Annotated in this window: 71 protein-coding genes, 1 rRNA gene and 2 other annotated features (1 of these 74 only partly in view); of the genes, 1 reads left to right on the top strand and 71 read right to left on the bottom strand. The window is 39.9% G+C overall.

Going from position 1 to position 56,319, the window contains the following annotated elements; translation table 11 throughout:
* Positions 1–17, top strand: the final stretch of a protein-coding gene (locus ACQ5H4_RS21550) for a PAS domain S-box protein (RefSeq protein WP_430776965.1). 1,369 nt of this gene lie to the left of the window's left edge; only the last 17 of its 1,386 coding nucleotides appear in the window; its start codon lies beyond the left edge, outside the window; the stop codon is at positions 15–17.
* 87 nt (positions 18–104) lie between these two features.
* Here ACQ5H4_RS21550 and rpsI read toward each other — a convergent pair whose 3' ends face one another.
* From rpsI to rrf, 71 genes are all read right to left on the bottom strand, one after another.
* The gene (rpsI, locus tag ACQ5H4_RS21545; RefSeq protein ID WP_066058480.1) at positions 105–497 is read right to left on the bottom strand and encodes a 30S ribosomal protein S9; all 393 of its coding nucleotides are present in this window, start codon (positions 495–497) and stop codon (positions 105–107) included.
* 19 nt (positions 498–516) lie between these two features.
* Positions 517–954 (bottom strand): 50S ribosomal protein L13, encoded by a 438-nt coding sequence (gene rplM, locus ACQ5H4_RS21540; protein ID WP_066058483.1) that lies wholly within the window; start codon positions 952–954, stop codon positions 517–519.
* Positions 955–1,205: 251 nt separating this feature from the next.
* Positions 1,206–1,946, bottom strand: coding sequence for a tRNA pseudouridine(38-40) synthase TruA (gene truA / locus ACQ5H4_RS21535; protein ID WP_430776964.1), 741 nt, complete (start codon positions 1,944–1,946; stop codon positions 1,206–1,208).
* A 13-nt stretch (positions 1,947–1,959) separates the two neighbouring features.
* Positions 1,960–2,754: an energy-coupling factor transporter transmembrane component T family protein gene (locus ACQ5H4_RS21530; protein WP_430776963.1), complete on the bottom strand. Its 795-nt coding sequence runs from the start codon at positions 2,752–2,754 to the stop codon at positions 1,960–1,962.
* Positions 2,755–3,621 (bottom strand): energy-coupling factor ABC transporter ATP-binding protein, encoded by an 867-nt coding sequence (locus tag ACQ5H4_RS21525; RefSeq protein ID WP_430776962.1) that lies wholly within the window; start codon positions 3,619–3,621, stop codon positions 2,755–2,757.
* On the bottom strand, positions 3,597–4,445 hold the full coding sequence (locus tag ACQ5H4_RS21520; RefSeq protein ID WP_430776961.1) for an energy-coupling factor ABC transporter ATP-binding protein: 849 nt from the start codon (positions 4,443–4,445) through the stop codon (positions 3,597–3,599). Before ACQ5H4_RS21520 ends, ACQ5H4_RS21525 begins: the two co-directional genes overlap by 25 nt.
* A 380-nt stretch (positions 4,446–4,825) precedes the next feature.
* Positions 4,826–5,188: a 50S ribosomal protein L17 gene (gene rplQ, locus ACQ5H4_RS21515; protein WP_066058495.1), complete on the bottom strand. Its 363-nt coding sequence runs from the start codon at positions 5,186–5,188 to the stop codon at positions 4,826–4,828.
* 77 nt (positions 5,189–5,265) lie between these two features.
* Complete coding sequence (locus ACQ5H4_RS21510) at positions 5,266–6,210, bottom strand: DNA-directed RNA polymerase subunit alpha (protein ID WP_066058497.1); 945 nt, start codon at positions 6,208–6,210, stop codon at positions 5,266–5,268.
* 171 nt (positions 6,211–6,381) lie between these two features.
* Complete coding sequence (rpsK, locus tag ACQ5H4_RS21505; protein ID WP_160547956.1) at positions 6,382–6,771, bottom strand: 30S ribosomal protein S11; 390 nt, start codon at positions 6,769–6,771, stop codon at positions 6,382–6,384.
* 21 nt (positions 6,772–6,792) lie between these two features.
* The gene (gene rpsM / locus ACQ5H4_RS21500) at positions 6,793–7,158 is read right to left on the bottom strand and encodes a 30S ribosomal protein S13 (RefSeq protein ID WP_160547957.1); all 366 of its coding nucleotides are present in this window, start codon (positions 7,156–7,158) and stop codon (positions 6,793–6,795) included.
* Between the two features lie 23 nt (positions 7,159–7,181).
* Positions 7,182–7,295, bottom strand: coding sequence for a 50S ribosomal protein L36 (gene rpmJ / locus ACQ5H4_RS21495; RefSeq protein WP_000868344.1), 114 nt, complete (start codon positions 7,293–7,295; stop codon positions 7,182–7,184).
* Between the two features lie 36 nt (positions 7,296–7,331).
* Positions 7,332–7,550, bottom strand: coding sequence for a translation initiation factor IF-1 (gene infA / locus ACQ5H4_RS21490; RefSeq protein ID WP_019157108.1), 219 nt, complete (start codon positions 7,548–7,550; stop codon positions 7,332–7,334).
* Between the two features lie 203 nt (positions 7,551–7,753).
* Complete coding sequence (gene map, locus ACQ5H4_RS21485; RefSeq protein ID WP_430776960.1) at positions 7,754–8,500, bottom strand: type I methionyl aminopeptidase; 747 nt, start codon at positions 8,498–8,500, stop codon at positions 7,754–7,756.
* On the bottom strand, positions 8,501–9,151 hold the full coding sequence (locus ACQ5H4_RS21480) for an adenylate kinase (RefSeq protein ID WP_430776959.1): 651 nt from the start codon (positions 9,149–9,151) through the stop codon (positions 8,501–8,503).
* A 58-nt stretch (positions 9,152–9,209) separates the two neighbouring features.
* Positions 9,210–10,502, bottom strand: coding sequence for a preprotein translocase subunit SecY (secY, locus tag ACQ5H4_RS21475; RefSeq protein ID WP_430776958.1), 1,293 nt, complete (start codon positions 10,500–10,502; stop codon positions 9,210–9,212).
* Positions 10,502–10,942, bottom strand: coding sequence for a 50S ribosomal protein L15 (gene rplO, locus ACQ5H4_RS21470; protein ID WP_066058511.1), 441 nt, complete (start codon positions 10,940–10,942; stop codon positions 10,502–10,504). The genes secY and rplO overlap by 1 nt, the downstream gene beginning before the upstream one ends.
* A gap of 34 nt (positions 10,943–10,976) precedes the next feature.
* The gene (gene rpmD, locus ACQ5H4_RS21465) at positions 10,977–11,159 is read right to left on the bottom strand and encodes a 50S ribosomal protein L30 (RefSeq protein WP_119706280.1); all 183 of its coding nucleotides are present in this window, start codon (positions 11,157–11,159) and stop codon (positions 10,977–10,979) included.
* Between the two features lie 14 nt (positions 11,160–11,173).
* Positions 11,174–11,674, bottom strand: a complete 501-nt coding sequence (gene rpsE / locus ACQ5H4_RS21460; protein ID WP_066058517.1) for a 30S ribosomal protein S5 — start codon at positions 11,672–11,674, stop codon at positions 11,174–11,176.
* Positions 11,675–11,698: 24 nt separating this feature from the next.
* Positions 11,699–12,061: a 50S ribosomal protein L18 gene (gene rplR, locus ACQ5H4_RS21455; RefSeq protein WP_066058521.1), complete on the bottom strand. Its 363-nt coding sequence runs from the start codon at positions 12,059–12,061 to the stop codon at positions 11,699–11,701.
* Positions 12,062–12,094: 33 nt separating this feature from the next.
* Positions 12,095–12,631, bottom strand: coding sequence for a 50S ribosomal protein L6 (gene rplF / locus ACQ5H4_RS21450; RefSeq protein ID WP_119706279.1), 537 nt, complete (start codon positions 12,629–12,631; stop codon positions 12,095–12,097).
* A 31-nt stretch (positions 12,632–12,662) separates the two neighbouring features.
* Entirely contained in the window at positions 12,663–13,061 is a 399-nt protein-coding gene (gene rpsH, locus ACQ5H4_RS21445; protein WP_066058527.1) for a 30S ribosomal protein S8, read from the bottom strand.
* 30 nt (positions 13,062–13,091) lie between these two features.
* Positions 13,092–13,277 (bottom strand): 30S ribosomal protein S14, encoded by a 186-nt coding sequence (gene rpsN / locus ACQ5H4_RS21440; RefSeq protein WP_001085700.1) that lies wholly within the window; start codon positions 13,275–13,277, stop codon positions 13,092–13,094.
* A 25-nt stretch (positions 13,278–13,302) separates the two neighbouring features.
* Positions 13,303–13,842 carry a 50S ribosomal protein L5 gene (rplE, locus tag ACQ5H4_RS21435; protein ID WP_066058530.1) on the bottom strand — a complete coding sequence of 180 codons (540 nt, stop codon included), beginning with the start codon at positions 13,840–13,842 and terminating at the stop codon, positions 13,303–13,305.
* A gap of 24 nt (positions 13,843–13,866) precedes the next feature.
* On the bottom strand, positions 13,867–14,178 hold the full coding sequence (gene rplX, locus ACQ5H4_RS21430; RefSeq protein ID WP_119706277.1) for a 50S ribosomal protein L24: 312 nt from the start codon (positions 14,176–14,178) through the stop codon (positions 13,867–13,869).
* A 35-nt stretch (positions 14,179–14,213) separates the two neighbouring features.
* Positions 14,214–14,582: a 50S ribosomal protein L14 gene (gene rplN, locus ACQ5H4_RS21425; RefSeq protein WP_066058539.1), complete on the bottom strand. Its 369-nt coding sequence runs from the start codon at positions 14,580–14,582 to the stop codon at positions 14,214–14,216.
* 42 nt (positions 14,583–14,624) lie between these two features.
* On the bottom strand, positions 14,625–14,888 hold the full coding sequence (gene rpsQ, locus ACQ5H4_RS21420) for a 30S ribosomal protein S17 (protein WP_066058542.1): 264 nt from the start codon (positions 14,886–14,888) through the stop codon (positions 14,625–14,627).
* Positions 14,889–14,908: 20 nt separating this feature from the next.
* On the bottom strand, positions 14,909–15,112 hold the full coding sequence (gene rpmC / locus ACQ5H4_RS21415; RefSeq protein ID WP_430776957.1) for a 50S ribosomal protein L29: 204 nt from the start codon (positions 15,110–15,112) through the stop codon (positions 14,909–14,911).
* Positions 15,102–15,536: a 50S ribosomal protein L16 gene (gene rplP, locus ACQ5H4_RS21410; RefSeq protein WP_119706275.1), complete on the bottom strand. Its 435-nt coding sequence runs from the start codon at positions 15,534–15,536 to the stop codon at positions 15,102–15,104. Before rplP ends, rpmC begins: the two co-directional genes overlap by 11 nt.
* A gap of 1 nt (position 15,537) precedes the next feature.
* Positions 15,538–16,194 (bottom strand): 30S ribosomal protein S3, encoded by a 657-nt coding sequence (gene rpsC / locus ACQ5H4_RS21405; RefSeq protein ID WP_119706274.1) that lies wholly within the window; start codon positions 16,192–16,194, stop codon positions 15,538–15,540.
* Positions 16,195–16,196: 2 nt separating this feature from the next.
* Entirely contained in the window at positions 16,197–16,538 is a 342-nt protein-coding gene (gene rplV, locus ACQ5H4_RS21400; RefSeq protein WP_119706273.1) for a 50S ribosomal protein L22, read from the bottom strand.
* A gap of 18 nt (positions 16,539–16,556) precedes the next feature.
* Positions 16,557–16,835 carry a 30S ribosomal protein S19 gene (rpsS, locus tag ACQ5H4_RS21395; RefSeq protein ID WP_066058557.1) on the bottom strand — a complete coding sequence of 93 codons (279 nt, stop codon included), beginning with the start codon at positions 16,833–16,835 and terminating at the stop codon, positions 16,557–16,559.
* A gap of 60 nt (positions 16,836–16,895) precedes the next feature.
* On the bottom strand, positions 16,896–17,726 hold the full coding sequence (gene rplB / locus ACQ5H4_RS21390; RefSeq protein WP_066058560.1) for a 50S ribosomal protein L2: 831 nt from the start codon (positions 17,724–17,726) through the stop codon (positions 16,896–16,898).
* 31 nt (positions 17,727–17,757) lie between these two features.
* Positions 17,758–18,045, bottom strand: a complete 288-nt coding sequence (gene rplW / locus ACQ5H4_RS21385) for a 50S ribosomal protein L23 (RefSeq protein ID WP_198158857.1) — start codon at positions 18,043–18,045, stop codon at positions 17,758–17,760.
* Complete coding sequence (gene rplD / locus ACQ5H4_RS21380; RefSeq protein WP_066058564.1) at positions 18,042–18,665, bottom strand: 50S ribosomal protein L4; 624 nt, start codon at positions 18,663–18,665, stop codon at positions 18,042–18,044. Before rplD ends, rplW begins: the two co-directional genes overlap by 4 nt.
* A 29-nt stretch (positions 18,666–18,694) precedes the next feature.
* The gene (rplC, locus tag ACQ5H4_RS21375) at positions 18,695–19,321 is read right to left on the bottom strand and encodes a 50S ribosomal protein L3 (protein ID WP_119706272.1); all 627 of its coding nucleotides are present in this window, start codon (positions 19,319–19,321) and stop codon (positions 18,695–18,697) included.
* A gap of 39 nt (positions 19,322–19,360) precedes the next feature.
* Positions 19,361–19,669 (bottom strand): 30S ribosomal protein S10, encoded by a 309-nt coding sequence (rpsJ, locus tag ACQ5H4_RS21370; RefSeq protein WP_009336571.1) that lies wholly within the window; start codon positions 19,667–19,669, stop codon positions 19,361–19,363.
* Between the two features lie 373 nt (positions 19,670–20,042).
* Entirely contained in the window at positions 20,043–20,642 is a 600-nt protein-coding gene (gene cysC, locus ACQ5H4_RS21365; protein WP_430776956.1) for an adenylyl-sulfate kinase, read from the bottom strand.
* A gap of 13 nt (positions 20,643–20,655) precedes the next feature.
* The gene (sat, locus tag ACQ5H4_RS21360) at positions 20,656–21,804 is read right to left on the bottom strand and encodes a sulfate adenylyltransferase (protein WP_430776955.1); all 1,149 of its coding nucleotides are present in this window, start codon (positions 21,802–21,804) and stop codon (positions 20,656–20,658) included.
* A 2-nt stretch (positions 21,805–21,806) separates the two neighbouring features.
* Complete coding sequence (gene cysP / locus ACQ5H4_RS21355; RefSeq protein ID WP_430776954.1) at positions 21,807–22,886, bottom strand: sulfate permease; 1,080 nt, start codon at positions 22,884–22,886, stop codon at positions 21,807–21,809.
* A gap of 13 nt (positions 22,887–22,899) precedes the next feature.
* The gene (locus ACQ5H4_RS21350; protein ID WP_430776953.1) at positions 22,900–23,619 is read right to left on the bottom strand and encodes a phosphoadenylyl-sulfate reductase; all 720 of its coding nucleotides are present in this window, start codon (positions 23,617–23,619) and stop codon (positions 22,900–22,902) included.
* A gap of 169 nt (positions 23,620–23,788) precedes the next feature.
* The gene (gene tuf / locus ACQ5H4_RS21345) at positions 23,789–24,976 is read right to left on the bottom strand and encodes an elongation factor Tu (RefSeq protein WP_430776952.1); all 1,188 of its coding nucleotides are present in this window, start codon (positions 24,974–24,976) and stop codon (positions 23,789–23,791) included.
* 131 nt (positions 24,977–25,107) lie between these two features.
* Entirely contained in the window at positions 25,108–27,186 is a 2,079-nt protein-coding gene (gene fusA / locus ACQ5H4_RS21340; protein WP_430776951.1) for an elongation factor G, read from the bottom strand.
* Between the two features lie 63 nt (positions 27,187–27,249).
* On the bottom strand, positions 27,250–27,720 hold the full coding sequence (gene rpsG / locus ACQ5H4_RS21335) for a 30S ribosomal protein S7 (protein ID WP_119706265.1): 471 nt from the start codon (positions 27,718–27,720) through the stop codon (positions 27,250–27,252).
* Between the two features lie 51 nt (positions 27,721–27,771).
* Positions 27,772–28,194: a 30S ribosomal protein S12 gene (gene rpsL / locus ACQ5H4_RS21330; RefSeq protein ID WP_066058589.1), complete on the bottom strand. Its 423-nt coding sequence runs from the start codon at positions 28,192–28,194 to the stop codon at positions 27,772–27,774.
* A gap of 106 nt (positions 28,195–28,300) precedes the next feature.
* The gene (locus ACQ5H4_RS21325; RefSeq protein ID WP_430776950.1) at positions 28,301–28,549 is read right to left on the bottom strand and encodes a 50S ribosomal protein L7ae-like protein; all 249 of its coding nucleotides are present in this window, start codon (positions 28,547–28,549) and stop codon (positions 28,301–28,303) included.
* A gap of 148 nt (positions 28,550–28,697) precedes the next feature.
* On the bottom strand, positions 28,698–32,294 hold the full coding sequence (gene rpoC, locus ACQ5H4_RS21320) for a DNA-directed RNA polymerase subunit beta' (protein ID WP_430776949.1): 3,597 nt from the start codon (positions 32,292–32,294) through the stop codon (positions 28,698–28,700).
* Positions 32,295–32,459: 165 nt separating this feature from the next.
* Positions 32,460–36,020 (bottom strand): DNA-directed RNA polymerase subunit beta, encoded by a 3,561-nt coding sequence (rpoB, locus tag ACQ5H4_RS21315; protein WP_430776948.1) that lies wholly within the window; start codon positions 36,018–36,020, stop codon positions 32,460–32,462.
* A gap of 325 nt (positions 36,021–36,345) precedes the next feature.
* Positions 36,346–36,948, bottom strand: coding sequence for a class I SAM-dependent methyltransferase (locus ACQ5H4_RS21310; RefSeq protein WP_430776947.1), 603 nt, complete (start codon positions 36,946–36,948; stop codon positions 36,346–36,348).
* Positions 36,949–37,062: 114 nt separating this feature from the next.
* Entirely contained in the window at positions 37,063–37,425 is a 363-nt protein-coding gene (gene rplL, locus ACQ5H4_RS21305; protein ID WP_119706260.1) for a 50S ribosomal protein L7/L12, read from the bottom strand.
* 62 nt (positions 37,426–37,487) lie between these two features.
* Positions 37,488–37,988 carry a 50S ribosomal protein L10 gene (rplJ, locus tag ACQ5H4_RS21300; protein ID WP_119706259.1) on the bottom strand — a complete coding sequence of 167 codons (501 nt, stop codon included), beginning with the start codon at positions 37,986–37,988 and terminating at the stop codon, positions 37,488–37,490.
* 32 nt (positions 37,989–38,020) lie between these two features.
* Positions 38,021–38,167, bottom strand: a sequence feature (ribosomal protein L10 leader region).
* A 57-nt stretch (positions 38,168–38,224) separates the two neighbouring features.
* Complete coding sequence (gene rplA / locus ACQ5H4_RS21295; protein ID WP_119706258.1) at positions 38,225–38,923, bottom strand: 50S ribosomal protein L1; 699 nt, start codon at positions 38,921–38,923, stop codon at positions 38,225–38,227.
* A 164-nt stretch (positions 38,924–39,087) separates the two neighbouring features.
* Complete coding sequence (rplK, locus tag ACQ5H4_RS21290; protein ID WP_066058614.1) at positions 39,088–39,513, bottom strand: 50S ribosomal protein L11; 426 nt, start codon at positions 39,511–39,513, stop codon at positions 39,088–39,090.
* Between the two features lie 173 nt (positions 39,514–39,686).
* Positions 39,687–40,220 carry a transcription termination/antitermination protein NusG gene (gene nusG / locus ACQ5H4_RS21285; protein ID WP_391559482.1) on the bottom strand — a complete coding sequence of 178 codons (534 nt, stop codon included), beginning with the start codon at positions 40,218–40,220 and terminating at the stop codon, positions 39,687–39,689.
* Between the two features lie 167 nt (positions 40,221–40,387).
* The gene (gene secE / locus ACQ5H4_RS21280) at positions 40,388–40,567 is read right to left on the bottom strand and encodes a preprotein translocase subunit SecE (RefSeq protein ID WP_066058623.1); all 180 of its coding nucleotides are present in this window, start codon (positions 40,565–40,567) and stop codon (positions 40,388–40,390) included.
* A 49-nt stretch (positions 40,568–40,616) separates the two neighbouring features.
* A complete protein-coding gene (gene rpmG, locus ACQ5H4_RS21275; RefSeq protein WP_119706256.1) occupies positions 40,617–40,760 on the bottom strand; it encodes a 50S ribosomal protein L33 in 144 nt (47 codons plus the stop codon).
* Between the two features lie 94 nt (positions 40,761–40,854).
* Positions 40,855–41,466 carry an RNA polymerase sporulation sigma factor SigH gene (sigH, locus tag ACQ5H4_RS21270; protein ID WP_285852393.1) on the bottom strand — a complete coding sequence of 204 codons (612 nt, stop codon included), beginning with the start codon at positions 41,464–41,466 and terminating at the stop codon, positions 40,855–40,857.
* A 123-nt stretch (positions 41,467–41,589) separates the two neighbouring features.
* Positions 41,590–42,096 carry an NYN domain-containing protein gene (locus ACQ5H4_RS21265; protein WP_430776946.1) on the bottom strand — a complete coding sequence of 169 codons (507 nt, stop codon included), beginning with the start codon at positions 42,094–42,096 and terminating at the stop codon, positions 41,590–41,592.
* A 1-nt stretch (position 42,097) separates the two neighbouring features.
* Positions 42,098–42,841 carry a 23S rRNA (guanosine(2251)-2'-O)-methyltransferase RlmB gene (rlmB, locus tag ACQ5H4_RS21260; protein WP_430776945.1) on the bottom strand — a complete coding sequence of 248 codons (744 nt, stop codon included), beginning with the start codon at positions 42,839–42,841 and terminating at the stop codon, positions 42,098–42,100.
* A gap of 16 nt (positions 42,842–42,857) precedes the next feature.
* On the bottom strand, positions 42,858–43,262 hold the full coding sequence (locus ACQ5H4_RS21255) for a Mini-ribonuclease 3 (protein WP_430776944.1): 405 nt from the start codon (positions 43,260–43,262) through the stop codon (positions 42,858–42,860).
* Positions 43,263–43,266: 4 nt separating this feature from the next.
* Positions 43,267–44,664 (bottom strand): cysteine--tRNA ligase, encoded by a 1,398-nt coding sequence (gene cysS, locus ACQ5H4_RS21250; protein WP_430776943.1) that lies wholly within the window; start codon positions 44,662–44,664, stop codon positions 43,267–43,269.
* Positions 44,645–45,316, bottom strand: coding sequence for a serine O-acetyltransferase (gene cysE, locus ACQ5H4_RS21245; protein ID WP_430776973.1), 672 nt, complete (start codon positions 45,314–45,316; stop codon positions 44,645–44,647). The genes cysS and cysE overlap by 20 nt, the downstream gene beginning before the upstream one ends.
* A gap of 61 nt (positions 45,317–45,377) precedes the next feature.
* Positions 45,378–45,606 (bottom strand) — a binding site (T-box leader).
* A 43-nt stretch (positions 45,607–45,649) separates the two neighbouring features.
* A complete protein-coding gene (gltX, locus tag ACQ5H4_RS21240; protein ID WP_430776942.1) occupies positions 45,650–47,110 on the bottom strand; it encodes a glutamate--tRNA ligase in 1,461 nt (486 codons plus the stop codon).
* Positions 47,111–47,178: 68 nt separating this feature from the next.
* Positions 47,179–47,661 (bottom strand): 2-C-methyl-D-erythritol 2,4-cyclodiphosphate synthase, encoded by a 483-nt coding sequence (gene ispF, locus ACQ5H4_RS21235; RefSeq protein WP_430776941.1) that lies wholly within the window; start codon positions 47,659–47,661, stop codon positions 47,179–47,181.
* Positions 47,662–47,666: 5 nt separating this feature from the next.
* Positions 47,667–48,365, bottom strand: a complete 699-nt coding sequence (gene ispD, locus ACQ5H4_RS21230) for a 2-C-methyl-D-erythritol 4-phosphate cytidylyltransferase (protein ID WP_430776940.1) — start codon at positions 48,363–48,365, stop codon at positions 47,667–47,669.
* Positions 48,366–48,385: 20 nt separating this feature from the next.
* On the bottom strand, positions 48,386–49,477 hold the full coding sequence (locus ACQ5H4_RS21225; RefSeq protein WP_430776939.1) for a PIN/TRAM domain-containing protein: 1,092 nt from the start codon (positions 49,475–49,477) through the stop codon (positions 48,386–48,388).
* 196 nt (positions 49,478–49,673) lie between these two features.
* On the bottom strand, positions 49,674–51,050 hold the full coding sequence (gene radA, locus ACQ5H4_RS21220) for a DNA repair protein RadA (protein ID WP_430776938.1): 1,377 nt from the start codon (positions 51,048–51,050) through the stop codon (positions 49,674–49,676).
* 135 nt (positions 51,051–51,185) lie between these two features.
* Complete coding sequence (gene clpC, locus ACQ5H4_RS21215; RefSeq protein ID WP_430776937.1) at positions 51,186–53,621, bottom strand: ATP-dependent protease ATP-binding subunit ClpC; 2,436 nt, start codon at positions 53,619–53,621, stop codon at positions 51,186–51,188.
* Positions 53,622–53,643: 22 nt separating this feature from the next.
* On the bottom strand, positions 53,644–54,708 hold the full coding sequence (gene mcsB, locus ACQ5H4_RS21210; RefSeq protein ID WP_430776936.1) for a protein-arginine kinase McsB: 1,065 nt from the start codon (positions 54,706–54,708) through the stop codon (positions 53,644–53,646).
* Positions 54,709–54,712: 4 nt separating this feature from the next.
* A complete protein-coding gene (gene mcsA / locus ACQ5H4_RS21205) occupies positions 54,713–55,267 on the bottom strand; it encodes a protein-arginine kinase activator protein McsA (protein WP_430776935.1) in 555 nt (184 codons plus the stop codon).
* Between the two features lie 52 nt (positions 55,268–55,319).
* Positions 55,320–55,784 carry a CtsR family transcriptional regulator gene (locus ACQ5H4_RS21200; RefSeq protein WP_430776934.1) on the bottom strand — a complete coding sequence of 155 codons (465 nt, stop codon included), beginning with the start codon at positions 55,782–55,784 and terminating at the stop codon, positions 55,320–55,322.
* A gap of 434 nt (positions 55,785–56,218) precedes the next feature.
* A 5S ribosomal RNA gene (rrf, locus tag ACQ5H4_RS21195) occupies positions 56,219–56,319 on the bottom strand; the annotation flags it as partial.

The raw sequence follows: 56,319 nt of genomic DNA, 5'->3' as shown, positions 1-56,319 counted from the left end.
TTCATTTTGCAGAGTAAACATTCATATAATAGAGAGGAGGTGTTTTTTTTATTAAAACAAAAAGACCCCCAACCATTGGTTGAGAGTCCTTGATAAGCGCAAAATTAACGCTTTGAGAACTGAGGTGCACGACGAGCGCCTTTAAGACCGTATTTCTTACGTTCTTTCATACGAGCGTCACGAGTTAATAATCCAGCACGCTTAAGTGTTGGACGGTATTCTGGGTCAACGTTTAGTAACGCACGAGCGATACCGTGGCGGATAGCGCCAGCTTGACCAGTGTAACCTCCACCATTAACGTTAACAAGAATATCATAGCTACCTAGAGTTTCTGTTGCGTTTAATGGTTGCTTTACTACTTCACGTAGTGCTTCGAATGGAATGTAATCAGTGATGTCACGATCGTTGATTGTAATTTTACCGCTGCCTGGAACTAGACGAACACGTGCAACGGAGCTTTTACGACGACCAGTACCAATGTATTGAACCTGTGCCAATATAATACCCTCCCTTTAATTATCCACGAAGTTCGTAAACTTCAGGTTGTTGTGCTTGGTGCGGATGCTCGCTACCAGCGTATACGTGTAACTTTCTGAACATTTGACGACCTAAAGAATTTTTAGGAAGCATGCCTTTAATAGCAAGCTCTAACATTCTTTCAGCGTAGTTTGTACGCATTTCAAGAGCCGTTCTAGTTTTTAAACCACCTGGGTGCATAGTGTGACGGTAGTAGATCTTGTCAGTTAATTTCTTACCAGTTAACTCGATCTTTGAAGCATTGATTAGAATTACGTTATCACCAGTGTCAACATGTGGTGTGAAAGTTGGTTTATGTTTCCCACGTAGAATTGATGCAACTTCTGAAGCAAGACGTCCAAGAGTTTTGCCTTCTGCATCAATCACGTACCATTTACGTTCAATATTGTTTGAATTAGCCATAAACGTTGTACGCATTGAATAGTTCCCTCCTAAATTATACATTCATAAAATTTGTTCTGGCATGCTTTCCACACGTGTTCCGACATGTGTTCAGTCATGATTTACGTATATCTCGACATAATAAGTTAACGGGGCTTATCATGGGATTAAAATACATACATTTGATATCATATACTGCTTCAGCCCTGATGTCAAGGAAATGTTACACCAGGATTAGTTGTCATAGAAAATTTTTTAATAATCTTTTCTACTTTATAACTACGATTTTACTCATAAAACACTTCCCAAAGGTATAACCCTTGGGGAGGAGCAGTTCTCCCTGCGAAGGTTCGGTCTTTTTTTTCAATTATCCCTGGGATAGAGCCAGGCGTAATTTCTCCATTTCCCACCTGTATAAGGGTGCCTACAATGATCCGAACCATATTATAAAGAAACCCATTTCCACAAAAGCGAAGTACTAGTTGTTCACCCTCACCAGAAATATCTAGATCGTATATCGTTCTTACACGATCCACTACTTCTGTCTTTGCGGAACAGAAGCTCGTAAAATCGTACTCACCAATAAAGTAGGCACTAGCCTCTTTCATGCTATCTAGGTCTAACGGGTAAGGAAAATGATACGAATAGTTTCTTTGAAATGGATCACGAATTTTCCGGTTATCAATAAAATATCGATACTCTTTTCCCCCTGCATCAAAACGCGCATGAAAGTCTTGATCCACTTCCTCGATCGCTAAAATCGCAATCTCACTTGGCAAAACTCCATGTAATGCTAATTGCCACTTGGCTAAAGGGATGTTTAGATTCGAGTCAAAATGAATAACTTGCCCCTTTGCATGTACTCCTGCATCTGTACGACCAGAAGCTGTCACCTTTACTTGTCTGCCTTTGTGAAGCTTTGCAAGGGCTGCCTCTAGCTCTGATTGTACTGTACGCTTATTAGGCTGTACCTGATAGCCATGAAATGCTGTCCCGTCATAAGATATTTTACACTTATATCTCTTCATGGAAATCACACCTTTACGCTCGTAGTACCGTTAATAGAGCTGTAACTAGCCCTAAGGCCAATAGCATGGATGTATCTCTGGCGCCCCAGCTCAATTGCCGATACTTCGTTCTTCCCTCTCCGCCACGGTATCCCCTTGCCTCCATCGCAATAGCGAGTTCCTCCGCCCGTTTAAACGATGAAATAAACAATGGGATAAGTAATGGGATAATTGCCTTTACACGGTCTTTTACAGGTCCTCCAGTAAAGTCAACACCTCGAGCAGACTGTGCTTTCATAATTTTGTCTGTCTCTTGCATAAGAGTGGGAATGAACCTTAGGGATATGGACATCATTAACGCAAGTTCATGAACCGGAAATTTAACTTTCTTTAACGGCCCAAGAAGCTCTTCTAATCCATCTGTTATCTCAATAGGTGTGGTTGTTAACGTTAAAAGTGAAGTCATGAGAATAAGCAAAAAGAATCGCACAGAAATAAAAAGGCCTTGCTTGATTCCTTCTTCATATACTTCTATCCAACCCCACTGAAAAAGAAGATTCCCTTCCTTGGTTAAAAAAAGATGAAGAAACAATGTAAAAACAACTAACCACAATACCGGCTTTAAGCCAGCCATGATAAACCGAATAGAAATTTTTGATAAAGAAAGCATGATAATCGTATACAATAGTAGCGTTCCATACGTTAGGGCATTGTTTGCTAAAAACACCACACAAACAAATAAAAAGATGAGAACTAGTTTTGAACGAGGATCCATCCGATGCAACACAGAATCTGCAGGAATATAACGACCAAATATCATTTTATCCATCTATTTAAATCCTCCCTGCAAATGTTTGACCATCGTTTCAGATAACTCTTCGATGGTTAAACATGTTTTCCCTAGTGATTGTCCAAATTCAGCCTCAAACTTTCTCTGGAAGCGTACCACCTCTGGAACATCAAGTCCAAGCTCAAATAGTCCTTCAGGGTCACTGAAAATCTCCGTTGGATTTCCCTTCCTGTATACACGACCTTGATGCATTATCGCAATCTGGTCAGCGTAAAGGGCTGCGTCCTCCATACTATGAGTAACAAGAATCGTAGAAAGGCTTCGTTCCTTATGTAAGGAATAAAACATATCCATTATTTCTTTTCTACCACGAGGGTCTAAACCTGCAGTTGGCTCGTCTAATACAATAACATCCGGTTGCATCGCAAGGACTCCGGCAATAGCTACCCTTCTCATCTGTCCGCCTGATAAGTCAAAAGGAGACTTTTGAAGAACCCCCTCCTGTAAGCCTACTTGGCGTATCGCAAATCTTGCTCGTTCCTTTGCCTCTGATTCAGAAACACCAAAATTCATTGGGCCAAAGCATATATCCTTTTCTACTGTTTCTTCAAACAGCTGATGCTCTGGGAATTGAAAAACAATACCGACCCTTTTTCTAACTTCTTTAAGGTTCTTTTGCTTTTTATCGCTAGTGATGACTCGATCTCCAATGACAACCTTGCCATTCGTCGGTTTTAATAGAGCATTTAAATGCTGAATAACCGTGGATTTTCCAGAACCCGTATGCCCAATGATCGCCAAAAAAGTTCCTGCTTTTATTTCAATGGAAACATCTACTAAAGCAAGACGTTCAAAGGGTGTATTTGCTGAATATTTGTATTCTACTTCTTGGAGTGAGATGTCCATAATTGTTTCACCAACTCTTCTTCTGATAGATAATGTTTATCTAAGGTCATGCCTAACTCTTTTAACTTCTTGCTCAATTTTACGGAAAAAGGAATATCCAGCCCTAATGAAATAAGCTCTTCTTCGAGTTGAAAAATTTCCTTTGGGCTGCCTTCTTTATACACCTGCCCTCTATTCATAACAATCATTCGGTCAGCCTTGGCAGCTTCCTCTAAATCATGCGTAATAGATACAACAGTTAAATCGTTATCACTTTTAAGCTCTCGAATCGTTTCTAAAACCTGTTCACGCCCTTTTGGGTCAAGCATAGAGGTAGCTTCGTCTAAAACGATAATAGCCGGTTTTAGAGCTAATACAGAAGCTATAGCTACTCGCTGCTTTTGTCCACCTGATAGATGATGAGGTTCTTGTAATAAAAACTGACTCATCTTCACTTGCTCTAATGCTTCCTGAACACGGACAATCATTTCCTCCCGAGGAACACCATGATTCTCAAGCCCAAATGCTACATCATCCTGAACGGTAGTACCAACAAACTGATTATCCGGATTTTGGAATACCATACCGACCATTTTTCTAGTATCCCAAACCGTTTCTTCTGATATCTTCGTTCCACCAATTGTAATGGAACCTTTTTCGGCAAATTGAAGCCCATTCAAAAGCTTCGCAAGCGTTGACTTACCAGATCCATTATGACCTACAATGGCAAGCCATTCGCCTTTATTTATGTTAAAGGAGACATCATTTAAGGCGTACTCCTCTTGAAGATCATATTTAAAAGAGACATTCTCAATCTGAACGATGGATGCTACCAAATTACTCATCTCCTCTCAACTACCATTTCATATCTATAAGAAAAACCCAATATTATAAAGAAAACTCGCCAATCTTGGCGAGCTTTGAAAGTGAAGACACGGACCATTCACCGTAAAAATATAAAAAATAATATGTATGATGGCATGAATGAATGTCTCATTGACTTCTTATTTCAATGCTCTTTCCTAAATAAAGCCTGCGCCTCCTCTTCATTCCAAATGAGAGCAAGGCGCATGAGCTAGACGAGAAGTGAAAACATATACATACACCCTCATCGTAACACTCGTTGGGCTTAAAACTTTAGATAGTCAACGGCTCATTACAGCAAAAGGGCAGAGAACAAGTTCCTGTGTAAACTGTCCTTCACCCTTGTTGTCTGTACTAGCTATTAAACTAATTCGATAATAACCATTGGAGCTCCGTCTCCACGACGTGGTCCAAGTTTCATGATTCTAGTGTAACCGCCTTGACGCTCTTCGTAACGACCAGCGATGTCACTGAATAATTTTTGAACAGCATCTTGGTTAGTTTCAGCGTTAGCTACTTCGTGACGAACGTAAGCAGATGCTTGACGACGAGCATGAAGGTCCCCACGCTTACCAAGAGTAATCATTTTCTCAACTACTGAACGAAGTTCTTTAGCACGAGCTTCAGTTGTTTCAATACGCTCATTAATGATTAAGTCTGTTGTTAAATCACGTAACATAGCCTTACGTTGAGCACTAGTGCGTCCTAACTTTCTGTATCCCATGAAAGTTTCCCTCCTTTGTTGAAGTCATTTATCTCTAGTTGCTTAAGACTTGGAATGGTAAAAGGTTTGACCTAAGATCAATCGTCTTTACGTAATCCTAATCCAAGCTCTTCAAGTTTGTGTTTTACTTCCTCAAGAGACTTACGACCTAAGTTACGTACCTTCATCATGTCCTCTTCTGTCTTGTTAGCAAGCTCTTGAACAGTATTGATGCCAGCACGCTTTAAGCAGTTGTATGAACGAACGGATAAATCCAATTCTTCAATCGTCATCTCAAGTACTTTTTCTTTTTGATCTTCTTCTTTTTCAACCATGATCTCAGCATTTTGTGCTTCATCAGTTAAACCAACAAAGATATTTAAATGCTCAGTTAAGATTTTCGCTCCAAGTGCAACAGCATCTTGAGGACCAGTGCTTCCATCAGTCCATACATCGAAAGTTAACTTATCATAGTTAGTCATTTGACCGACACGAGTGTTTTCTACTTGGTAGACAACACGTGAAACTGGAGTGTAGATGGAGTCGATAGGAATAACACCGATTGGTTGATCCTCTCTCTTGTTCTGATCAGCAGGTGTATACCCTCTTCCACGCTTAGCAGTTAAGCGCATGCGAAGATTGCCGTTCGAACCAAGGGTCGCAATGTGTAGATCCGGGTTTAATATCTCGACATCACTGTCATGAGTTACGTCAGCCGCAGTCACTACTCCCTCACCTTGCACATCAATTTCAAGCGTCTTCTCTTCATCAGAGTAGATTTTCAGTGCCAGTTTCTTAATATTTAAAATAATAGAAGTAACATCTTCTACGACGCCTTCAATTGTTGAGAATTCATGAAGCACCCCATCGACTTGAATCGATGTGACCGCCGCACCTGGGAGTGACGACAATAGGATACGACGTAAGGAGTTACCCAAAGTAGTACCATATCCACGCTCTAGTGGTTCTACGACGAACTTCCCGTACTTGGCATCATCGCTGATCTCAACCGTTTCGATTTTTGGTTTTTCTATTTCGATCATCAAATATACCCTCCTTCAAAACGTCGAAACCTCGGTTAGTGTGTTTAACCGAAATTCCCCCTGTATACGTTCCCGCTTGTGCACAACAACTGGAAAAATGATCCTGTATAAACGTATAAAGTTCTTATCATATCCCATTATAGACAGGGATTTTTTTTCTATACAGAAAAATTATACACGACGACGTTTTGGTGGACGACATCCGTTATGAGGAACTGGAGTTACGTCTCTAATAGCAGTAACTTCTAGACCAGCAGCTTGAAGAGCACGGATAGCAGCTTCACGTCCTGCACCAGGTCCTTTAACTGTTACTTCTAAAGTTTTCATTCCATGTTCCATAGATGATTTAGCTGCTGTTTCAGCTGCCATTTGCGCTGCAAAAGGAGTAGATTTACGAGAACCTTTAAATCCTAATGAACCAGCACTTGACCATGAAAGAGCATTTCCATGAACATCTGTGATTGTTACAATCGTGTTATTGAATGTAGAACGGATATGAGCAATCCCTTGTTCAATATTCTTTTTTACACGACGCTTACGAGTATTAGTTTTACGAGCCATTTAAAGTACCTCCTTTACCGATTATTTCTTCTTGTTAGCTACAGTCTTACGTGGACCTTTACGAGTACGTGCATTGTTCTTCGTGTTTTGTCCGCGAACTGGTAATCCACGACGATGACGAAGACCACGGTATGAACCGATTTCCATTAAACGCTTGATGTTTAAAGAAATTTCACGACGAAGGTCACCTTCAACCTTTAATTTATCAACGATGTCACGGATTTTGTTAAGCTCTTCTTCCGTTAAATCACGCACACGAGTCTCTTCTGAAACACCAGCTTCAGCCAATACTTTATGTGCAGTATTTTTACCAATACCATAGATGTAAGTTAATGAGATTACTACACGCTTTTCACGTGGAATATCAACACCTGCAATACGTGCCATTTACTAGAGCACCTCCCTCATTATTAGCCTTGTTTTTGTTTATGCTTAGGGTTTTCACAAATAACCATAACTTTGCCGCGTCTACGGATAACTTTACACTTTTCGCAGATCGGCTTAACAGATGGTCTCACTTTCATTATCCTAACCTCCTTGATATTACGGAGTGCAACAGATTATTTAAAGCGGTAAGTAATTCTTCCGCGTGTTAAGTCATATGGGGATAGCTCAACAGTTACTTTGTCACCAGGCAAAATACGGATGAAGTGCATACGAATTTTACCGGAAACATGAGCTAGTACTGTATGACCATTTTCTAATTCTACCTTAAACATAGCGTTAGGCAAAGTTTCAAGAACCGTACCTTCAATTTCAATTACATCATCTTTCGCCATAGAACTAGTCTCCCTTCTACTCATCAGTTACATGATCCATTAAATACTTACTGAAAGAAATCGTAGCTTTCCAATGCAACACGACCGGTTAATACACTACAATTTTCTAGCAACCTTATAATTATAGCATATTAAAAAGGATTTGCCCAATTTTAATAACAAAAATATTACTAAACTCTTGACAGTTCCCTTGGCTTTACAAGTTAAGCTTTTGTAAGAATTTCAAAACCCGCTTCAGTGATAGCAATTGTATGTTCAAAGTGAGCACACATTCTCCCATCGACTGTAACAACGGTCCAATCGTCAGCTAATGTCTTAACATAACGACTTCCTGCATTCACCATCGGCTCAACCGCTAGTACCATCCCAGGTTTTAAACGCGGGCCTTTATTAGGTGGACCATAATGGGGAATTTGAGGATCCTCATGTAAGTCTTGCCCTATTCCGTGCCCTACATACTCGCGCACAACTGAAAACCCGTTTGCTTCCACATAAGTTTGAATCGCGTGGGAGATGTTCGACAGACGATCACCTGGCTTAGCTTCGTTAAGTCCCTTGTATAAGGATTCCTCCGTAACATCTAATAGACGCTGTGTCTCCTCATCAATAGAACCTACGGCATAAGTCCAAGCTGAATCACCATGATAGCCATTATATTCAGCACCGATATCAATACTGATAATATCACCATTGTTCAATACACGATTTCCAGGAATACCATGCACCAGTTCTTCATTTACGGAAGCACAGATGCTGCCGGTAAATCCGTTATAGCCTTTAAAGGACGGCTTCGCATCATGCTTTCTTATAAAAGCTTCAGCAATTTTATCCAGTTCCTTCGTAGTTATACCGGGAACGATATGCTTTTTTAACTCCTGGTGCGTAAGTGCAACGATGCGACCAGCTTCACGCATTATTTCAATCTCACGCGGAGTCTTGCAAATAATCATTTACGCAAGCTCCCGAAGAAGGCTGTCAATATCTTTGAATACATCATGAATATCTTGCTGACCGTTAATATTTTTCAGATAACCTTTCGTTTCATAGAAATGAAGTAAAGGTTCTGATTGTTGAATGTTTACTTCTAAGCGGTTATGAACCGTCTCTTCGTTATCATCTGCACGCTGATAAAGCTCTCCACCACAACGGTCACATGTTCCATCCTTTGCAGGAGGATTGAAAACCAAGTGATAAGTAGCTCCACATTCTTTACAAATACGACGACCAGTTAAACGTTCCATCAGAATATTATGGTCTACATCAATATTTAAACAGTAGTCAATTTTCTTATCTAAATCAGTAAGCATATTCTCTAGCGCTTCTGCTTGAGCAACAGTTCTAGGAAAACCATCAAGTAAGAATCCCTTTTGACAGTCATCTTTACTTAATCTCTCACGAACAATACCGATTGTTACTTCATCAGGAACAAGCGCTCCTTGATCCATGAAAGATTTTGCTTTTAAACCTAGCTCTGTTCCTTCCTTCATTGCAGCACGGAACATATCTCCTGTCGAGATATGAGGGATAGAATATTTTTCAACGATTTTTTCAGCTTGAGTGCCTTTTCCCGCACCTGGCAGCCCCATCAAAACTAAATTCACTCTGGCTCCCCCTCAGTCTCTAAAACGGCGTTTGGGAACATATGTCCCCAAATCCGAATTATTTTATAAATCCTTTATAGTGACGCTTAACAAGTTGAGCTTCAAGCTGTTTCATTGTTTCGAGGGCAACCCCGATAACGATAAGCAAGCTCGTTCCACCAATTTGAGCAGATTCCGGAAGACCCGCAAACTTCACAAAAAAGACTGGAAGAATGGCAATAGCTGATAAGAACAGCGCACCAACAAAAGTTAAGCGGTATAATACACGCGTTAAATATTCTTGAGTGTTCTTACCTGGACGAATTCCTGGAATATACCCACCTTGCTTCTTCAAGTTTTCAGCCACTTGTTCTGGGTTTACTTGAATGAATGCATAGAAATATGTGAACGCAATAATTAGCGCACAGTAGATCACCATTCCAATTGGATGTGTATAATCAAAAATTCGTTCAATCCAAATTGTTACGCTATTTTGCTCGAAGAACTGTGCAATCGTTCTAGGAGTAATAATAAACGATACTGCAAAGATAACAGGGATAACTCCAGCCGCATTTACCTTTAAAGGCAAGTGAGTGGATTGTCCCGCAGGCGATGTGCCAGCAGTCATTTTCTTTGCATATTGAATTGGGATTTTACGTAAAGCTTGTTGAATAAAGATAGTTCCTACAATAATCGCAATTACTGCTAAAACAATCAACAGGACTGTTACGATATTTAAGAAAAGCTGGTCACCCGCATCTTGAAACTGCTGTGCATAAATTTGGTTGGCTATATTCGGAATACTAGCAACGATACCAGCAAAGATGATAATCGAAATACCATTTCCGACTCCTTTTGAAGTGATTTGTTCACCTAACCATAGAAGGAAAGCCGTACCGCCTGTTAATACAGTTGCGATTAAAAGATAAGTTCCGATACCAGGCTTCTCAATCAATAATCCACCAGCAAGATTATTAAAACCATAAGACATTCCGAACGCTTGAATAAATCCAAGTACGATCGTAAAATAGCGGGTAAACTGAGCAAGCTTACGACGACCTACATCTCCTTGCTTTGACCACTCCGTAAACTTCGGTACTACATCCATCTGTAAAAGTTGAATGATAATAGACGCTGTAATATACGGCATGATCCCCATAGCAAGGATAGAGAAGTTACTAAGTGCTCCCCCACCAAATGTATTCAGTACTCCAAATACACTAAGTTGATCTTGTGCTTTTAAAATATCGGTATTTACATGTGGAACAGGAATAAATGTCCCGATTCTAAATACAATCAACATTAAAAGGGTGAATATGATTTTTCGTCTTATATCACCCACGCGCATAAAATTGGAGATTGTCTGAAACATTAAATCACCTCAGTTTGACCGCCGGCAGCTTCGATAGCTTCCTTTGCAGCAGAGGAGAATTTATGAGCTTTTACAGTAAGCTTTTTCTCAACATTGCCTTTAGCAAGAATCTTGATTCCTGCTTTTTCACTGCTAACCACACCAGTTTCAATAAGAAGTTCTGGAGTAACTTCAGTTCCGTCTTCGAAACGGTTTAGTGCATCAAGGTTTACAATAGCGTATTCCTTGCGGTTGATGTTGGTAAATCCACGTTTAGGTAAACGTTGGAATAAAGGTGTTTGACCACCCTCGAAGCCAGGACGTACACCGCCACCAGAACGAGCATTTTGACCTTTATGACCTTTACCAGCAGTTTTACCTTGCCCAGAACCGATACCGCGTCCAAGACGCTTGCGCTCACGACGAGAACCTTCTGCAGGTTTTAATTCATGAAGTTTCATATTGGCACCTCCTTATTAAAAGAAAAAAATCAATTTATTTTTCTACAACTGTTACAAGGTGGGCAACTTTATTGATCATACCGCGAATAGCAGCATTATCTTGTTGCTCAACAGTTTGGTGAATTTTACGTAAACCAAGTGCTTTAACAGTTTCTTTTTGATCTTGTGGACGACCAATCACACTGCGAGTGAGGGTAATTTCTAATTTATTAGCCATTATCTTTCCCTCCCTTAACCTAACAGTTCTTCTACTGATTTTCCACGCAATTTAGCTACGTCTTCAGCACGTTTTAGTTGTTTTAAACCGTCCAAAGTTGCACGAACCATGTTAATTGGTGTGTTTGTACCTAAAGATTTTGATAAGATATCAGCTACACCAGCTAATTCTAGTACCGCACGAACTGGACCACCAGCGATAACCCCAGTACCTTCAGAAGCAGGCTTTAGAAGGATTTCACCAGCACCGAAGTGTCCGATTACTTGGTGAGGAATCGTAGTACCTACCATTGGTACCTCGATTAAGTTTTTCTTAGCATCTTCAATTGCTTTACGGATTGCATCTGGTACTTCTTGTGCTTTACCAGTACCAAAGCCAACGTGGCCGTTTTTGTCACCTACTACTACTAGAGCAGAGAAACGGAAACGACGTCCACCTTTAACAACTTTCGCAACACGGTTAACCGTAACTACGCGTTCTTCAAGTTCAAGTTTGTTTGGATCAATACGACGCATCTTTTTGTGTCCCTCCTTTGTCTATTAAAATTCTAAGCCGTTTTCACGAGCAGCATCTGCTAGTGCTTTCACGCGTCCATGATATAAGTATCCTCCACGATCGAAAACAACAGCTTTAACGCCTTTTTCTACAGCACGCTTTGCAACTAATTCTCCGACCTTAACCGCTGCATCAACGTTACCAGTAGATTCAAGACCGATTTCTTTATCTAAAGTTGAAGCACTCGCTAAAGTTACTCCACTTACATCGTCAATTAGTTGTGCATAAATGTGCTTGCTTGAACGGAACACATTTAGACGAGGACGAGCTGCAGTACCGCTAAGTTTTGAACGCACACGTGCGTGTCTTTTCTTACGCGTTGCATTTTTGTCAGCCTTCGTAATCATTTTGGTCACTCCTTTCGTTTACCCCTTAGGGCATTACTTACCTGTCTTACCTTCTTTACGACGAACGAATTCGCCTTCATAACGGATTCCTTTACCTTTGTAAGGTTCTGGAGGACGAACGTCACGAATGTTAGCAGCAAGTGCGCCAACGCGCTCCTTGTTTGTACCTTTTACGATTACACGTGTATTTGAAGGTACTTCGATCTCGATACCTGTTTCAGGTTCGATTTCTACTGGATGAGAGTAACCAACGTTTAATACAAGCTTCGTACCTTGCTTTTGAGCACGGTAACCAACCCCGATTAATTCAAGTGTTCTTTCGAACCCTTTTGATACACCTTCAACCATGTTTGAAAGTAATGCGCGAGTAGTACCGTGCAATGCGCGGTGTTCCTTCGCATCAGATGGACGAGAAACGTTAATTACGTTCTCCTCTACCTTAATTTCGATATCTGGATTAAATGAACGACTTAGTTCACCTTTAGGACCTTTTACTGTTACGTTGCTTCCATCAACTGTTACTGTAACGCCAGATGGAATTTCAACTGGTTTTTTACCTACGCGAGACATTTAGTGCACCTCCATTCTTTAAGAAACTCTATTACCAAACGTATGCTAGTACTTCTCCGCCTACTTGCTTTGCGCGAGCTTCTTTATCAGTAAGAACGCCTTGAGAAGTAGATACTAATGCGATTCCAAGACCGTTAAGTACACGTGGAACCTCTGTAGCTTTTGCATATACACGAAGACCAGGCTTACTGATACGCTTAAGACCAGTAATAACACGTTCGTTATTCGAACCGTACTTTAAGAAGATACGGATGATTCCTTGCTTGTTATCCTCGATATATTCAACATCACGCACGAAGCCTTCACGCTTTAAGATTTCAGCGATTTCTTTCTTCGTGTTAGAAGCAGGAACTTCTAATTTTTCGTGACGAACCATGTTCGCATTACGGATGCGAGTTAGCAAATCTGCAATTGGATCTGTCATGACCATTGTTTTTTACCTCCTTCCCAAACTCTAGTTTTACCAGCTAGCTTTTTTCACACCAGGAATTTGCCCTTTGTATGCTAATTCACGGAAACAAATACGGCAAAGCTTAAATTTACGGTATACAGAATGTGGACGTCCGCAACGTTCGCAACGTGTGTATTCTTGAACCTTGAATTTAGGCGTGCGTTTTTGTTTCGCAATCATTGACTTTTTAGCCACGTTTTCGCCTCCCTCTATTTACCGATTACTTTTGGAATGGCATTCCAAATTGAGTTAACAGTTCACGAGCTTCTTCATCAGTATTAGCTGTAGTAACGATAACAATATCCATACCACGAACTTTACTTACTTTATCGTAATCAATTTCAGGGAAGATTAACTGTTCTTTTACACCTAATGTGTAGTTTCCACGTCCGTCGAAAGACTTTTTAGAAATTCCGCGGAAGTCACGTACACGTGGAAGAGATACAGAAACCAACTTGTCGAAGAATTCGTACATACGCTCTCCACGAAGAGTAACCTTCGCACCGATTGGCATTCCTTCACGTAGACGGAAACCAGCGATAGACTTCTTTGCACGAGTAACAACTGGCTTTTGACCAGAAATAGCTGCTAATTCTTCTACCGCGTTATCAAGTGCTTTCGCGTTTTGTACTGCATCACCAACACCCATGTTGATAACGATCTTTTCAAGCTTCGGTACTTGCATAATTGATTTATAGTTAAACTTGCTCACAAGAGCAGGAGTAATTTCTTTAACATATTTTTCTTTTAGGCGGTTCATTTTTGTACCTCCCTTCTTTTAGACTTATTTATCTAGAACTTCACCGGATTTTTTTGCAACACGTACTTTTTTACCGTCAACCTCTTTAAACCCTACACGAGTTGGCGTACCAGTCTTAGGATCGATAGGCATGACGTTTGATACATGAATAGGTGCCTCTCGGTTAATGATTCCACCTTGTGGATTCACTTGGGATGGCTTAGAGTGCTTCTTTACAATGTTCACACCTTCAACTAGCACACGGCTTTGTTTAGGGAAAGCAGCTAAGATAACACCTGTTTTGCCTTTATCCTTACCAGAGATGACCATAACTTTGTCACCTTTTTTCACATGCATCTGTTCGCACCTCCTTAAAGGCATATATTTTAAGATTATAGTACTTCTGGAGCTAATGATACGATCTTCATGAAGTTGCTGTCGCGAAGTTCACGAGCAACAGGTCCGAAGATACGCGTTCCGCGTGGACTCTTGTCGTCACGGATAATTACACAAGCGTTCTCATCGAAACGAATGTATGTTCCATCTGCACGACGAACGCCGCTTTTAGTTCGAACAACTACCGCTTTTACAACGTCACCCTTTTTAACAACGCCACCTGGTGTTGCTTGTTTCACTGTAACAACGATAATGTCACCAATATTAGCAGTCTTGCGGCCTGAACCACCAAGAACTTTAATTGTAAGTACTTCACGAGCACCTGAATTGTCAGCAACTTTTAAACGTGTTTCTTGTTGAATCATGTGTGTAACCTCCCTTCGGGATGTAGCTATTTCCGATCATAATTAAATAATTACTGCTGTTTCTACTACTTCAACAAGGCGGAAGCGCTTCGTAGCAGAAAGCGGACGTGTTTCCATAATACGAACAACATCGCCGATTTTTGCAACGTTCTGCTCATCATGAGCCTTGAACTTTTTAGAGTACTTAACGCGTTTACCGTATAATGGATGCTTTTTGTATGTTTCAACTAAGACAGTAACGGTTTTATCCATTTTGTCAGAAACAACGCGTCCAGTGTAAACTTTGCGTTGGTTGCGTTCACTCATCTTTCGCAAACCTCCTTCAATTATCGATTGTTAACGCCGATTTCTCTTTCACGAACTACAGTTTTCATGCGAGCAATCGCTTTGCGTACTTCACGAATGCGAGCTGTATTTTCAAGTTGTCCAGTCGCCAATTGAAAGCGAAGGTTGAAAAGCTCTTCTTTTAAAGACTTAACTTTTTGTTCTATTTCGGCAGTGGTAAGGTCACGAAGTTCATTAGCTTTCATTTGATTCACCACCAATTTCTTCTCGTTTTACAAACTTACATTTTACTGGAAGTTTGTGTGCTGCTAAACGTAATGCTTCACGTGCGATTTCTTCAGAAACACCAGCAACTTCAAACATTACTTTCCCAGGCTTAACAACTGCTACCCATCCTTCAGGAGCACCTTTACCAGAACCCATTCGGACTTCTAGAGGCTTAGCTGTATAAGGCTTATGAGGGAATATTTTAATCCAAACTTTACCGCCACGTTTCATATAACGTGTCATTGCGATACGAGCAGCTTCAATTTGGCGGTTTGTAATCCAAGAAGCTTCAATAGCTTGTAGACCGAATTCACCGAAGTTAACCTCTGTACCACCCTTAGCCATTCCGCGCATTTTTCCACGGTGTTGACGGCGATACTTAACGCGTTTAGGGACTAACATATTATTTGCCTCCTTCCTCAGATTTCTTCTTAGTAGGAAGGACCTCTCCACGGTAGATCCATACTTTTACACCTAACTTACCGTAAGTTGTATCTGCTTCTGCTGTAGCGTAATCGATGTCAGCACGAAGAGTATGAAGTGGAACAGTTCCTTCACTGTAAGACTCCGAACGAGCGATGTCTGCACCGCCTAGACGACCAGATACCATTGTTTTGATACCTTTTGCACCAGCGCGCATTGCACGTTGAATAACTTGTTTTTGAGCACGACGGAAAGATACGCGGTTTTCTAATTGACGAGCAATGTTTTCCGCTACAAGCTTAGCGTCGATGTCTGCTTTTTTGATTTCAAGAATGTTGATGTGTACACGCTTGCCAGTAAGTGAGTTAAGAGCTTTACGAAGCGCTTCAACCTCAGTACCACCTTTACCAATAACCATACCTGGCTTTGCAGTGTGGATAGTGATGTTAATGCGATTAGCTGCACGCTCGATTTCTACTTTTGATACAGAAGCATCGCTTAGACGCTTTGTAATGTACTCACGTACTTTAAGGTCTTCGTGTAAAAGATCAGCATAGTCTTTTCCTGCGAACCATTTGGATTCCCAATCACGGATGATACCAATACGCAAGCCGACTGGATTAACTTTTTGACCCACTATTATCCCTCCTTCTTCTCTGTTAATACGATAGTAATATGGCTAGTACGCTTGTTAATAGCACTTGCACGACCCATTGCACGAGGACGGAAACGTTTTAAAGTTGGTCCTTCGTCAACGAATGCTTGAGATACTACTAAGCTGTTAACGTCCATTTCATAGTTATGTTCTGCGTTCGCAATTGCAGAGTTTAGTAATTTTTCAATAACTGGTGAAGCAGTTTTTGGTGTATGCTTTAAGATTGCTACCGCTTCTCCTACTTGCTTACCTCGAATTAAATCTACGACTAAACGAGCTTTACGAGGAGCAATACGTACTGTTCTTAATACAGCTTTAGCTTGCATTAGAATGCCCTCCTCTCATTAACGTCTTGTTTTCTTGTCATCACTTGCATGACCTTTGTAAGTACGAGTTGGAGCGAATTCTCCAAGCTTATGACCTACCATGTCTTCAGTGACATATACAGGAACATGTTTACGACCATCATATACAGCAATCGTGTGTCCGATGAATTGCGGGAAGATCGTAGAACGGCGAGACCAAGTTTTAGTAACTTGCTTGCTTTCAGTTTCATTTAACTTTTCGATCTTTGTGATTAAATGCTCATCAACAAAAGGTCCTTTTTTTAAGCTGCGACCCATGTCTGAACCTCCCTTCGTGACTGCTCTACGGTTCTATGCTGGAACCGTAGTACAATCCCGTTATTTTTTACGACGACGAACGATGAATTTATCTGATTTGTTCTTTTTCTTACGAGTCTTGAATCCAAGAGTTGGTTTGCCCCATGGAGTCATTGGAGACTTACGTCCGATTGGTGAGCGTCCTTCTCCACCACCGTGTGGGTGATCGTTAGGGTTCATTACAGAACCACGAACTGTTGGGCGCTTGCCTAACCAGCGAGAACGTCCAGCTTTACCAATGTTGATTAGTTCGTGTTGCTCGTTACCAACTTGACCTACAGTCGCGCGGCAAGTTGCAAGAATCATACGAACTTCACCAGAGTTTAGACGTACTAATACGTACTTACCTTCTTTACCAAGAACCTGTGCAGAAGTACCAGCAGAACGTACTAATTGTCCGCCCTTACCAGGTTTTAACTCGATGTTGTGGATAACTGTACCAACTGGAATATTCGCTAGTGGTAATGCGTTACCTACTTTAATATCCGCTTCAGGACCTGACATAATTTCTGTTCCAACTACTAAGTTCTTAGGAGCTAAGATATAACGCTTTTCTCCATCTACGTAGTTAATTAATGCGATGTTTGCAGAACGGTTTGGATCGTACTCGATTGTAGCAACGCGTCCTGGAATGCCATCTTTGTTACGTTTAAAATCGATAATACGATATTGACGCTTATGGCCGCCACCTTGATGACGTACTGTTAACTTACCTTGGTTGTTGCGTCCACCTTTTCTTTTTAAAGGAGCAAGTAGAGACTTTTCTGGTGTGCTTGTTGTAATTTCAGCAAAATCAGAAACTGTCATACCGCGACGACCGTTAGAGGTAGGTTTATACTTTTTAATCGCCATAATTTTTTCCCTCCTCTTCTTCTATTCTAAATTAAACCTCGAATAATTCGATTTCTTTGCTATCAGCTGTTAATTTAACGATTGCTTTACGACGCTTGTTCGTGTAGCCTCCGAATTTACCCATGCGCTTGAACTTACCTTTGTAGTTCTGTACGTTAACTTTATCAACTTTGACACCGAAAATTTCTTCTACAGCGTCTTTAACTTGAGTTTTGTTAGCTCTAACATCAACTTCAAATGTATATTTCTTTTCAGCCATTAGGTCAGTAGAACGTTCAGTGATAACGGGGCGCTTAATGATATCGCGTGCATCCATTATGCAAGCACCTCCTCTACTTTTTCAACCGCTGCTTTAGTCATGATTAACTTGTCATGATTTAAAACATCCAATACGCTAATTCCGTTAGCAGATACAACAGTAACACCAGGGATGTTACGTGCAGATAATGCTACGTTCTCATCAAGGTCAGCAGTTACGATAAGTGCTTTTGAATTAACAGATAATCCTGCTAATACACCTTTAAAGTCTTTAGTTTTTGGAGTTTCGAAAGCAAGGTTTTCAAGTACTAAAATGTTTTCTTCTAAAACCTTTGTAGATAATGCAGATTTAATCGCTAAGCGACGAACCTTTTTAGGTAATTTATAGCTGTAGCTACGTGGAACTGGACCAAATACAGTACCACCTCCGCGCCATTGTGGAGAACGAATTGAACCTTGACGAGCACGACCAGTACCCTTTTGACGCCACGGCTTACGTCCACCGCCAGCTACTTCAGAGCGAATTTTTGTTTTGTGAGTTCCTTGACGTAAAGAAGCTCTTTGCATAATAACCGCTTCGAAAAGAACGTGGTTATTAGGCTCGATACCAAAGATTGAATCATTAAGTTCGATTTCGCCAACTTGTGATCCAGTTTGGTTTAACAATGCTACTTTCGGCATTCTTATTTCCTCCTTTCTGACTTAAGTATTTATGCTTTTACCGCACTTTTAACTTTTACTAGAGCTTTTCTAGCTCCTGGTACATTACCTTTAATTAATAGTAGGTTACGTTCTGCATCTACTCTTACGATTTCAAGGTTTTGTACAGTGATTTGCTCTCCACCCATACGTCCAGGTAATAATTTACCTTTGAATACACGGTTTGGAGCTACAGGACCCATTGAACCTGGGCGACGGTGGTAACGTGAACCGTGTGCCATTGGTCCGCGAGATTGTCCGTGGCGTTTGATAACACCTTGGAAACCTTTACCCTTTGAAATTCCTGTTACATCTACGATTTCGCCTTCTGCGAAAATTGTTACTTTGACTTCTTGACCAACCTCATACTCATCTACGTTTACGTCGCGTAATTCACGAACGAAGCGCTTAGGAGCAGTGTTAGCTTTTGCAACGTGTCCTCTTTCAGGTTTGTTAGAAAGCTTTTCACGCTTGTCTTCAAAACCTAATTGAATTGAAGTATATCCATCAGTTTCAGACGTTTTCTTTTGAAGAACAACGTTTGGAGCTGCTTCTACTACAGTTACAGGGATAAGATCACCGTTTGCAGCAAACACTTGAGTCATACCAATTTTTCTTCCTAAGATTCCTTTGGTCATTAAAGTCACACCTCCTGAAAGTTTATTATTTTTATTTCATTAAAGTTTGATTTCGATATCTACACCAGATGGTAAATCTAAACGCATTAATGAATCAACTGTTTGTGGAGTTGGATTCACGATGTCGATTAGACGCTTATGAGTACGCATCTCGAATTGTTCACGAGAATCTTTGTACTTATGAACCGCACGAAGGATTGTGTAAATTGACTTTTCAGTTGGTAATGGAATCGGACCAGATACAGCCGCACCAGAACGCTTTGCAGTTTCTACAATCTTCTCAGCTGATTGATCAAGAATTCTGTGATCATAAGCTTTTAAACGAATACGAATCTTTTGTTTTGCCATTATTTTCCCTCCTTTTCGCCTATATTAAAAATAGACATTCTCCGTGAAAATTTCCCACACACTCGCCATGGCAAAGCGGCCGGGTGTGTCAGCAACCTTTCACTTCATCGCAGTCAAAGACCAACATTGTCTATTATACTGAAACGATAAAGCAATTGCAACATAAATATGTTTTTTTGTTTATGTTTCGAACACTTTTCCTATTATAGCTGTTACACTTACTCATTTCAACCAGGATGAACAATAAACTTTGTGTGAAATAATCCCACTCTCTCCAACATTACAATTTTGAAAGATGCCAATAAAAAAGGCCAGTACAAAGAATCATGAATGGATTCTTATACCGGCTCTTTTATTTTCTTCTATCTAATACTTATTCTTTAATATATCCCTTAGATTTTAAGTGTTGAAGAATTTGCTCCACACTTTCTTCTATAGAATACTTATCCGTCTCTACTACGATTTCTGGGTTCACCGGTTCTTCATAAGGTGAATCGATACCTGTGAAATCACGAATAAGTCCTTTTCTTGCTTTTTCATATAAACCCTTCGGATCTCTCTTTTCGCACTCGTCTACCGGGCACTTAATATATACTTCAATAAACTCATCAGCTTCTAGTAGCTCACGCACAAGTTCTCTATCTTTGATAAATGGAGAAATAAATGCCGTTAATACAATCTGACCACTATCTACAAATAGCTTTGATACTTCTCCAATTCTACGAATGTTTTCTGTACGATCCTCTTCAGAGAAACCAAGGTCCTTATTTAATCCGTGGCGAATATTATCTCCATCTAATACATAAGGATTTAACCCTTGATCAAAAAGTGCCTTAGCAGCAGCATTGGCTACTGTGGACTTCCCTGAGCCAGATAAGCCCGTGAACCATAGAACAAAACTATGATGTCCGAACTGCTTTCTTCTTAGTTCTTTGTTTAATGAAGCTTCATGCCATGTAATATTTGTACTCATAATATTCCTCCACCTATGCCTTCACACTGTGAGATTTTAAGCCTTCAATTAGGACTTCTACCACTTCTTTACGGCTAAACTCACTTGGTGGCACTTCACCATTATGAAGCATTTCTCTTACCTTTGTTCCAGAAAGAATGACATGATCTTCTTTTGAATGTGGGCAAGTTTTTGTCGATGCCATGTTTCCACACTTTTTGCAGTAAAAGCTATGTTCAAAGAATAAAAGTGTTAGACCTAGTTCCTCTTTTGAGAATTGATCAAAAATCTTTTGTGCATCGTATGTTCCGTAGTAATTTCCCACACCTGCGTGATCTCTACCTACAATAAAATGCGTGCAACCATAATTTTTTCTAACCATCGCATGGAAAATAGCTTCTCTAGGGCCAGCATAACGCATGGCTGCTGGGAATACAGCAAGATATACACGATCTTCTGGATAGTAGTTCTTTAATAGCACTTGATAACTCTTCATTCTTACATCTGCTGGAATATCATCAGACTTTGTTTCTCCTACCAACGGATTTAAGAATAGTCCATCAACGATTTCAAGCGCTGACTTTTGAATGTATTCGTGTGCACGATGAACAGGATTTCTCGTTTGGAAACCTACAACTGTCTTCCAACCGTATTCAGCGAAAACACTTCTTGTTTCGGCTGGATCCAGATAGTACTCGTCAAATCTTTCTCTTTCTAGACGCTTTACGACCTTAATTGGTCCACCTACGTAAACATTCTTTCTTTCAAATAACTTTCGTACACCCGGATGGGCTAGTTCCTCTGTTTGATAAACAGCTTTTGCCTCAACTTCCTTATCCGGAGTATAGATGTCATTTATAGTGATGACTCCGTATACTTCGCCTTCAAAAACAAGTTTAGCTTCTGCACCGATTGATAATGTAGTAGCTTTTGCCTCGTCTACAGGAAGAGTAATCGGTATACTCCATACATGACCATCAGCCAAGCGTAAGTTATTCACCACTGATTCATAATCCTTTTTATTGAAAAATCCAGTGATTGGACTATAAGCTCCATTCCCAATAAGTTCTAAATCGCTTAATGCTGTCTTATCTAATTCAATAGAAAGCTCGATACTTTCAACCTTGTATTCAGGCTCCCATAGATTAATAAGTTTTCCTCCATGTGGCGTACTAAGTGTCATAGTTAAATACCTCCGCTATTTTCAAAGTATGTTCGGTTCTCTTTCTTTATCGTATTTGCCAAGGATAGTGTACCTAAAGTGGCAATACTTACACTAAACAACACAACAACAGTATACATATCAGTATCAATAAAGATCTTTACAAGTCCATAAGATAGGACAAGTGATAGTATAGGAGATACAACCCATACCTTGAGAATCTTGTTGATAATACTTTGTTGAAATATTGACTTTCCTCTTTGAGCAAAACCTATTCCAATGATTGCTGTACTAGTAACTTGAGTTAACGGTACCGGCAAACCAAATACAGAAGCTAATATTACCAAGATCGCACCTGTACTTGAGATCGCCCCACCTTCAAGTAAGGAAAAGCTCGTTATTTTTTTCCCGTTTGTTTGAAGTACTCTTCCTCCGAGGAATACAGCCCCTAACGCAATGAATAATCCACCAACCCAAACTCCAGTTGTAATAGAGACTACTCCTGCACCTACTAGTGGACCTGCAGCATTTGCTACATTGTTCATTCCAGCTGAAAAAGCTTCAAAAAACCCAACAACAATAACAAAGATTGTGATTGGTTTATTATATTTCCCATTTTTTAAAGCAGGAAATTTCTTTTCTAGTAACTTAATTCCTCTACCCCACATAAGTGCCAATGTAAATGCAACAATTGGGATGATAAACCAGAAAGCAACTATAACTAAAATATTCTTAACAAATAGAGCCTTAAAAGCAACACCCACCCCTACAACAGATCCAACTGTAATCTCACTCGTGGACAAAGGAATGCCCATTAAATTAGCAATAAATAAAGAAAGGGCAGCTGAAGATAGAATAATGAGAACTACTTTTTCATCAAGTACTGATGAAGGCACTATATTTGATCCAATTGTTTTAACAACTTCACTACCACCAAGTACAGCACCTAAAAATATCGCCACTCCACAAACAAGCAAAGCCACTTTCTTCTTTGGAAGAGCACCTGAACCGTAAGCGATAGAGATGGAAGCTGCAGCACCACTTGCACCAATATTCATTGCCAAAAAGAGAGCAACGATAACAGCTGTATATGTTATAACCATGGGCAATGCCCTCCTATTGGTGTAATCCGCATTCTGTCTTTCCTGTTCCTGTCCATCGACCTGATCTCATATCATCTGCGTTAAATGCAGGAGAAGTACATGGCGCACATCCAATACTAGGGTACCCATTATCATGAAGAACATTATAAGGAAGGTCATTCTTATGTGCGTATCTCCATACATCCTTCCACGTCCAGTGAATGAGAGGACATACTTTTATCGATTCAAATTTATTATCCTTATTGAAGTACTGAGTATTCTTTCTCGTTTCTGATTGCTCTCTTCTTAATCCGCTTATCCATGCCGTTGCACCAGACAAAGCTTCTCTTAACGGAATAATTTTTCTTATTTCACAGCATTTATTTGGAGTTGTTTTCCAAAGTTCATCCCCGTGTTGTTCTGCTTGTTCCTCTAAAGTTAAAGACGGTTTTTTTAATTCTACTTGCAATTGAGGATAACGCTCCTTAACTTTATCAATCAATTCATACGTTTCTTTAAAATGAAGACCTGTATCTAAGAAAACTACCTTAGCGTCAGGCTTAACTTTCGTAATTAGATCAATCATGACCATACCTTCAATCCCAAAACTACATGCGTATACAATTTCATTCTCATCATAATGTTCGTAGCTCCAACGCAAGGTATCAAGCGCACCTTTTGTTTCATTATCTATATCAAAGCTAGGAAACGAATAATGATCATATTCTGAAAAAGTCAACTTAGTTTGAACCATATAACTACCACTCCTAACATTTTCAACTATATCATCAATTTTTTTAATTCCAACTTAACAGATAGGTTTAATTTAATTTATCAACTCAAAGCCAAATTGTCAATGACTTTAGAAAAAAAGACATAGAAAAAAGCAGATGGATTACCCATCTGCTTTTGATATTTATTAATTATTCTTGGATTGACGCAACAACGCCAGCACCAACAGTACGTCCACCCTCACGGATAGAGAACTTAGTACCTTCTTCGATAGCAACTGGAGCGATAAGCTCAACAGTCATTTCGATGTTGTCACCAGGCATAACCATTTCTACGCCTTCTGGAAGATTACAGATACCTGTAATGTCAGAAGTACGGAAATAGAATTGTGGACGGTAGTTAGTGAAGAATGGAGTATGACGTCCACCTTCTTCTTTAGAAAGAACATAAACTTCCGCTTTGAACTTTGTGTGTGGAGTGATTGATTTTGGCTTAGCCAAAACTTGTCCACGCTCGATTTCTTCACGAGATACACCACGAAGTAGTGCACCGATGTTGTCTCCAGCTTCTGCATAGTCAAGAAGCTTACGGAACATTTCTACACCTGTTACAGTAGTAGATTTAGGCTCTTCAGTGAAACCAACGATTTCAACAACGTCCCCAACTTTAACTACTCCACGCTCAACACGTCCAGTAGCAACAGTTCCACGACCAGTGATTGAGAATACATCCTCAACTGGCATCATGAATGGCTTTTCAGTGTCACGAGCTGGTGTTGGAACATACTCATCAACAGCAGCCATAAGCTCGTTGATTTTCTCTTCCCATTCAGCTTCACCTTCTAAAGCTTTAAGAGCAGAACCTTTGATTACAGGAATGTCATCTCCAGGGAACTCATACTCAGAAAGTAGGTCACGGATTTCCATTTCTACTAATTCAAGAAGCTCTTCGTCATCTACCATATCACACTTGTTCATGAATACTACAAGGTGAGGTACACCAACCTGACGAGAAAGTAGGATGTGCTCACGAGTTTGTGGCATTGGACCATCAGTAGCAGATACTACTAGGATACCGCCGTCCATTTGAGCAGCACCAGTGATCATGTTCTTAACGTAGTCAGCGTGACCTGGGCAGTCAACGTGTGCATAGTGACGGCTAGCAGTTTCGTACTCAACGTGAGCAGTAGAGATTGTGATACCACGCTCTCTCTCTTCTGGAGCTCCATCGATTTGATCATATGCACGAGCTTCTGCTCCACCTACTTTTGCAAGTACAGAAGTGATAGCAGCTGTTAAAGTTGTTTTACCATGGTCAACGTGACCAATTGTACCGATGTTAACGTGTGGCTTTGAACGGTCAAATTTAGCTTTTCCCATTAGAAAAATCCTCCTTTAATATATAAAAAATAGTCTAAGTATATTTATGGACAGAGAGGTTGCTGTTGCCAGCACCTACCAATGTCCACACTTACATAAGTAGTTATACTTTAAAAAAGTGCGAAAATCAATTATTCGCCTTTATTTTTTTTGATGATTTCTTCAGAGATTGATTTTGGAACCTCTTCATAGTGATCAAAATGCATAGAGAATACTCCACGACCTTGCGTACTAGAACGAAGGCTAGTTGCATAACCAAACATTTCAGAAAGTGGAACCATTGCACGAACAACTTGAGCGTTTCCGCGTGCTTCCATACCTTCTACACGACCACGACGTGAAGTTACGTTACCCATAATATCACCAAGATACTCTTCAGGAATGATAACTTCGACTCTCATGATAGGTTCAAGAATAACAGGGTTACACTTAGAAGCTGCTGCTTTAAGTGCCATAGACGCCGCAATCTTAAACGCCATTTCAGATGAGTCAACATCATGGTAAGATCCATCAAATAATCTAGCTTTGATATCTACAACAGGGAATCCAGCAACCATACCTCTGTCAAGTGAGTCTTCAAGACCTGCTTGTACAGCTGGGATGTATTCACGAGGAACAACACCACCAACGATTCCGTTTACGAATTCAAATCCTTTTCCTTCTTCGTTTGGAGAGAATTCAATCCAAACATGTCCGAATTGTCCACGTCCACCAGATTGGCGTGCAAACTTTCCTTCTACATTAGCAGAAGAACGGATTGTTTCGCGGTAAGCAACCTGAGGAGCACCAACATTAGCTTCTACTTTGAATTCACGACGCATACGGTCTACTAGAATATCTAAGTGAAGCTCACCCATACCTGCAATGATAACTTGTCCAGTTTCCTGGTCAGTATGCGCACGGAATGTAGGATCCTCTTCTTGAAGCTTTTGAAGAGCAGTAGTCATCTTATCTTGGTCAGCTTTAGATTTAGGCTCGATAGATAATTGAATAACTGGCTCTGGGAATTCCATTGACTCTAGGATAACTAGGTTCTTTTCATCACATAGTGTATCACCAGTTGTAGTATCTTTTAGACCTACAGCTGCAGCGATGTCACCAGCGTATACCATCGAAATCTCTTCACGGCTGTTAGCATGCATCTGTAGGATACGACCTACACGCTCACGCTTGCCTTTAGTAGAGTTTTGAACGTAAGAACCAGAGTTTAATGTACCAGAGTACACACGGAAGAACGTTAATTTACCAACATAAGGGTCAGTCATAACTTTGAACGCTAGAGCTGAGAATGGCTCTTCATCACTTGAGTGACGTTCAACTACCTCATCACTATCAGGAAGTGTACCTTTGATTGCAGGTACATCTAATGGAGATGGAAGGTAAGCAATTACAGCGTCAAGCATTTTTTGAACACCTTTGTTTTTAAATGCTGATCCACAGATTACCGGATAGAATTCAACATTAACAGTACCTTTACGAATCGCTACTTTCAGCTCATCAGCAGTGATTTCTTCACCACCAAGGTATTTTTCCATTAAGTCTTCATCAAACTCAGATACCGCTTCAATTAACTTTTCACGGTATTCTTCTGCTTCAGCACGGTACTCTTCAGGGATTTCACGAACTTCAATATCCGTTCCAAGATCGTTACCATAGAATGTTGCATTCATTTCAACTAGGTCAATGATTGCTGAGAATTGATCTTCAGCACCGATTGGAAGTTGAATTGCAGCAGCATTTGCTTGTAAGCGATCGTGAATTGTCTTAATTGAATACTTGAAATCAGCACCAATTTTGTCCATCTTGTTTACAAATACAACACGTGGTACACCGTATGTTGTTGCTTGGCGCCAAACTGTTTCAGTTTGAGGCTCAACACCAGACTGTGCATCAAGTACAGCAACTGCACCATCAAGTACACGTAGGGAACGTTCTACTTCAACTGTGAAGTCTACGTGTCCTGGTGTATCAATGATGTTTACTCGGTGGCCTTTCCATTGAGCAGTTGTAGCAGCGGAAGTAATCGTAATTCCGCGCTCTTGTTCCTGCTCCATCCAGTCCATTTGAGATGCACCTTCATGTGTTTCACCGATCTTATGAATACGACCAGTGTAATAAAGTACACGCTCAGTTGTTGTTGTTTTACCAGCATCAATGTGAGCCATGATACCGATATTTCTTGTATTTGCTAAGGAGAACTCTCTTGCCATTGGTATTTCTCCTTTCTCGTATGAGTGTTTTAGTTTATTTTTATATTAGAGTAAAAGTAAATTCTACCAACGATAGTGAGCAAATGCTTTGTTTGCTTCAGCCATTTTATGAGTATCTTCACGCTTTTTAACTGATGCACCAGTGTTATTCGCTGCATCTAAGATTTCGTTAGCTAAACGCTCTTCCATCGTCTTTTCTCCACGAAGGCGAGAGTAGTTAACTAACCAACGAAGACCTAGAGTTGTACGGCGATCTGGGCGCACCTCTACTGGTACTTGATAGTTAGAACCACCTACACGGCGTGCTTTAACTTCAAGAACTGGCATGATATTTTTTAGTGCTGCATCGAATACTTCGATTGGTTCTTTACCACTGCGCTCACGAATAAGTTCGAATGCAGAGTAAAGGATAGCTTGTGACTTTCCTCTTTTACCGTCGATCATCATTTTGTTGATCAGACGAGTGATTAGCTTTGAGTTATATAACGGATCTGGTAATACGTCTCTCTTTGCTACAGGACCTTTACGAGGCATGTTTGTTCCTCCTTTCACAGAAGTGTGATTTTAGTTTTTTTGTAATGATCATTATTTCTTAGCTGCTTTTGGTCTCTTAGTTCCGTATTTAGAACGACCTTGCATACGGTTGTTTACACCAGCTGTATCTAGTGCACCACGAACGATATGATAACGTACCCCTGGTAAGTCCTTTACACGACCACCGCGAATAAGTACTACGCTGTGCTCTTGTAGGTTGTGACCAATCCCAGGAATGTATGCTGTTACTTCAATTCCGTTAGTTAAGCGTACACGAGCATATTTACGTAATGCTGAGTTCGGCTTCTTCGGAGTCATTGTACCAACACGCGTACATACCCCACGCTTTTGAGGTGAAGATACGTTCGTTTGTGATTTTTTGAAGCTGTTGTAACCTTTGTTTAGTGCAGGTGATTTAGACTTTTCTTCTTTCGAAGAACGTGGCTTACGCACTAATTGATTAATTGTAGGCATTTCTTTTTCCTCCCTTCATCTACTATTTCAAAGCCCACACATCCAGGTGGTTCATTTTGAAACAAAAAACAAAGTCTTTATAGATATCTTTCTATAAAAACAGTTTTTAAAAAGTTATTGCTACAGTAGAAGCACCTACTTCGATCCCGCAAGCTTTACCAAGCTTTTTCATAGAATCTACATATATAATTGGCACGCCTAATTCCTGTGCTGTACTAATCACCTTTGCTGTCACACGAGGTTCAGCATCCTTGGCTACTAGCACTTCAGAAATAGTACCGCCTTTAATGGCTTTTACTGTTTGCTTTGTTCCTACGATAAATCGCTTTGCCTGCATTACTTTTTCATAAGACATGATTGCATCCTCCAAAGTAACAGGTTAATAGGAGCACCTTTGATATATTAACACCTATAAAACTCGCTGTCAACACCTATCGGTTTTTTTTATTAATAGAGGTATTCATTTAATGTGCGGCACTCAGGGTAGAGTGCCGCATAAATGATTATTCTACAGTTAATACTTCTTCTTGTTCAATGTTTGTAACTGGCTCAGCTTTACGATAACGTTGCATACCAGTTCCAGCTGGAACGAGCTTACCAATAATTACATTTTCCTTCAGACCGAGTAACTCATCTCGTTTACCTTTAATAGCGGCGTCTGTAAGTACTCTTGTTGTTTCTTGGAATGAAGCAGCAGATAAGAAGGAATCTGTTTCAAGTGAAGCCTTGGTAATACCAAGCAATACAGGACGTCCTGTTGCAGGCATCTTGCCAGAAAGCAACGCTTTTTCATTCGCATCTCTGAATTGGTGAACATCAAGAAGTGATCCAGGTAATACTTCTGTTTCACCTGCATCGATAACACGAACCTTACGAAGCATTTGTCGTACCATTACTTCTACGTGCTTGTCACCAATTTCTACCCCTTGCATACGGTATACTTTTTGAACTTCACGAAGCAAATACTCTTGAACAGCTGTTACGTCTTTCACCTTGATTAATTCCTTAGGATCGATCGAACCTTCTGTCAGTTCTTCACCACGTTCAACCTTATCGTTTACACTGACCTTTAGACGTGCCGTGTATGGAGCTGTGTAGGTTCTTGACTCTACTTCACCCTGTACGATAATTTCATGCTGTCGGTCACGACCTTCGTTAATACCAACAACCACACCTTCGATTTCAGAGATGACCGCTTGACCTTTCGGGTTACGCGCTTCGAATATCTCTTGAATACGAGGTAGACCTTGTGTGATATCATCTCCGGCAACCCCACCTGTATGGAATGTACGCATCGTTAACTGAGTTCCTGGTTCACCGATAGATTGAGCAGCGATGATACCAACAGCTTCTCCCACTTCAACCTCTTGACCAGTTGCTAAGTTACGACCATAACATTTCTTACATACTCCATGACGAGAATTACATGTAAACGCAGAGCGAATCCATACATCCTCAACACCAGCGGCAACCACTTCAGCTGCTAGGTCTTCTGTAATTAATTCATTTTCACGAACCATTACTTCTTTTGTTCCAGGGTTTTTAATTGCTTTTCTTGCATAACGTCCGATTAAACGTTCTTCTAGAGACTCGATAATTTCCGTTCCATCTCTAAGAGCAGCAATATGCAATCCACGATCCGTACCGCAATCATCATCACGAACAATAACATCTTGTGCTACGTCAACGAGACGACGAGTTAAGTATCCAGAGTCAGCCGTTTTTAGTGCAGTATCGGCAAGACCTTTACGCGCACCGTGAGTAGAGATAAAGTACTCTAATACTGTTAGACCTTCACGGAAACTTGATTTGATTGGTAATTCGATGATACGACCAGCCGGGTTGGCCATTAGTCCACGCATACCAGCAAGCTGCGTAAAGTTAGATGCGTTACCACGGGCACCAGAGTCACTCATCATGAAAATTGGGTTTGTTTTATCTAGTGATTTCATTAGCTTCGCTTGGATAACATCCTTCGCAGCACTCCAGATGGAGATAACACGATCATAACGCTCATCTTCTGTGATTAAACCACGTCTAAATTGCTTTTGAACATTATCTACCTTTGTTTGTGCTTCAGCGATAATTTCTTGCTTTTCACCTAATACAACGATGTCTGCAACCCCAACTGTAATACCAGCTTTTGTAGAGTGCTTAAAGCCTAAGTCTTTCATTCGGTCAAGCATCTTCGAAGTTTCAGTAATCTTAAACTTCTTAAATACTTCCGCAATGATGTTCCCTAGAATCTTCTTTTTGAACGGATCTACAACATCCATTTCACTAATTACTTGTTTCACATCCGTACCAGGCTCTACAAAGAATCTTGCAGGTGTTTCTACTTCAAGATTCGATTTTGTAGGCTCGTTGATGTAAGGGAATGAACTAGGCAAAATTTCATTAAAGATCAGTTTTCCAACCGTCGTTAATAGAAGCTTTTTATTTTGCTCTTCAGTGAACGTCTCGTTATTCAATGAACCAGCATGCACAGCTACACGAGTGTGTAAGTGTACATAACCATTTTGATAAGCTAAGATCGCTTCATTTGTATCCTTGAAAACCATACCTTCCCCAACAGAACCTGCACGTTCAAGAGTTAAGTAATAGTTTCCTAATACCATATCCTGAGACGGAGTAACTACAGGCTTTCCATCCTTCGGGTTAAGGATGTTTTGAGCGGCAAGCATTAATAATCTTGCTTCTGCTTGAGCTTCAGAAGAAAGCGGAACGTGAACGGCCATTTGGTCACCGTCAAAGTCAGCATTGTATGCCGTACATACAAGCGGATGAAGACGAATCGCACGACCTTCTACTAGCGTTGGCTCAAATGCTTGGATACCAAGTCTATGAAGAGTCGGTGCACGGTTAAGAAGAACCGGATGCTCTCTAATTACTTCTTCAAGTACATCCCATACTTCTGGCTGAACTCGTTCAATTTTTCGCTTAGCTGATTTGATATTATGCGCTAGACCTTTTTCAACCAATTCCTTCATAACGAATGGCTTAAACAGCTCTAGTGCCATTTCTTTTGGTAATCCACATTGATACATCTTTAAGTTTGGTCCTACAACGATAACGGAACGACCAGAATAGTCAACACGCTTACCTAGTAGGTTTTGACGGAAACGACCTTGCTTTCCTTTCAACATATGTGAAAGAGATTTTAAAGGACGGTTACCTGGTCCTGTTACCGGACGTCCACGACGACCATTATCAATTAGAGCATCTACTGCTTCTTGAAGCATACGCTTTTCGTTTTGTACGATAATGCTTGGAGCTCCTAAATCTAATAGACGCTTCAGACGGTTGTTACGGTTGATAACACGACGATATAAATCGTTCAAGTCAGAAGTAGCAAAACGCCCTCCATCTAATTGAACCATTGGACGTAATTCTGGCGGAATTACTGGAAGAACATCAAGGATCATCCAAGAGGGTTCATTGCCTGAGTTACGGAATGCTTCTAGTACTTCTAGACGCTTAATTGCTCTTGTACGACGTTGTCCTTGTGCTGTTCTTAATTCTTCCTTTAACGCTTCAACATCTTTGTTTAAATCAATATCAGATAGAAGCTTTTTAATGGATTCAGCACCCATTGATGCTTGGAACTTATTACCGTACTTGTCACGGTATGCACGATATTCCTTCTCAGATAAAAGTTGCTTCTTTTCTAATGCTGTATCACCAGCATCTGTAACTACATAAGAAGCAAAATAGATAACCTCTTCAAGTGCACGAGGAGACATATCTAAAACAAGACCCATACGACTTGGGATCCCTTTGAAGTACCAAATATGAGATACAGGTGCAGCTAATTCAATGTGACCCATACGCTCACGACGTACTTTTGCACGAGTTACTTCCACTCCGCAGCGGTCACAGACTACACCTTTATATCTTACACGCTTGTACTTACCACAATGACATTCCCAGTCCTTAGTCGGCCCGAAAATACGTTCACAGAATAAACCATCTTTTTCAGGTTTAAGTGTACGGTAGTTAATTGTTTCTGGCTTTTTCACTTCTCCAAAAGACCATGAACGAATCTTATCTGGTGAAGCAAGACCAATTTTCATAAACTCAAAATTATTAACATCTAGCAAGGGGCCTACCTCCCTTTTGATCTACGGGTTTTACCCTTATACGAAAGGCCTAGATTCCAATAAGTCTCTATGCCAACAATATGTTAGGGAATGATTCCTTGAAAAATCAGTCCATCTCCTAAAACCTTATCCGTCAAGGAGATGGCTTTTATATATGTCAGTTGATTACTCTTTTGTACCTACTTTTTCTGATTCAGACTCTTCAAAATCAGGCAAAACCGTCAAAGCATCAGCTTGTTGTACATCATCATCATCTTCTAAATCGCGCATTTCGATTTCTTGCTCATCGCCTGAGAGGATCTTAACATCCATACCTAAGCTTTGAAGTTCTTTCATTAATACGCGGAATGATTCTGGTACACCAGGTTCTGGAACATTCTCACCTTTAACGATTGCTTCATACGTCTTCACACGTCCTACTACGTCATCTGACTTAACCGTCAAGATCTCTTGAAGCGTATATGCAGCACCGTATGCTTCCAATGCCCAAACCTCCATCTCACCAAAACGCTGTCCACCAAATTGTGCTTTACCACCAAGTGGTTGTTGCGTTACAAGTGAGTATGGTCCAGTTGAACGAGCATGTAGCTTATCATCAACCATGTGAGCAAGTTTGATCATGTACATTACGCCGACAGAAACTCGATTGTCGAATGGTTCACCAGAACGACCATCATAAAGTACTGTTTTCGCGTCACGAGCCATACCTGCTTCTTGGATAGTTGACCAAACATCTTCTTCACGCGCTCCATCAAATACCGGAGAAGCAACATGAATACCTAGTGCTCTTGCAGCCATACCAAGATGAAGCTCAAGTACCTGACCGATGTTCATACGTGATGGTACCCCTAATGGGTTTAACATGATGTCAACCGGTGTTCCATCTGGTAAGAAAGGCATATCCTCTTCCGGTAGAATACGTGAGATAACCCCTTTATTCCCGTGTCGTCCGGCCATCTTGTCCCCTTCAGAAATCTTACGCTTCTGAACAATATAAGCACGTACAAGTTGGTTAACACCTGGAGGTAATTCGTCTCCATCTTCACGGTTAAACACTTTCACATCTAGGACAATACCGCCACCACCGTGAGGTACACGTAGAGATGTATCTCTTACTTCACGTGCCTTTTCACCGAAGATTGCATGCAATAAGCGTTCTTCAGCTGTTAGTTCCGTTACACCTTTAGGCGTTACTTTACCAACTAATAAATCTCCGTCCTTCACTTCTGCTCCGACACGTACGATTCCACGCTCATCGAGATTTCTAAGAGCATCTTCCCCTACGTTTGGAATATCACGAGTGATTTCCTCTGGTCCAAGCTTTGTATCACGTGACTCTGACTCGTATTCTTCGATATGGATAGAAGTATACACATCATCTTTAACAAGTCTTTCACTCATGATAATAGCATCTTCATAGTTATAACCATCCCAAGTCATGAAGGCAACAAGAACGTTACGGCCTAGAGCAAGTTCTCCAAGCTCCATGGATGGTCCGTCTGCCAGGATCTCTCCTTTTGTTACACGGTTACCAACTGCCACGATCGGTCTTTGGTTATAGCAAGTACCTTGGTTTGAACGAATGAATTTTTGCATTCTATATTTATCTAGATCGCCCTTTACTTCTTGGCCATCTACTAGAGTCACTTTTCTTACCCACACTTGTCGAGCTTCAACATGCTCCACGATTCCATCGTGTTTACAGATTACTGCTGCTCCAGAGTCTTTACCAGAAACATATTCCATTCCCGTTCCTACACGAGGGGCTTCTGGTTGCATCAATGGTACAGCCTGACGTTGCATGTTTGCACCCATAAGTGCACGGTTTGAGTCATCATTTTCAAGGAACGGAATACATGCTGTCGCAGCCGAAACTACTTGTTTAGGAGAAACGTCCATGTAGTCTACACGCTCACGATTTACAACCGTGTTTTCGCCTCGGAAACGAGCAATAATATCGTTTTCTATGAAAGATCCGTCTTCTCCTAGTTTCACATTTGCCTGTGCTACTACATAGTTATCTTCTTCATCGGCAGTTAAGTAGTCGATATGGCTTGTAACTTTTCCTGTCTCAGGATCTACACGACGATATGGTGTTTCGATAAAGCCGAATCGATTTACTTTTGCAAAGGAAGATAGCGAGTTGATTAGACCAATGTTCGGACCTTCCGGTGTTTCGATTGGACACATACGACCATAGTGAGAGTAGTGAACGTCACGCACTTCGAATCCAGCACGTTCACGTGTTAAACCACCAGGTCCTAATGCTGATAAACGACGCTTATGAGTAAGCTCAGCTAATGGGTTTGTTTGATCCATGAACTGCGATAACTGAGAGCTACCAAAGAATTCTTTAATTGACGCAATTACAGGACGTATATTAATTAATTGCTGTGGTGTAATCGTATTTGTATCTTGAATGGACATTCTTTCACGAACAACTCTTTCCATTCTTGATAACCCAATACGGAATTGGTTTTGAAGTAATTCTCCTACTGAGCGCAGACGACGATTTCCTAAGTGGTCAATGTCATCTGTATCTCCTACTGAATGTAGAAGGTTAAAGAAATAGCTAATGGAAGCAATAATATCAGAAGGATCAATATTCTTAACAGCTTCTGGTACATATGCATTACCAATAACATTAATTGCCTTTTCGCCATCCTCATTAGGAGCAAAAATCTTAATTGATTGTAAAAGAATATCTTCTTGAACTACTCCTCCAACTGGAGTAAAGGTCTTAAATCCAATATTCTTTTCTAATTGTGGAAGAATACGGTCTAATGTACGGCGATCTAAAAGCACACCTTTTTCTGCAATGATTTCTCCCGTTTCAGGATCAACCAATGTTTCTGCAAGGCGTTGACCAAATAGACGATTCTTTATATGCAGCTTCTTGTTAATTTTGTAACGACCTACATTCGCTAAATCATAGCGCTTAGGGTCAAAGAATCTAGAAACAAGTAAACTTTTTGCATTTTCAACCGTTGGTGGTTCACCTGGACGAAGACGCTCATATATTTCTAATAGAGCTTTCTCCGTACCTTCCGTATTATCTTTTTCAAGCGTATTACGAATGTACTCATTATCTCCAATTAACTCAATAATTTCTTGGTCTGAACCGAATCCTAATGCACGCAAAAGAACCGTAACGGGTAATTTCCTCGTACGATCTATTCTAACGTACACAACATCCTTCGCATCTGTTTCATATTCTAACCAAGCACCACGGTTCGGGATTACAGTTGCTGTATATCCTCGTTTTCCGTTTTTATCTAGTTTTCCACTATAATAAACACTTGGTGAACGTACAAGCTGAGATACGATAACGCGCTCGGCACCATTAATAACGAATGTACCTGTTTCTGTCATAAGCGGGAAGTCACCCATGAAAACATCCTGGTCTTTTACTTCCCCAGTTTCTTTATTAACAAGACGCACTTTTACACGAAGTGGAGCAGAGTATGTAACATCTCGTTCCTTGGATTCCTCAACAGAATACTTTGGCTCACTTAAACTATAATCAATAAATTCTAATGACAAATTACCTGTGAAATCTTCAATCGGTGAAATATCCTGGAACATTTCACGCAATCCTTCATCAAGGAACCACTGATAGGAAGCTGTTTGAATTTCAATTAAGTTAGGTAATTCTAAAACTTCACTGATTCTCGCATAACTTCTTCGTTGGCGGTGTCGTCCATACTGAACTAGTTGACCTGTCAACAGATTCACCCCTCAAATCAAGCTTTTGTGATAACTTCTATAAATTTCTTATAAAAATAGATAGGAAAACGTGACGCTTTTGTCCAGACAGGAGGATTTTCCTACTTGACCGCTCAACTCAAGGCTTCACGCTTACATGAATCTTCTTTCATAAGACAAAAAGAAAAAGGGTTTTTTCTTAAAAACCACATTCTCCAATTTTCTACTATTATTTTATTAGCATCGCCTTAAATTGCCAGATTTATACAACTACAGTTGAATTTAGCAATTTTACACAATATATCATGTTGGCATTTTATAATATTAACATAGCCAAAATGTCAAGTCAAATCTTTTTGGCTTTTAAAATAAAATACCCTTTTTTCTTTTCAACGGTTTCAACCGATCCAAATAATTCATTTAACTTTTCAACAGCAGAAGGAGCTCCCTGCTTTTTTTGGATCACCACCCACAACTCACCATTAAGAGCAAGATGCTCAAAACTTTGTTCAAATATATCGTGAACGACTTGCTTACCTGCACGAATAGGGGGATTGGTCAAAACTGCCGCAAACCCGTCGCGCTTGACCTGAGTTAACCGATCACTCTCGTAAATAGTTACATTTGATACTTTATTTAGAGCTGCATTATCCTTTGCTAGTCCAATCGCTCGCTCATTCACATCTACCATATGTATCTCTTTGGTTACTTGTTCTTTTGCTAGAGAAATCCCAATTGGACCATAACCACAACCAACATCAAGGATCGGGCCATCGACGCTCGGAAATTGAAATGCCTCAATTAGTAACCTCGAACCAAAATCTACTTCACTTTTAGAAAATACGCCATTATCCGTAATAAAAGATAGATTATTATTTCTAAGAGTAAAGCTCCACGTCTTTCGATTACTCTCAACCCTTTGCTCCCGGGAAAAATAATGCTCTGCCATTCATACCACTTCCATGAATTTTTAGTAGGGAAAACTTATACGAAAAGAATTATAATCGAACCTTTTTTAAAAAGCAAAAGGCTCGCTTATGCAGCGAGCCTTTCAATATCATGATTACTTAACTTCAACGTTTGCTCCAACTTCTTCAAGCTTAGCTTTGATTTCTTCAGCTTCTTCTTTAGAAGCGCCTTCTTTGATAGCTTTTGGAGTGTTGTCAACAAGTTCTTTTGCTTCTTTAAGTCCAAGACCTGTGATTTCACGTACAACTTTGATAACTTTGATTTTTTGGTCGCCTGCAGAAGCAAGAACAACGTCAAATTCAGTTTTCTCAGCTGCAGCTTCTCCACCAGCAGCTCCAACTACAGCTACAGGAGCAGCAGCAGTTACACCAAATTCTTCTTCGATAGCTTTTACTAAGTCGTTAAGTTCTAAAACAGTCATGCTTTTAACTGCTTCAATGATTTGTTCTTTAGTCATGATAAAAGTTCCTCCTTAAAATTGTGTTTGATTTAGTTTATTTCACGAACGATATTTCTAACTTACGCGCCTTGTTCTTCTTTTTGATCTGCAACAGCTTTTGTAGCAAGAGCAAGGTTGCGGATTGGAGCTTGAAGTACGCTGAGTAGCATAGATAGTAAGCCTTCGCGTGATGGTAGTTCAGCAAGAGCCTTAATATCTTCTAATGATGCAACGTTCCCTTCAATTACACCTGCTTTAATTTCAAGAGCTTCATGCTTTTTAGCGAAGTCATTTAAAATTTTAGCTGGGGCAACTACATCTTCGTTACTGAATGCAATAGCGTTAGGACCTGTAAGAGCGTCGTTAAGGCCAGCAAGTTCAGAAGCTTCAGCAGCACGACGAGTTAAAGAGTTTTTGTAAACCTTGAACTCAATACCAGCTTCACGAAGTTGTTTACGAAGTTCTGTTACTTCAGAAACATTTAAACCGCGATAGTCAACAACAACTGTTGTTTTAGCAGCTTTTAACTTATCAGCGATTTCGTCTACGATTACTTTTTTAGTTTCGATAGCGTTGCTCATCCTTACACCTCCTGTAGATTTACTACATTTATACCGGAAAATATAAACCTCCATGCCTTGCAGACATGGAGGAAGTATACAATAGTCGTTTACACGAACTGTTCAATCTATCGTATGACCTCGGTAGGAAATTAAGCCTTAAAGGCACCTACTGTCTGCGGTACAAATGTTATTCTATTTTCACAACAAAATCTATTCTAGTAGAATTTCATTCTGTTGTCAATTATATTTTCAAATTACTTTGCATTTACAGTTGAAGGGTCTACTTTTACTCCAGGTCCCATTGTTGAAGTAACAGTTACGTTCTTCATGTAAGTTCCTTTTGCAGCAGAAGGCTTCACTTTAAGCATTGTTTCGAAAATTGTAGTGAAGTTCTCAACAAGCTTTTCGTTTTCGAAAGAAGTTTTCCCGATTGGTACGTGGATGTTTCCAGCTTTATCAACACGGTATTCAACTTTACCAGCTTTGATTTCGTTAACTGCTTTAGTTACATCAAATGTAACTGTACCAGTCTTAGGGTTTGGCATTAAGCCTTTAGGTCCTAATACACGACCAAGCTTACCAACTTCACCCATCATGTCAGGTGTAGCAACGATTACGTCAAACTCAAACCAACCTTGGTTGATCTTGTTGATGTAGTCTGCATCTCCTACATAATCAGCGCCAGCTGCTTCAGCTTCTTTCGCCTTTTCACCTTTAGCAAATACAAGTACACGTTGTGTTTTACCAGTTCCGTTTGGAAGTACAACTGCTCCACGGATTTGTTGGTCAGCTTTCTTTGGATCTACTCCAAGACGGAAAGCAACTTCTACAGATGCGTCAAACTTTGCAAAGTTTGTCTTTTTAGCAAGTTCAATAGCTTCTTCAACCGGATATGCTTTTGTACGGTCAACAAGCTTTGAAGCTTCTAAAAACTTCTTACCTTTTTTAGCCATTTTTATTTCCTCCTAGATTGTGGTTTTAGCGGAAAAGTTCTTAACTAACCTCCCACGAATAACAGCACTGTGCATATCGCACAATCGCTAGACATAAGAAAGGTTGCGCGTGAAACCAAATTCAACACCGCAACCCCTTAACTAAAGAAAAATTCGAGCATGAATTAGTCTTCGATAACAATACCCATGCTGCGTGCAGTACCTTCAACCATACGCATAGCTGCTTCAACGCTAGCCGCATTTAGATCAGGCATTTTTGTTTCAGCAATCTCGCGCACCTTGTCACGCTTGACTGTTGCTACTTTATTACGGTTCGGTACACCAGAACCAGACTCGATACCAGCCGCCTTCTTAAGAAGAACTGCAGCAGGAGGAGTTTTTGTAATAAATGTAAATGAACGGTCTTCAAAAACCGTAATCTCAACAGGAATGATTAAGCCAGCTTGTTCAGCTGTACGAGCGTTGAACTCTTTACAGAATCCCATGATGTTAACACCGGCTTGACCTAGTGCAGGACCAACTGGTGGTGCTGGATTAGCTTTAGCAGCAGGGATTTGCAACTTAACAATCTTAATTACTTTTTTAGCCACGAGACACACCTCCTTAAGTCCGTGATGTGGTAATAGGGGATTTTCCCCTCCCACTCATATAATAGTCTTTATAAAAATAAAGAACTGTTTCCTTTTGTCCGGTCTCAAAGTTTGAGACATACTGACCTTTGAAATATTACCACTTTTCGAAACCTATTTCAAGTTTTTTCAGGTTATATTTTTTCAATCTGTGTAAATTCAAGTTCTACAGGGGTATCTCGACCAAACATATTTACAAGAACCTTGACTTTAGATTTGTCCTTATCAATTTCTTCAATAGATCCAGTAAAGTTCGCAAATGGTCCTTCCTTGACTTGTACCATTTCTCCAAGTTCAAAGTTTACATCCACACGCTTTTGCTCAAGTCCCATACGTTTAAGGATGAAATCCACTTCTTCCGGTAGTAAAGGAGTTGGCTTAGAGCCAGATCCAGCTGAACCTACGAAACCAGTTACTCCAGGTGTATTTCGAACCACATACCAAGAGTCATCGGTCATTACGATTTCAACCAATACGTAACCTGGAAACACCTTTCTTTTAACTACTTTCTTTTTACCATTCTTTATATCTGTTTCTTCTTCTTCAGGCACTACCACGCGAAAGATTTTATCTTGCATCGCCATAGACTCTACACGTTTTTCAAGGTTTGCTTTTACCTTGTTCTCATAACCCGAGTAAGTATGAACTACATACCAATTCTTTTCCATTATCGAGGACGAATTGTCCTTCCCTCCCTATATGAAAATATCCATTTTATTAAACTAGAAAGCATTGTTAGCCTTTTATTTTTTTACAAATGAAAAAACCCGTTTCCGGGCTTTGCTAAAAGTTTCCTATGTTTGTTACCATTATACCATTATGTTACGGGTGTTATTCAAGGAATTAAACGAATTAATTCTGAAATCCCTAAATCTATAACAGCAAAGAAAAGAGCAAAAAATATAACTGTAGCTAATACCGTAACTGTGTAGTTTGTCAATTCCTTACGCTTTGGCCAACTAACCTTGCGCATTTCACGGCTGACATCTTTAAAAAAATTGACTACGCGCTGCATGTGTATACCCCCAACTTCCTTGTCTTACTATATCTATAGGTGGTGCCTACTACTTTGTTTGACGGTGGATGGTATGAGCACTGCATGTTCTACAAAACTTCTTCAGCTCTAACCTTTCCGACTCTTTATTGCTCATCGTTGAATAGTTTCTCGAACCGCAAGTTACACAGGCCAAAACTACCTTTTTTGTCAAAAATGCCACCTCTAACTTACTATTTTGTCCATAAAACTGTATCATGGACACTTATCAATGTCAACAGAGCTCTATTACCATATACCCTGTCATATTACAGTGTGAGTTCCCTCACCTCAAGGTATTTCTCAAGCTTTCTTTTCACACGTTGGAGCGCATTATCAATCGATTTCACATGACGATTGAGTTCCTCTGATATTTCCTGATAAGACTGACCATCTAGGTAAAGAGCTAGCACTTTCCGCTCTAAATCACTTAGAAGCTCTGACATTTTCACCTCAATATGATCAAATTCCTCTTGGTTAATAATGAGTTCCTCCGGATCTAACACTTTAGCTCCAGAAATAACATCCATTAACGTTCGATCGGATTCTTCATCATAGATCGGCTTGTCCAACGACACATAAGAATTCAACGGAATATGCTTTTGTCTCGTTGCTGTTTTAATCGCGGTAATAATTTGTCTCGTAATACACAGTTCTGCAAACGCTTTAAAAGAGGTGAGTTTGTCCTCTCGGAAATCTCGGATCGCTTTGTAAAGACCGATCATTCCCTCTTGAACAATATCCTCTTTGTCAGCACCGATTAAGAAATAGGATCTAGCTTTGGCTCTAACGAAGTTTCGATACTTATGAATCAAGTAATCTAATGCTTCACTATCACCTTTGTGCACTAAATCAACTATTTCTTCATCTTCTAGCTGCATGAAATGTAAATTATCGTTGGTTTTTGTTGTCTTGTAGTCAGCATTCACTTCGGATCCCCCCGACCGAACAAGCATAGATAGAAATATTATACAGTAGCCTTTTTTAAAGCGTCAACCCAGTCATTACTTTCCTCTTCGCCATTTTTCAAAAATTTCTGCCACTTCTCTGCTTAATGGAATTTTTGACGTAGGGCTATTTTCCTGAATGTTTTGTACCTTCTTTTCTATCTTCTTTTCAACCGAGTCCATCTCTATTAGTAACTCTCGTGCTGATTTTCTTAGTGCACCTTGTCCAAATATGGCCCATTGTTCCGTAAAATCAGAGGTTGCCACATGAATCTGAGTTTTTCTATTATTTAAAGAGATCGCCAGTTTTTCAATGCATTCATCCGCTGTTTCATTATTTCTAGTGAATATTACTTCGACTTTATAATTCTTATACTTTTTTTCTGTCCCTTTTACAAAATGGGCATCGAATACAACAATAACACGATAACCTGAGTAAGCTTGATACTCGGCCATCCTTTCAATTAAACGGTCCCGAGCTGCTGCTAAATCCTTATTTTTTAGCTCTCGAAGCTCAGGCCAAGCTCCAATGATATTGTATCCATCCACTAACAGAATGTCCATTTTATCCCTCTAGTGGATATCGTTTTCGATACACCTCATACATTAAAAGGGCTGCCGCTACCGAAGCATTTAAAGAGGTGACATGTCCTTTCATTGGCAGGCTAACCAAAAAGTCACATTTATCACGGATGAGTCTTCCCATTCCTTTTCCTTCACTACCAATCACAAGGCCCAGGGGCATAGTACCATCTAGCGAACGAAAGTCCTGTTTACCCTTAGCATCTGTTCCTGCAATCCATAAACCTCGTTCCTTAAGTTCATCAATGGTTTGAGCCATATTCGTCACTCGGACAACAGGAACATATTCAATAGCACCCGTTGAGGCTTTTGCAACAGTTGCCGTTAATCCTACTGCTCTTCGTTTCGGAATGATAATTCCGTGTGCACCAGAGGAATCCGCTGTTCTCATAATGGATCCTAGATTATGCGGATCCTCAATTTCGTCTAACAATAGGAAAAATGGTGTTTCACCTTTTGCTTCTGCACCCTTAAACAAGTCATCAAGTTCCGCATATTGATAGGCAGCTACTGCCGCTACAACCCCCTGGTGATTTCCTTCTACCATCTGGTCGATTTTCTTTTTAGGAACAAATTGAACGATGACATTTTGTGCTTTTGCTAGCCCTATTACCTGTTGCATTTGACCCGTTTGGGAACCTTCTGCGATAAATATTTTATTCACATCGCGTTCAGACTTTAGTGCTTCTATAACTGGATTTTTCCCAATAATAAAGTCTTGGCTCATCTTATTGTTCCTCCTTTCATTCTCCAACTTGAGAGAGGGCAACTTCGATTAATTCATCAAGTCGCTCCTCTCTGTTTAGCAAATATAGATAGCCGATCAATGCTTCAAATGCTGTACCATATCGATATGTCTGTACATCTGTGTTCTTTGGCACTGTTCCAGATTTTGCATTTCGGCCCCTTCTAACGACTGCCTCTTCTTCCTCACTTAAGAGCTTCGAATCCAAAAAGTGATGGATGAATTGACACTGAGCTTTTGCTGAAACATATTTGGTCGACTCCTTATGAAGCTGATTCGGCCGTACTTTCCCTGATTGAAGAAGGTATCTTCGAACATATACCTCAAAGATAGAATCACCAATATACGCTAAGGCAAGGCTATTCAGTTGTTTCACATCTATCGTATTTTCAAAGCGGAGCATATTTTTAGCCTCTTTTCCATCTTGTGCCTTGAGGCGTATCTTCTAAAATAATGTTCATATCTTTTAACTGATCACGAATTTGGTCAGATAACTGGAAATTCCGATCTTTCCTAGCCTGAATACGTTGTTCGATTAACGCTTCTATTTCTTCGTCAAGCAGTTGATCTGCTTCAAGAGTTAACCCTAAGATTCCAAATAACACTTCAAACTCACTCATAAATGCATCAATAACAGTGATAGATGTGTTCTTTTCAATAAGATACATATTAGCCATCTTAGAAAGGTCGAATAACTTAGAAATTCCATTCGCCGTATTAAAATCATCATCCATATCACGAACAAACTCATCATGTAAGGTAGTAACCTTTGTTAACCATTCTTGATCATTTTCCGTTAAATTGGCGCTAGCCTCACGTCGATGTTTAAGGTTTTGGTAAGAGGTTTTTAATCGATCAAGTCCTGCCTTTGTATTTTCTAATAGCTCATCTGTATAGTTGATGGGATTGCGATAATGTACCGCTAACATGAAGAAACGTAGTACTTGCGGATCATGTTTTTTGATAATATCGTGAACGAGTACAAAGTTTCCTAGTGATTTTGACATTTTTTCATTATCAATATTAATGTACCCGTTATGCATCCAATAGCGCGCAAATGTTTTGTCTGTTAACGCTTCTGATTGCGCTATTTCATTCTCATGATGAGGGAAAGCCAGATCTTGACCTCCTGCATGAATGTCAATGGTATCACCTAAATACTTCTTCGCCATGGCAGAGCACTCAATATGCCAACCTGGTCTTCCTTTGCCCCATGGGCTTTCCCAGAAAATTTCACCCGGCTTAGCTGCCTTCCAAAGCACAAAGTCTAAAGAATCTTGTTTTTTCTCACCGATGGCAATTCTTGTTCCTAGTCTCAGTTCATCAATCGATTGGTGAGACAATTTCCCATATTCCTTGAATTTACGTGTGTGATAGTAAACATCGCCCTCGGACTCATAGGCATATCCCTTTTCAATCAATGTAGAAATAAAGTCTAAGATAATATCCATACTTTCTGTTACTCGGGGATGAACATCTGCTTTTCTGCATCCGAGTGCTGTTACATCTTCAAAGTATGCTTTAATAAAACGATCAGCAATCGTTGGGACATTTTCTCCAAGCTCATTTGCTACCCGAATAAGCTTATCATCCACATCAGTGAAATTCGAGATATATTGAACCTCATAGCCTCTGTACTCTAAATATCTTCTTACTGTATCAAACACAATGGGTGGTCTTGCATTTCCTATATGGATATAGTTATAAACTGTAGGACCGCAAACGTACATTTTTACTTTACCCTCTTCAAGAGGGATGAACGGCTCTTTTGAACGAGTCAATGTATTATATATTTGAATGCTCACGCTCGTAGCTCCTTTCCTTCTCTACCTGTTCTAGTTGTCTTCTTAAATTGTGAATTTCAGATTCTAATGCTTTAAAACGATCACCAGTTGGATCTGGTAGATCACAGTGATTTAAATCTTTCTCTACTTTCTTTCCATCCCTTATTACCACTTTCCCAGGAATCCCAACTACTGTCGAATTTGGAGGGACATCCTTTAGTACGACAGAACCTGCTCCTATCTTAGAATTTTCACCAACCGTAATCGATCCTAATACTTTTGCACCCGTTGCAATAAGAGCATTGTCCTTTATAGTTGGATGTCGCTTTCCTTTCTCTTTTCCCGTTCCTCCTAGTGTAACTCCCTGAAACACAGTCACATTGTCACCAATTTCACATGTTTCACCAATGACAACCCCCATGCCATGATCGATAAAAAACCGTCTTCCGATAGTTGCACCTGGGTGAATTTCTATCCCTGTGAAGAAGCGACTTACCTGCGATATAACCCTTGCCATAAAATAAAATTTTCTCTTATATAGAGCATGTGCCACTCGATGAGCCCAGATGGAATGCAAACCTGAATATGTTAAGATAACCTCAAAATACGTCCTTGCCGCTGGATCTTGTTCAAAAACTACTTCAACATCTTCCCTTAGCATTTTAAACATTATCGTTCCCCCTAAACGTAAATGCTGCTTATTTCGTAAAAATAAAAAACGCCCCTGTCAAAATGACAGAGACGCTTATATGCGCGGTTCCACTCTGTTTAAGTAACCAAGATTACTTCAACTCAACTCTTGTAACGGAAGAAATCCGCCTCATTCTACTAAGGGAATAACCCTGTTTCGAATCAGGACTCAGAGGGGCACTTCAAAAAACAAGGGGCTTAAACCACTTTCAGCCGATGATGGTTCTCTCTTGAAAGCATTGCTTTTTTACTTTTCCTCTTCAACATTTTCTAAATTATATAATTATCTTTACTATATTACATTTTTTCCAATCTGTTAACTAGTAATGCTCACAATTCGTTGTAATATTTTTTCTTTACCAATTAATGCAATGGCTTTAGGTAGATCTGGACCGTGTGTTTGACCAGTAGCAGCCACACGAACCGGCATAAAGAGCTTCTTACCCTTTTGTCCTGTTGCTTTTTGAACGCTCTTCAAACTTGCTTGAACATCCTCTGGTTGGAGGCTTGGTAGCTTTTCAATCTCACTCGCAAAAGCAGATAATACTTCCTTCACGCCTTCCTCTTGAAGAACCGCCTTTGCTTCTTCCTCTAGTTCTAGTTCCTCCTTGAAGAATAACTCTGATAGCTCGACAATTTCAGCTCCATAGCTCAACTGATCTTGATAAAGCGCTACGAGATTTTTCGTCCATTCCACTTCCTCTGGAGTCATTGCCTCACTAACAAGACCCGCCTTTTGAAGATGCGGCAGAGCAAGTTCATACACGACGTCAACCTCTTGTTTCTTCATGTACTGGTTATTCATCCATGTAAGTTTTTGCTTATCAAATAGAGCTGGTGATTTCGAAAGTCTGTTCGCTTCAAAAATGGAAATCAGTTCTTCCTTCGAGAAAATCTCTTCTTCTCCAGATGGCGACCAGCCGAGTAGGGTAATAAAATTAAATAATGCTTCAGGAAGATAGCCTAATTCCTCATACTGTTCAATGAACTGGATAATGGACTCATCTCGTTTACTTAGCTTCTTTCGGCTTTCGTTCACAATCAATGTCATATGTCCAAATACCGGTGTTTCCCAACCTAATGCTTCGTAAATCATCATTTGCTTTGGAGTATTAGAAATATGGTCATCTCCACGTAATACATGTGTAATTTCCATCAAGTGATCATCAACAGCAACAGCAAAATTATACGTAGGTGTTCCATCTTTTTTTACAATGACAAAATCTCCACCGATTCCATCTGCTTCAAACGAAACATCGCCTTTAACCATATCGTTAAAGCTGAAAACCTTCTCGCTAGGAACCAAAAAGCGAACACTTGGTTGTCTTCCTTCTTTTTCTAGAGCTTCGCGCTGCTCATTCGTTAGATGACGGCATTTCCCTGAATAGCCACCCATCTCACCCTTCTCCGCTTGCTCATTACGTTCTGCTTCTAGTTCTTCCTCCGTACAATAGCATTTATACGCTTTGCCCTCTTCAAGAAGTTGCTTATAGTACACTTCATATAAGTCATTACGTTCTGATTGTCTGTATGGACCATACGATCCACCAACATCAACGCTCTCATCCCAATCTATTCCTAACCATTTTAAATATTTGAGTTGACTTTCTTCCCCGCCAGCAATATTACGCTTCTTATCGGTGTCTTCAATTCGGATAATAAACTTTCCACCTTGATGACGCGCAAACAAGTAGTTAAATAGCGCAGTACGAGCGTTTCCAATATGTAAATGTCCCGTTGGACTTGGTGCATAACGAACACGTACAGTGTTAGACATTCTATTTTTCCTCCTAAAGAGTTCAATCTATTTTTGACATTTATTTTACCATTGTGAAAAGGCAATTCCTAGAGCTCTTTCTTTTTTAAGAGCACAACTGCTTGAGAAGCAATTCCTTCTCCTCTTCCGGTAAACCCAAGCTTTTCTGTTGTTGTTGCTTTAACATTTACTTGATCTGGTGAAGCTTTCAGTAATTCAGCGATTCGGTTCTTCATTTGCTCAATATATGGTGCCATCTTCGGCCTTTGTGCAATAATGGTGCAATCCGCATTCACTAGCTCATATCCTCGATTCTCAACTAATGACCATACGTGTTCAAGAAGCTTTGCTGAATCGGCATCCTTAAACTCTGGATCCGTATCAGGAAAGTGTCTCCCAATATCTCCTTCACCTATCGCTCCTAAAACCGCATCTGTTACTGTGTGAAGAAGGACATCTGCATCTGAATGCCCTAACAATCCTTTTTCATAAGGAATCGTTATACCCCCTAAAAACAATGGTCTACCTTCTATGAGCTGATGAACGTCAAATCCTTGTCCAATTCTAAACATCGTTATTAAAGTCCCCTCTTTTGGTAGTCACGTTGCTTTATAATTGCCTCTGCAAAATACAAATCTTCTGGTGTCGTCAGTTTAATATTATCGTAGTCACCCTCAACAATTTTAACAGGGACATGTAGTCGTTCTACTAAACTTGCCTCATCTGTCCCTAAAAAATTCTGTGCCAACGCTAGGTTATGAGCTTCCTCTAGTAACGACACGCGAAAAGCTTGTGGGGTTTGAATGGCCCACAAGCTTGAACGCTCAATCGTCTCAACTACTTCAAAATTATTTACCTTCTTAATCGTATCCTTAACAGGGACTGCTACGACAGCCGCTCCATCCTTTTCTGCTACCGATACTAATTCATGGATTACTCTTTTTTCAATAAATGGCCTAGCTGCATCATGAACGAGTACAATTCCCTCTTTCTTTGCGGCTTGCAACCCATTATACACACTGTGCTGTCTTTCATTCCCACCAGCAACAAGAGAAGTAACCTTTTTGATACGATACTTTTTTAAAAGGCTGGAAAAATGATCTTCATCTCCGGCTGAAATAGCTAAAATAATCCCTTCACATGCCTCATCCAATTCAAATACCTTGAGTGTATGAATTAATATAGGAATATCCTTTAGCTGAAGCAACACCTTATTTTTGCCTGCCCGCATTCTTTTCCCTTGTCCTGCTGCAGGGATAATCACTTGGTAAGACATAAGATATCCCCTAACTATTTCTATAATGCTTTTTCTAATAATTTCGGTTTAGCAAAAATCATTCGACCAGCTGATGTTTGCAGTACACTTGTTACCAATACATCAAGCTGCTTTCCAATATAGTCTCTTCCATCTTCAACAACAATCATCGTGCCATCATCGAGATAAGCAATGCCTTGGTTATGCTCCTTGCCATCTTTTATAACTTGGACATTCATTTCTTCCCCAGGCAATACAACTGGCTTAACGGCATTTGCCAAGTCATTAATGTTTAATACAGCAACCTTCTGAAGTTCACATACTTTATTAAGATTAAAGTCATTGGTTACGACTACTCCACTAGTTAACTTTGCAAGCTTAACAAGTTTTGAGTCTACTTCTTGTACATCCTCAAAGTCGCCTTCATATATCTCTACATTCATAGCTAGTTCTTTTTGAATTCGATTTAAAATATCAAGACCTCTTCTACCACGGTTTCGCTTTAATACATCAGAGGAATCAGCAATATGCTGCAATTCTTCAAGGACAAATTGTGGAATGACAATGGTTCCATCTAAAAATCCTGTTTGGCAGATATCAGCAATACGTCCATCAATAATAACACTCGTATCTAATATTTTTAATTCATTTTTGGCATTTGTATTCTCAGCATCTAACTCTTCCTCACCAGACTTCTTTTTTGATTTCGTAAAAAGGGATAATAACTCGTCTCTCTTTTTAAAACCAACCTGGAAACCTAAATAACCAAATAGAAGTGTCAATAGTACGGGAGCTACGGTATTTAATATAGGTACTTCAATACCCGTTAATGCATAACCAACTAAAAAGGCAATAATTAATCCAAATACTAATCCTACGCTACCAAAGATAATATCTGTTATAGGTACTTTTACAAGAGATTCTTCTACCCATTTCACGAAATTGACGACATAATCGACCGCCCAAAAAGTAATAAGATAAAAAATAATAGCACCTAAAATAGCGGTAACATAATGATTATTTATCAGAGGAATGTCGTCTAATGATATAAGTGTTAATAAATCAGAGATTAAAAAGATCCCTAAAGTACCACCTGTAATTAAGAAACAGGCTTGAACAATTCGCTTTAACATTCCTTCACCTCCTTTTATACATTATAAACAATTTCCATAAATTGAAACGTAATATTACATAGAAAATTATTGTTTGTTATTATCCTGTAATCTCTTTGTTATATTAGTATAATTGCGGGTGATTTCACATGTTTATTATTACTAAGGGTAGCACCTAGCAAATATTGGTGTCAATTTTTTACCCTTTATCTTTCACTTATTCAAATGTCGCTTTTAGTGCATCCGCTACAGTAGAAACTCCTATTAACTGAATCCCTTTTGGGGCTGACCAACCACCTATGTTATTGGCAGGAATAATGACTCGTTCAAACCCTAGCTTGGCAGCTTCTTGTACACGCTGTTCTATTCTTGATACCCTTCTTATCTCCCCTGTCAAACCTACTTCCCCTATAATACAATCCGTTGCTCTAGTTGGCTTATCGCGGAAACTTGAAGCAATACTAATAGCTACAGCTAAATCAATAGCTGGTTCATCCAGCTTCACTCCACCAGCAACCTTTAAGTAAGCATCCTGGTTTTGAAGCAGCAACCCAACTCTTTTCTCTAACACAGCCATGAGTAGTGACACTCTGTTATGATCAATGCCTGTAGCCATTCTCCTAGGATTTCCAAAACTTGTCGGTGAAATAAGTGCTTGTATCTCTACTAAAACCGGTCGAGTACCTTCCATTGAAGCAACTACTGTCGATCCTGCTGCACCTTGAGATCGCTCCTCAAGGAATATTTCAGATGGATTTTGAACCTCTTCTAATCCAAATTCCTTCATTTCAAAAATTCCCATTTCATTGGTGGAACCAAAACGGTTTTTTACCGCTCGGACAATCCGATACGTATGGTGGCGCTCCCCTTCAAAATAGAGAACCGTATCGACCATATGTTCGAGAAGTCTAGGACCTGCAATCGAGCCTTCTTTTGTCACATGACCTACGATGAATATCGCAATACCCTTTGTCTTACCTATTCTCATAAGCTCAGCTGTACATTCTCTTACTTGAGAGACACTTCCTGGGGCAGAGGTTACCTGAGGATGGAAGATGGTTTGGATCGAATCAACAATCACGAAACTTGGGTTTTCCTTTTCAATCGTTCGACTGATCTCTTCTAGATCTGTTTCAGAGTAGACAAGTAAGTTTTCTGATGTTACTCCTAGTCGATCTGCTCTTAGCTTCGTCTGTCTCATTGACTCTTCCCCTGAAATATAAAGAACGGAATGTTGTTTTTTTGCCAGTTGAGAGGAAACCTGTAATAGCAAAGTGGATTTTCCAATTCCGGGATCACCACCTATTAATACTAGGGAACCCTTTACGATTCCTCCACCTAACACACGATTTAACTCGACCAAATCCGTTTGTATACGAGGCTCTGTCATCGTTTCAATTGAGGTAATTGGTGTTGCTTTTGACATGGTTGTTGAACCTACTGAATGAGCAAAGGTCGCACGATGATTAGTCACCTTTTTTTCTATTTCTTCCACCATCGTATTCCATTGTCCGCACCCAGGGCATTTCCCCATCCATTTGGGAGATTCATAGCCGCAATCATTACACATGAATTTTGTTTTTACTTTTGCCAAAATTATATCCCCCTTCTTCCATGCCGTACTCTCTCATTATAAGACATCTTATAAATTCATTGCAGTGATAAGTATTTCCCAATAGAAAATAGAAGGCACACGTAATCTCTTACGTGTGCTCCCTTTTTTTTACGATTATTTATGAATCGGTTCTCCTGCTCTTACAGCAAAATCACCATCCACATAATCAATGACAACCTTTTGTCCTGTTAGAACCGTTCCTCTTAATAACTCTTCTGATAAACGGTCCTCAATATGCTTTTGAATTGCTCTTCTTAAAGGTCGTGCACCGTATTCAGGGTCATACCCTTCCTCAGAAATTTTCTCTTTTGCAGCGTCTGTTAGCTCTAACGTAATATCTTGTTCATCTAATCGCTTAATTAGCTGATCAGACATTAATGTAACAATCTGTTTTAAGTGCTTTTTCTCTAATGAATGGAAAACAATGATCTCATCGATACGGTTTAGGAACTCGGGACGGAATGCCTTTTTCAGCTCCTCCATTACCTTGCCCTTCATATCTTTAAAGTCCTGTTCTCCATCTTGAATATTAAAGCCAACATACTTATTACGCTTTAACGCTTCTGCTCCAACGTTAGAAGTCATGATAACAACTGTATTACGGAAATCAACACTTCTTCCTTTTGAGTCTGTTAGACGACCATCTTCTAGGACTTGAAGCAAAATATTAAATACATCTGGATGCGCCTTTTCAATTTCATCTAATAAAATAACAGAGTATGGTTTTCTTCTAACCTTTTCTGTCAATTGTCCACCTTCATCATATCCTACATAACCTGGAGGAGAACCTACTAGTCTGGAAGTTGAATGTTTTTCCATATACTCCGACATATCAACGCGAATCATTGCTTCCTCGTCACCAAACATGGCCTCTGCTAATGCACGTGCAAGCTCCGTTTTACCAACACCTGTGGGACCAAGGAAAATAAACGATCCGATAGGGCGCTTTGGATCTTTCAAACCAGCACGAGCACGACGTACAGCTTTTGATATTGCCTTTACAGCTTCCTCTTGACCGATTAAACGAGAATGAAGAATTTCTTCAAGCTTTAATAGCTTATCTGTTTCTGTTTGTGCCAGGCGTGATACAGGAATTCCAGTCCAACTAGCTACAACTGTAGCAATATCATCGACAGTAACCTCTGAGTTCTCTTGTCCTTGCTTCTCTTTCCATGTTTTCTTTGTCTCTTCTAGTTGTTCACGAAGTCTTTGCTCTGAATCTCGTAATGATGCAGCCTTTTCAAATTCTTGGCTTTGAACAGCAGCATCCTTTTCCTTACGAACCTCTTCAAGCTTTGCTTCAAGCTCCTTTAAGTTTGGAGGTGTTGTGTAAGAGCGAAGTCTTACCTTTGATCCTGCTTCATCAATTAAATCAATGGCCTTATCAGGAAGAAAACGATCCGAAATATAACGGTCGGACAATTTGACAGCTGCCTCAATTGCTTCATCCGTAATGGATACTCTATGATGTGCTTCGTAACGATCTCTCAATCCTTTTAAGATTTGAACAGATTCATCCGCTGTCGGCTCATCTACCATGATTGGCTGGAAACGTCTTTCTAGAGCTGCATCCTTTTCAATATACTTACGGTATTCATCGAGGGTTGTTGCCCCAATACATTGAAGTTCCCCACGAGCTAGGGAAGGCTTTAAGATATTTGAAGCATCAATCGCACCTTCTGCTCCTCCCGCACCGATAAGTGTATGGAGTTCATCGATGAATAAGATGATATTTCCTGCTTGTCGGATTTCATCCATTACTTTCTTTAAGCGGTCTTCAAATTCACCTCGATACTTTGTACCTGCTACAACTGTACCCATATCAAGCGTCATAACACGCTTATCTCTTAATGTTTCAGGAACCTCATTGTTTACAATTTGTTGGGCTAAACCTTCAGCAATCGCTGTTTTCCCAACTCCAGGCTCCCCAATTAACACTGGATTATTTTTCGTTCGTCGGCTTAATACCTCGATCACACGCTGAATTTCCTTAGCTCTTCCAATAACCGGGTCAAGACTACCTTCTCTGGCAATAGATGTTAAGTCTCGTGCTAAGCTATCTAAGGTAGGCGTATTAGCGCTTGCTGCTGTTCCACCTTGATGATTGCTTGACTCACTACTACCTAACAGTTGAAGCACCTGCTGTCTTGCTTTATTTAAGCTGACCCCTAAGTTGTTTAATACCCTTGCTGCTACTCCTTCACCTTCACGAATAAGACCTAGCAAAATATGCTCTGTTCCTACATATGAATGACCAAGTTTTCTTGCTTCATCCATAGAAAGTTCAATTACCTTTTTTGCTCTTGGCGTATAGTGAATCGTCTGAGAAGCATCTTGCCCACGACCAATCAGATTTTCTACTTCTTTTTGTATTTTCTCTGAACCTAATCCTAAAGCATATAATGCTTTTGCAGCGATACCTTCGCCCTCTCTTACTAACCCAAGTAAAATATGCTCTGTTCCAATATTGTTATGACCTAAACGAATAGCTTCTTCCTGGGCTAGTGCAAGTACCTTTTGAGCTCTCTCTGTAAAACGTCCAAACATCATGTGAACATCCTCCTAACTAAGGTTAATTTTCCATTTTTATTCTTTCCCTTATTAAAGAGGCGCGACGAATATCACGCTCGTTGGGTCTTAGTGGTCCTCCCGCGTATTGTTGGAGAAATCCAGGTTGTGTTAATATCATTAATTCATTTAAAATATTTCTTGATATGTTTTCAATATAACCCATATCAATTCCTAATCTTACATCAGATAAACAGTTGGCTGCTTCCTTTGTTTCAATAATTCTACTATGTGTGAGAACACCTAAGGAACGAAAAACTCTATCTTCTAATTGTATGTTAGAAGTTTTTGCTAATGCCCCACGAGCTGATCTTTCCTGGGCAATTAGTTGGCTGACAACGCCCTTTAAGTCCTCAACAATATCCTCTTCAGATTTACCTAACGTGATCTGGTTGGATATTTGAAAGATGTTACCTAACGCCTCACTACCCTCACCATACATTCCTCTAACGACAAGACCAAGTTGATTGATGGCAGGAATTATACGATTCATTTGTTGCGTTAATGTCAAACCTGGTAGATGCATCATCACTGAAGCCCGCATCCCTGTCCCTACATTTGTCGGACAACTCGTTAAGTATCCTACCTTTTCATCAAATGCATAATTGATATGCTCTTCTAATTCATCATCGATCCGATCTGCCAGTGTTAACGCCTCACTCACCTGGAAACCAGGATATAAGCATTGAATTCGGATATGATCTTCTTCATTAACCATAATGCAAACTTCTTCATTTTCGGATAAAAGACAGGCACCAAGAGCAGAGTTTTCAACTAGATGAGGGCTGATTAAATGCTTTTCCATTAATACTCGTTTTTGTATTGGCTGAAGTTCTTCCATTCTTAGGAGCTCTAATTGACTTAAGTTAGGAATGGTATGATTTAATAATGCCTTCTCCATTGTCTGTATAACTTCATGTGCTTCCTCATTAGAGAAAAGGGTTGGGAACTTATATTCATTTATATTCCGCGCGAGCCGAATTCGAGAACTTAGAACAATGTCTGAATCAGGCCCTTCTGCACTCATCCAGGAGCTTATGGCTTGATTAATAAATTTTTCAAGAGACATGTACCTATTCCTCTCCTTCACTTTCACTGCGTAACAGCTTTTCAATTTCTCTAATTTCATCCCTTACTATGGCTGCTTGTTCAAACTCTTCGTTTTCGATTGCAGACTTTAAATCAACCTTTAGTTCTTCTACTTTCTTTTTGTAGTGAATGTTTCCACCTATTCGCTTAGGTATCTTTCCATTGTGAGTGGAATTACCACTATGGAGCCGTCGTAGTATCGGTTGAAGCTGATCCCTAAACGTTTCATAGCAATGAGCACATCCAAACCGTCCGACTTGAATGAATTGCTTATATGTCATCGAACAGCCTTCACATTGCAATACTTGTTGTTGCTCATAAAGTGAAGCTTTCTGTTGAGCAAGCTGGTAGTTATGATCGAAGTTTAATAGCCCAGCCAATAGATTGTTAATGGAAAAACCTGATGTATTGGTGACTACAAAGTGCTCTCCTTTTTCTTGAGCACAAACCTCACATAAGTGAAACTCAGATTTTTTACCATTATTAATTTTTGTAAAATGAAGGGTAGCAGGCCTTTCATTACACTCCTGACAAATCATGTTACTCACCTCAATAAATGGCTTTACTCTTTTCTAAAGGCGTGGAATTTTTTCACTTATATTTTAATGTTGTTAACATAGCCTTTAGCATTCTCGAACGAAGTTCATCACGATATGGTAAGTCAATATACAGGACGGAGCGATCAATGACACTGAGCATTATTTTTGCTTCTCTCGTTGAGATCACATCTTCCTCAACTAGTCTGAAGATCACGTGCTCCGCACTACTTTGTGACACTCTAGAAGAGATCACAGTTAGCAGCTGGTCAATAAGGTGAGCGTTATCGTGTGATTGAACTTTCATAATTCGAATATATCCACCACCACCTCGTTTACTTTCTACAACATACCCTTTTTCAATGGTAAATCGCGTGTTTATTACATAGTTGATTTGTGATGGTACACACTGGAACTTATCAGCTATTTCACTACGCTTAATTTCAACGAGCTCTCTTTCACTCATCTCGAGTACTTCCTTTAAGTACTGCTCAATGATATCGGAGATGTTCCTCACCATATCCCCCCTCTCTGACTTTGACTATATTTGACATTAATTATACATGATGAACGTAGTTTCATGCAATGAACAACACCTTATAAATTTTTCCCCAAATTTCGTGCTCTCAAACTAGGAAAGAATTCATAAATATAATTCTATAAAATAGAGAATTAGTTAAATTTAAGACAGGGTCACTGAGGAACAGAGAAAAAAGGGCTGTTCAGATCATAAAAGCAAGTTTATGACTCGTTTCTGTGGGATTTGTGTAGCTGATAGGTTATAAAAGTTGGTTTATGACTTATATGCGAGGATAAAGTGGTACTGCACGTCATAAAAAATAGTTTATGACGTTTTTGCGTGGAATAAATGGTACTTAAAGTCATAAAAGTGATTACTTAACAATAAAAAATATACACAACAAAAAAAGCACCCATTCAGGTGCTTTTTTCTTTGCCTAGCGACGTCCTACTCTCACAGAGGGAAACCCTCAACTACCATCGGCGCTGAAAAGCTTAACTTCCGTGTTCGGTATGGGAACGGGTGTGACCTTTTC

The sequence above is a fragment of the Bacillus coreaensis genome (genome assembly GCF_050586445.1).
In the GTDB taxonomy this organism is placed as follows: domain Bacteria; phylum Bacillota; class Bacilli; order Bacillales; family Cytobacillaceae; genus Robertmurraya_A; species Robertmurraya_A coreaensis.
The sequence above is the reverse complement of the archived record's forward strand: the minus strand, read 5'-3'. Positions and strand labels throughout refer to the sequence as shown.

Excerpts from the sequence above, each read along its gene's own strand:
- rplB (WP_066058560.1), bottom strand. The coding sequence starts at position 17,726 with ATGGCGATTAAAAAGTATAAACCTACCTCTAACGGTCGTCGCGGTATG.
- rplP (WP_119706275.1), bottom strand. The coding sequence starts at position 15,536 with ATGTTAGTCCCTAAACGCGTTAAGTATCGCCGTCAACACCGTGGAAAA.
- rplF (WP_119706279.1), bottom strand. The coding sequence starts at position 12,631 with ATGTCTCGCGTAGGTAAAAAACCAGTTGAAATTCCATCTGGCGTTACA.
- ACQ5H4_RS21325 (WP_430776950.1), bottom strand. The coding sequence starts at position 28,549 with ATGTCTTATGAAAAAGTAATGCAGGCAAAGCGATTTATCGTAGGAACA.
- clpC (WP_430776937.1), bottom strand. The coding sequence starts at position 53,621 with ATGATGTTTGGACGTTTTACAGAGAGAGCTCAAAAGGTACTTGCACTA.
- secE (WP_066058623.1), bottom strand. The coding sequence starts at position 40,567 with ATGCAGCGCGTAGTCAATTTTTTTAAAGATGTCAGCCGTGAAATGCGC.
- gltX (WP_430776942.1), bottom strand. The coding sequence starts at position 47,110 with ATGTCTAACACTGTACGTGTTCGTTATGCACCAAGTCCAACGGGACAT.
- rpsH (WP_066058527.1), bottom strand. The coding sequence starts at position 13,061 with ATGGTCATGACAGATCCAATTGCAGATTTGCTAACTCGCATCCGTAAT.
- rplO (WP_066058511.1), bottom strand. The coding sequence starts at position 10,942 with ATGAAACTTCATGAATTAAAACCTGCAGAAGGTTCTCGTCGTGAGCGC.
- rplJ (WP_119706259.1), bottom strand. The coding sequence starts at position 37,988 with ATGAGCAACGCTATCGAAACTAAAAAAGTAATCGTAGACGAAATCGCT.
- rpsJ (WP_009336571.1), bottom strand. The coding sequence starts at position 19,669 with ATGGCAAAACAAAAGATTCGTATTCGTTTAAAAGCTTATGATCACAGA.
- rplV (WP_119706273.1), bottom strand. The coding sequence starts at position 16,538 with ATGCAAGCTAAAGCTGTATTAAGAACAGTACGTATTGCTCCTCGTAAA.
- ACQ5H4_RS21510 (WP_066058497.1), bottom strand. The coding sequence starts at position 6,210 with ATGATCGAAATAGAAAAACCAAAAATCGAAACGGTTGAGATCAGCGAT.
- fusA (WP_430776951.1), bottom strand. The coding sequence starts at position 27,186 with ATGGCAAGAGAGTTCTCCTTAGCAAATACAAGAAATATCGGTATCATG.
- ACQ5H4_RS21525 (WP_430776962.1), bottom strand. The coding sequence starts at position 3,621 with ATGGACATCTCACTCCAAGAAGTAGAATACAAATATTCAGCAAATACA.
- nusG (WP_391559482.1), bottom strand. The coding sequence starts at position 40,220 with ATGGAAAAGAATTGGTATGTAGTTCATACTTACTCGGGTTATGAGAAC.
- infA (WP_019157108.1), bottom strand. The coding sequence starts at position 7,550 with ATGGCGAAAGATGATGTAATTGAAATTGAAGGTACGGTTCTTGAAACT.
- rpmJ (WP_000868344.1), bottom strand. The coding sequence starts at position 7,295 with ATGAAAGTGAGACCATCTGTTAAGCCGATCTGCGAAAAGTGTAAAGTT.
- rplM (WP_066058483.1), bottom strand. The coding sequence starts at position 954 with ATGCGTACAACGTTTATGGCTAATTCAAACAATATTGAACGTAAATGG.
- rplD (WP_066058564.1), bottom strand. The coding sequence starts at position 18,665 with ATGCCGAAAGTAGCATTGTTAAACCAAACTGGATCACAAGTTGGCGAA.
- rpsG (WP_119706265.1), bottom strand. The coding sequence starts at position 27,720 with ATGCCTCGTAAAGGTCCTGTAGCAAAGAGAGACGTATTACCAGATCCG.
- rplA (WP_119706258.1), bottom strand. The coding sequence starts at position 38,923 with ATGGCTAAAAAAGGTAAGAAGTTTTTAGAAGCTTCAAAGCTTGTTGAC.
- rpsK (WP_160547956.1), bottom strand. The coding sequence starts at position 6,771 with ATGGCTCGTAAAACTAATACTCGTAAGCGTCGTGTAAAAAAGAATATT.
- ACQ5H4_RS21255 (WP_430776944.1), bottom strand. The coding sequence starts at position 43,262 with ATGCTCCGCTTTGAAAATACGATAGATGTGAAACAACTGAATAGCCTT.
- rpsQ (WP_066058542.1), bottom strand. The coding sequence starts at position 14,888 with ATGAGTGAACGCAACCAACGCAAAGTTTACACTGGACGCGTTGTTTCT.
- secY (WP_430776958.1), bottom strand. The coding sequence starts at position 10,502 with ATGTTTCAGACAATCTCCAATTTTATGCGCGTGGGTGATATAAGACGA.
- rpsL (WP_066058589.1), bottom strand. The coding sequence starts at position 28,194 with ATGCCTACAATTAATCAATTAGTGCGTAAGCCACGTTCTTCGAAAGAA.
- sat (WP_430776955.1), bottom strand. The coding sequence starts at position 21,804 with ATGACACTTAGTACGCCACATGGAGGAAAACTTATTAATCTATGGGAG.
- sigH (WP_285852393.1), bottom strand. The coding sequence starts at position 41,466 with ATGCAGCTAGAAGATGAAGAAATAGTTGATTTAGTGCACAAAGGTGAT.
- tuf (WP_430776952.1), bottom strand. The coding sequence starts at position 24,976 with ATGGGAAAAGCTAAATTTGACCGTTCAAAGCCACACGTTAACATCGGT.
- ACQ5H4_RS21225 (WP_430776939.1), bottom strand. The coding sequence starts at position 49,477 with ATGTTAAAGCGAATTGTTCAAGCCTGTTTCTTAATTACAGGTGGTACT.
- rplQ (WP_066058495.1), bottom strand. The coding sequence starts at position 5,188 with ATGGGATACAGAAAGTTAGGACGCACTAGTGCTCAACGTAAGGCTATG.
- cysC (WP_430776956.1), bottom strand. The coding sequence starts at position 20,642 with ATGAGTACAAATATTACATGGCATGAAGCTTCATTAAACAAAGAACTA.
- cysP (WP_430776954.1), bottom strand. The coding sequence starts at position 22,886 with ATGGTTATAACATATACAGCTGTTATCGTTGCTCTCTTTTTGGCAATG.
- rpmC (WP_430776957.1), bottom strand. The coding sequence starts at position 15,112 with ATGAAAGCTAATGAACTTCGTGACCTTACCACTGCCGAAATAGAACAA.
- ACQ5H4_RS21265 (WP_430776946.1), bottom strand. The coding sequence starts at position 42,096 with ATGGACATTCTGTTAGTGGATGGATACAATATCATTGGAGCTTGGCCT.
- ispD (WP_430776940.1), bottom strand. The coding sequence starts at position 48,365 with ATGTCTTACCAAGTGATTATCCCTGCAGCAGGACAAGGGAAAAGAATG.
- mcsA (WP_430776935.1), bottom strand. The coding sequence starts at position 55,267 with ATGATTTGTCAGGAGTGTAATGAAAGGCCTGCTACCCTTCATTTTACA.
- rplC (WP_119706272.1), bottom strand. The coding sequence starts at position 19,321 with ATGACCAAAGGAATCTTAGGAAGAAAAATTGGTATGACTCAAGTGTTT.
- ACQ5H4_RS21310 (WP_430776947.1), bottom strand. The coding sequence starts at position 36,948 with ATGGCAGAGCATTATTTTTCCCGGGAGCAAAGGGTTGAGAGTAATCGA.
- rpsM (WP_160547957.1), bottom strand. The coding sequence starts at position 7,158 with ATGGCACGTATTGCAGGTGTTGATATTCCACGTGAAAAGCGTGTAGTA.
- ACQ5H4_RS21530 (WP_430776963.1), bottom strand. The coding sequence starts at position 2,754 with ATGGATAAAATGATATTTGGTCGTTATATTCCTGCAGATTCTGTGTTG.
- ACQ5H4_RS21200 (WP_430776934.1), bottom strand. The coding sequence starts at position 55,784 with ATGGTGAGGAACATCTCCGATATCATTGAGCAGTACTTAAAGGAAGTA.
- rlmB (WP_430776945.1), bottom strand. The coding sequence starts at position 42,841 with ATGAGCCAAGACTTTATTATTGGGAAAAATCCAGTTATAGAAGCACTA.
- rplL (WP_119706260.1), bottom strand. The coding sequence starts at position 37,425 with ATGACTAAAGAACAAATCATTGAAGCAGTTAAAAGCATGACTGTTTTA.
- ACQ5H4_RS21520 (WP_430776961.1), bottom strand. The coding sequence starts at position 4,445 with ATGAGTAATTTGGTAGCATCCATCGTTCAGATTGAGAATGTCTCTTTT.
- mcsB (WP_430776936.1), bottom strand. The coding sequence starts at position 54,708 with ATGTCTCTTGAAAAATTTATTAATCAAGCCATAAGCTCCTGGATGAGT.
- ispF (WP_430776941.1), bottom strand. The coding sequence starts at position 47,661 with ATGTTTAGAATTGGACAAGGATTTGACGTTCATCAGCTCATAGAAGGT.
- rplX (WP_119706277.1), bottom strand. The coding sequence starts at position 14,178 with ATGCATGTGAAAAAAGGTGACAAAGTTATGGTCATCTCTGGTAAGGAT.
- rpmD (WP_119706280.1), bottom strand. The coding sequence starts at position 11,159 with ATGGCTAATAAATTAGAAATTACCCTCACTCGCAGTGTGATTGGTCGT.
- truA (WP_430776964.1), bottom strand. The coding sequence starts at position 1,946 with ATGAAGAGATATAAGTGTAAAATATCTTATGACGGGACAGCATTTCAT.
- rplN (WP_066058539.1), bottom strand. The coding sequence starts at position 14,582 with ATGATTCAACAAGAAACACGTTTAAAAGTTGCTGACAATTCAGGTGCT.
- rplR (WP_066058521.1), bottom strand. The coding sequence starts at position 12,061 with ATGATTACGAAGGCTGACAAAAATGCAACGCGTAAGAAAAGACACGCA.
- rplE (WP_066058530.1), bottom strand. The coding sequence starts at position 13,842 with ATGAACCGCCTAAAAGAAAAATATGTTAAAGAAATTACTCCTGCTCTT.
- map (WP_430776960.1), bottom strand. The coding sequence starts at position 8,500 with ATGATTATTTGCAAGACTCCGCGTGAGATTGAAATAATGCGTGAAGCT.
- ACQ5H4_RS21350 (WP_430776953.1), bottom strand. The coding sequence starts at position 23,619 with ATGGTTCAAACTAAGTTGACTTTTTCAGAATATGATCATTATTCGTTT.
- rpsE (WP_066058517.1), bottom strand. The coding sequence starts at position 11,674 with ATGCGTCGTATTGATCCAAACAAACTTGAACTTGAAGAACGCGTAGTT.
- rpsS (WP_066058557.1), bottom strand. The coding sequence starts at position 16,835 with ATGGGTCGCAGCTTAAAAAAAGGACCTTTTGTTGATGAGCATTTAATC.